Origin of the sequence: Flavobacterium sp. S87F.05.LMB.W.Kidney.N, from assembly GCF_004366435.1 — a bacterium.
GTDB lineage: Bacteria > Bacteroidota > Bacteroidia > Flavobacteriales > Flavobacteriaceae > Flavobacterium.
Genome location: NZ_SODX01000001.1, coordinates 57672 through 115342, shown reverse-complemented (window position 1 = coordinate 115342; position 57671 = coordinate 57672). Strand labels below are relative to the sequence as shown.

General features: G+C 34.4%; 54 protein-coding genes (2 of these 54 cut by a window edge). 25 read left to right on the top strand and 29 right to left on the bottom strand.

The features are described 5' to 3' along the window. The 8 genes from EDB96_RS00555 to EDB96_RS00520 form a co-directional block, all read left to right on the top strand. Window positions 1-340 carry the end of a helix-turn-helix domain-containing protein gene (locus EDB96_RS00555; protein WP_057115402.1) on the top strand. The gene continues 533 nt to the left of window position 1, outside the view, so only the last 340 of its 873 coding nucleotides appear in the window; its start codon lies off the left edge, out of view; it ends in the stop codon at window positions 338-340. A 355-nt stretch (window positions 341-695) separates the two neighbouring features. Further along, window positions 696-1709, top strand: a complete 1014-nt coding sequence (gene hemH, locus EDB96_RS00550; protein WP_057115401.1) for a ferrochelatase — start codon at window positions 696-698, stop codon at window positions 1707-1709. Window positions 1710-1722: 13 nt separating this feature from the next. Continuing rightward, the gene (locus EDB96_RS00545; RefSeq protein ID WP_134138739.1) at window positions 1723-2292 is read left to right on the top strand and encodes a hypothetical protein; all 570 of its coding nucleotides are present in this window, start codon (window positions 1723-1725) and stop codon (window positions 2290-2292) included. Continuing rightward, window positions 2293-2841 carry a CopD family protein gene (locus tag EDB96_RS00540; protein ID WP_057115399.1) on the top strand — a complete coding sequence of 183 codons (549 nt, stop codon included), beginning with the start codon at window positions 2293-2295 and terminating at the stop codon, window positions 2839-2841. 139 nt (window positions 2842-2980) lie between these two features. Beyond that, the gene (locus tag EDB96_RS00535) at window positions 2981-4396 is read left to right on the top strand and encodes an ATP-binding protein (protein WP_134139637.1); all 1416 of its coding nucleotides are present in this window, start codon (window positions 2981-2983) and stop codon (window positions 4394-4396) included. Window positions 4397-4406: 10 nt separating this feature from the next. Continuing rightward, the gene (locus EDB96_RS00530; RefSeq protein WP_057115397.1) at window positions 4407-5189 is read left to right on the top strand and encodes an enoyl-CoA hydratase/isomerase family protein; all 783 of its coding nucleotides are present in this window, start codon (window positions 4407-4409) and stop codon (window positions 5187-5189) included. A 122-nt stretch (window positions 5190-5311) separates the two neighbouring features. Continuing rightward, the gene (locus EDB96_RS00525; protein WP_134138737.1) at window positions 5312-5713 is read left to right on the top strand and encodes a hypothetical protein; all 402 of its coding nucleotides are present in this window, start codon (window positions 5312-5314) and stop codon (window positions 5711-5713) included. A 9-nt stretch (window positions 5714-5722) separates the two neighbouring features. Then, window positions 5723-6208: a DinB family protein gene (locus tag EDB96_RS00520; protein WP_134138736.1), complete on the top strand. Its 486-nt coding sequence runs from the start codon at window positions 5723-5725 to the stop codon at window positions 6206-6208. 598 nt (window positions 6209-6806) lie between these two features. Here EDB96_RS00520 and EDB96_RS00515 read toward each other — a convergent pair. From EDB96_RS00515 to EDB96_RS00505, 3 genes are all read right to left on the bottom strand, one after another. After that, window positions 6807-7460: a metal-dependent transcriptional regulator gene (locus tag EDB96_RS00515; protein ID WP_134138734.1), complete on the bottom strand. Its 654-nt coding sequence runs from the start codon at window positions 7458-7460 to the stop codon at window positions 6807-6809. Between the two features lie 95 nt (window positions 7461-7555). Beyond that, complete coding sequence (locus tag EDB96_RS00510; protein ID WP_134138733.1) at window positions 7556-9424, bottom strand: Nramp family divalent metal transporter; 1869 nt, start codon at window positions 9422-9424, stop codon at window positions 7556-7558. Window positions 9425-9498: 74 nt separating this feature from the next. Beyond that, complete coding sequence (locus tag EDB96_RS00505; protein WP_134138732.1) at window positions 9499-9891, bottom strand: Fur family transcriptional regulator; 393 nt, start codon at window positions 9889-9891, stop codon at window positions 9499-9501. Window positions 9892-9985: 94 nt separating this feature from the next. Here EDB96_RS00505 and EDB96_RS00500 point away from each other — a divergent pair, with 94 nt between their 5' ends. From EDB96_RS00500 to EDB96_RS00470, 7 genes are all read left to right on the top strand, one after another. Next, entirely contained in the window at window positions 9986-10339 is a 354-nt protein-coding gene (locus tag EDB96_RS00500) for a MerC domain-containing protein (RefSeq protein WP_134138731.1), read from the top strand. Between the two features lie 10 nt (window positions 10340-10349). Further along, window positions 10350-11255 (top strand): NAD(P)/FAD-dependent oxidoreductase, encoded by a 906-nt coding sequence (locus EDB96_RS00495; protein ID WP_134138729.1) that lies wholly within the window; start codon window positions 10350-10352, stop codon window positions 11253-11255. A gap of 299 nt (window positions 11256-11554) precedes the next feature. Further along, window positions 11555-13807, top strand: a complete 2253-nt coding sequence (locus EDB96_RS00490) for a TonB-dependent receptor (RefSeq protein WP_134138728.1) — start codon at window positions 11555-11557, stop codon at window positions 13805-13807. Between the two features lie 142 nt (window positions 13808-13949). Beyond that, complete coding sequence (locus EDB96_RS00485; RefSeq protein WP_134138727.1) at window positions 13950-14414, top strand: thioredoxin family protein; 465 nt, start codon at window positions 13950-13952, stop codon at window positions 14412-14414. Between the two features lie 18 nt (window positions 14415-14432). Beyond that, window positions 14433-15605 (top strand): lycopene cyclase family protein, encoded by a 1173-nt coding sequence (locus EDB96_RS00480; protein WP_134138726.1) that lies wholly within the window; start codon window positions 14433-14435, stop codon window positions 15603-15605. 234 nt (window positions 15606-15839) lie between these two features. After that, complete coding sequence (locus EDB96_RS00475; RefSeq protein ID WP_134138724.1) at window positions 15840-16271, top strand: ArsR/SmtB family transcription factor; 432 nt, start codon at window positions 15840-15842, stop codon at window positions 16269-16271. 131 nt (window positions 16272-16402) lie between these two features. Continuing rightward, window positions 16403-16813, top strand: coding sequence for a BrxA/BrxB family bacilliredoxin (locus EDB96_RS00470; RefSeq protein WP_057115385.1), 411 nt, complete (start codon window positions 16403-16405; stop codon window positions 16811-16813). 1288 nt (window positions 16814-18101) lie between these two features. Here the strand turns inward: EDB96_RS00470 and EDB96_RS00465 are convergent. From EDB96_RS00465 to EDB96_RS00455, 3 genes are read right to left on the bottom strand one after another with little or no spacing between them, the layout of a single operon-like run. Next, window positions 18102-19466, bottom strand: a complete 1365-nt coding sequence (locus tag EDB96_RS00465) for an efflux transporter outer membrane subunit (protein WP_134138722.1) — start codon at window positions 19464-19466, stop codon at window positions 18102-18104. Then, entirely contained in the window at window positions 19463-22609 is a 3147-nt protein-coding gene (locus tag EDB96_RS00460; RefSeq protein ID WP_134138721.1) for an efflux RND transporter permease subunit, read from the bottom strand. The genes EDB96_RS00465 and EDB96_RS00460 overlap by 4 nt, the downstream gene beginning before the upstream one ends. Window positions 22610-22612: 3 nt before the next feature. Further along, the gene (locus EDB96_RS00455) at window positions 22613-23668 is read right to left on the bottom strand and encodes an efflux RND transporter periplasmic adaptor subunit (protein WP_166669255.1); all 1056 of its coding nucleotides are present in this window, start codon (window positions 23666-23668) and stop codon (window positions 22613-22615) included. A gap of 370 nt (window positions 23669-24038) precedes the next feature. Here EDB96_RS00455 and EDB96_RS00450 point away from each other — a divergent pair, with 370 nt between their 5' ends. Next, complete coding sequence (locus tag EDB96_RS00450; RefSeq protein WP_134138719.1) at window positions 24039-25397, top strand: rhodanese-related sulfurtransferase; 1359 nt, start codon at window positions 24039-24041, stop codon at window positions 25395-25397. Window positions 25398-25498: 101 nt separating this feature from the next. Here EDB96_RS00450 and EDB96_RS00445 read toward each other — a convergent pair whose 3' ends face one another. From EDB96_RS00445 to EDB96_RS00420, 6 genes are all read right to left on the bottom strand, one after another. After that, a complete protein-coding gene (locus tag EDB96_RS00445) occupies window positions 25499-26041 on the bottom strand; it encodes a hypothetical protein (RefSeq protein WP_134138717.1) in 543 nt (180 codons plus the stop codon). 19 nt (window positions 26042-26060) lie between these two features. Next, a complete protein-coding gene (locus EDB96_RS00440) occupies window positions 26061-27404 on the bottom strand; it encodes an ankyrin repeat domain-containing protein (protein ID WP_057115379.1) in 1344 nt (447 codons plus the stop codon). Between the two features lie 28 nt (window positions 27405-27432). Further along, window positions 27433-28614: an ankyrin repeat domain-containing protein gene (locus tag EDB96_RS00435; RefSeq protein WP_134138716.1), complete on the bottom strand. Its 1182-nt coding sequence runs from the start codon at window positions 28612-28614 to the stop codon at window positions 27433-27435. A 276-nt stretch (window positions 28615-28890) separates the two neighbouring features. Next, entirely contained in the window at window positions 28891-29796 is a 906-nt protein-coding gene (locus tag EDB96_RS00430) for a hypothetical protein (RefSeq protein WP_134138715.1), read from the bottom strand. A gap of 94 nt (window positions 29797-29890) precedes the next feature. Beyond that, window positions 29891-30640: a hypothetical protein gene (locus tag EDB96_RS00425; protein WP_208326173.1), complete on the bottom strand. Its 750-nt coding sequence runs from the start codon at window positions 30638-30640 to the stop codon at window positions 29891-29893. A 134-nt stretch (window positions 30641-30774) separates the two neighbouring features. Next, a complete protein-coding gene (locus EDB96_RS00420) occupies window positions 30775-31614 on the bottom strand; it encodes a hypothetical protein (RefSeq protein ID WP_134138714.1) in 840 nt (279 codons plus the stop codon). 308 nt (window positions 31615-31922) lie between these two features. Between EDB96_RS00420 and EDB96_RS00415 the strand changes: the two genes are divergently transcribed. From EDB96_RS00415 to EDB96_RS00390, 6 genes are all read left to right on the top strand, one after another. Next, the gene (locus EDB96_RS00415; protein WP_134138713.1) at window positions 31923-33314 is read left to right on the top strand and encodes a stage 0 sporulation family protein; all 1392 of its coding nucleotides are present in this window, start codon (window positions 31923-31925) and stop codon (window positions 33312-33314) included. Further along, window positions 33298-33777: a gliding motility lipoprotein GldH gene (locus tag EDB96_RS00410; protein WP_134138711.1), complete on the top strand. Its 480-nt coding sequence runs from the start codon at window positions 33298-33300 to the stop codon at window positions 33775-33777. Before EDB96_RS00415 ends, EDB96_RS00410 begins: the two co-directional genes overlap by 17 nt. Window positions 33778-33787: 10 nt before the next feature. Then, window positions 33788-36094 carry a penicillin-binding protein 1A gene (locus tag EDB96_RS00405; protein WP_057115373.1) on the top strand — a complete coding sequence of 769 codons (2307 nt, stop codon included), beginning with the start codon at window positions 33788-33790 and terminating at the stop codon, window positions 36092-36094. A gap of 165 nt (window positions 36095-36259) precedes the next feature. After that, complete coding sequence (locus tag EDB96_RS00400; protein ID WP_134138710.1) at window positions 36260-36961, top strand: CoA transferase subunit A; 702 nt, start codon at window positions 36260-36262, stop codon at window positions 36959-36961. A gap of 111 nt (window positions 36962-37072) precedes the next feature. Continuing rightward, window positions 37073-37726 (top strand): 3-oxoacid CoA-transferase subunit B, encoded by a 654-nt coding sequence (locus tag EDB96_RS00395; RefSeq protein WP_134138709.1) that lies wholly within the window; start codon window positions 37073-37075, stop codon window positions 37724-37726. Window positions 37727-37915: 189 nt separating this feature from the next. Beyond that, window positions 37916-38347, top strand: coding sequence for a hypothetical protein (locus EDB96_RS00390; RefSeq protein ID WP_134138708.1), 432 nt, complete (start codon window positions 37916-37918; stop codon window positions 38345-38347). A 124-nt stretch (window positions 38348-38471) separates the two neighbouring features. Here the strand turns inward: EDB96_RS00390 and EDB96_RS00385 are convergent, their stop codons facing one another. Further along, on the bottom strand, window positions 38472-39002 hold the full coding sequence (locus EDB96_RS00385) for a DUF6646 family protein (RefSeq protein WP_057115369.1): 531 nt from the start codon (window positions 39000-39002) through the stop codon (window positions 38472-38474). Between the two features lie 51 nt (window positions 39003-39053). Continuing rightward, entirely contained in the window at window positions 39054-39788 is a 735-nt protein-coding gene (locus EDB96_RS00380; RefSeq protein ID WP_057115368.1) for a metallophosphoesterase family protein, read from the bottom strand. Between the two features lie 139 nt (window positions 39789-39927). Between EDB96_RS00380 and dinB the strand changes: the two genes are divergently transcribed. Together dinB and EDB96_RS00370 are read left to right on the top strand one after the other, a co-directional pair. After that, window positions 39928-41010 carry a DNA polymerase IV gene (gene dinB / locus EDB96_RS00375; RefSeq protein ID WP_134138707.1) on the top strand — a complete coding sequence of 361 codons (1083 nt, stop codon included), beginning with the start codon at window positions 39928-39930 and terminating at the stop codon, window positions 41008-41010. A 98-nt stretch (window positions 41011-41108) separates the two neighbouring features. Beyond that, window positions 41109-41609: a PAS domain-containing protein gene (locus EDB96_RS00370; RefSeq protein WP_057115366.1), complete on the top strand. Its 501-nt coding sequence runs from the start codon at window positions 41109-41111 to the stop codon at window positions 41607-41609. Window positions 41610-41721: 112 nt separating this feature from the next. On the opposite strand, the gene EDB96_RS00365 is transcribed toward EDB96_RS00370, so the two are convergent. From EDB96_RS00365 to EDB96_RS00315, 11 genes are all read right to left on the bottom strand, one after another. Beyond that, the gene (locus EDB96_RS00365; RefSeq protein WP_134138706.1) at window positions 41722-43326 is read right to left on the bottom strand and encodes a fumarate hydratase; all 1605 of its coding nucleotides are present in this window, start codon (window positions 43324-43326) and stop codon (window positions 41722-41724) included. A gap of 73 nt (window positions 43327-43399) precedes the next feature. Beyond that, window positions 43400-44146, bottom strand: coding sequence for a hypothetical protein (locus tag EDB96_RS00360; protein WP_134138704.1), 747 nt, complete (start codon window positions 44144-44146; stop codon window positions 43400-43402). A gap of 19 nt (window positions 44147-44165) precedes the next feature. Then, the gene (locus EDB96_RS00355) at window positions 44166-44843 is read right to left on the bottom strand and encodes a hypothetical protein (RefSeq protein WP_134138703.1); all 678 of its coding nucleotides are present in this window, start codon (window positions 44841-44843) and stop codon (window positions 44166-44168) included. Between the two features lie 22 nt (window positions 44844-44865). Further along, window positions 44866-46305 (bottom strand): nucleoside recognition domain-containing protein, encoded by a 1440-nt coding sequence (locus EDB96_RS00350; protein ID WP_057115362.1) that lies wholly within the window; start codon window positions 46303-46305, stop codon window positions 44866-44868. Between the two features lie 348 nt (window positions 46306-46653). Then, window positions 46654-47727: a winged helix DNA-binding domain-containing protein gene (locus EDB96_RS00345; protein ID WP_134138702.1), complete on the bottom strand. Its 1074-nt coding sequence runs from the start codon at window positions 47725-47727 to the stop codon at window positions 46654-46656. 89 nt (window positions 47728-47816) lie between these two features. Further along, window positions 47817-48530 (bottom strand): 3'-5' exonuclease, encoded by a 714-nt coding sequence (locus EDB96_RS00340; protein ID WP_134138700.1) that lies wholly within the window; start codon window positions 48528-48530, stop codon window positions 47817-47819. Window positions 48531-48622: 92 nt separating this feature from the next. Continuing rightward, window positions 48623-49099 carry a methylated-DNA--[protein]-cysteine S-methyltransferase gene (locus EDB96_RS00335; protein WP_134138699.1) on the bottom strand — a complete coding sequence of 159 codons (477 nt, stop codon included), beginning with the start codon at window positions 49097-49099 and terminating at the stop codon, window positions 48623-48625. Between the two features lie 156 nt (window positions 49100-49255). Beyond that, a complete protein-coding gene (locus EDB96_RS00330; RefSeq protein WP_134138698.1) occupies window positions 49256-50077 on the bottom strand; it encodes an SDR family oxidoreductase in 822 nt (273 codons plus the stop codon). Between the two features lie 161 nt (window positions 50078-50238). Further along, the gene (locus EDB96_RS00325) at window positions 50239-52629 is read right to left on the bottom strand and encodes a M28 family peptidase (RefSeq protein ID WP_134138697.1); all 2391 of its coding nucleotides are present in this window, start codon (window positions 52627-52629) and stop codon (window positions 50239-50241) included. A 16-nt stretch (window positions 52630-52645) separates the two neighbouring features. Further along, entirely contained in the window at window positions 52646-52993 is a 348-nt protein-coding gene (locus EDB96_RS00320) for a hypothetical protein (protein WP_057115356.1), read from the bottom strand. Next, on the bottom strand, window positions 52990-54519 hold the full coding sequence (locus EDB96_RS00315; RefSeq protein WP_057115355.1) for a bifunctional GNAT family N-acetyltransferase/carbon-nitrogen hydrolase family protein: 1530 nt from the start codon (window positions 54517-54519) through the stop codon (window positions 52990-52992). Before EDB96_RS00315 ends, EDB96_RS00320 begins: the two co-directional genes overlap by 4 nt. 177 nt (window positions 54520-54696) lie before the next feature. Here EDB96_RS00315 and EDB96_RS00310 point away from each other — a divergent pair, with 177 nt between their 5' ends. Next, entirely contained in the window at window positions 54697-55029 is a 333-nt protein-coding gene (locus tag EDB96_RS00310; protein WP_057115354.1) for a single-stranded DNA-binding protein, read from the top strand. Between the two features lie 258 nt (window positions 55030-55287). Here EDB96_RS00310 and EDB96_RS00305 read toward each other — a convergent pair whose 3' ends face one another. The 4 genes from EDB96_RS00305 to EDB96_RS00290 all read right to left on the bottom strand — a co-directional run. Then, on the bottom strand, window positions 55288-55980 hold the full coding sequence (locus EDB96_RS00305; protein WP_134138696.1) for a DUF2461 domain-containing protein: 693 nt from the start codon (window positions 55978-55980) through the stop codon (window positions 55288-55290). Window positions 55981-56068: 88 nt separating this feature from the next. Next, window positions 56069-56254: a hypothetical protein gene (locus tag EDB96_RS00300; protein ID WP_029271150.1), complete on the bottom strand. Its 186-nt coding sequence runs from the start codon at window positions 56252-56254 to the stop codon at window positions 56069-56071. 79 nt (window positions 56255-56333) lie between these two features. Continuing rightward, on the bottom strand, window positions 56334-56852 hold the full coding sequence (locus EDB96_RS00295; protein ID WP_057115352.1) for a ferritin: 519 nt from the start codon (window positions 56850-56852) through the stop codon (window positions 56334-56336). A 213-nt stretch (window positions 56853-57065) separates the two neighbouring features. Further along, window positions 57066-57671: the 3' portion of an OmpA family protein gene (locus EDB96_RS00290; protein WP_134138694.1), read on the bottom strand. 519 nt of this gene lie beyond the right edge of the window; the window shows 606 of its 1125 coding nt (coding positions 520-1125); its start codon lies off the right edge, out of view; its stop codon occupies window positions 57066-57068.

The window sequence follows — 57671 nt, the reverse complement described above, 5'->3', positions numbered from 1 at the left end:
TGATGAAGATAACGTTCTGAAAATTCGAAGAGCCAAAGAAATCATCATTGCGAATATGGCCGAACCGCCAGGATTGCAAGAATTGGCAGATGAAATTGGTCTGAATTTGAAGAAACTCAAAATGGGTTTCAAACAAATTTACGGTGATACGGTTTATGGTTTCCTTTTCGATTACAAAATGGACTTCGCTCGAAAACTTTTAGACAGCGGTTCTTATAATGTAAACGAAGTGGGGTTGAAAATTGGCTACAGCACCGGAAGTCACTTTATCGCAGCATTCAAGAAAAAGTTTGCCACAACTCCAAAAAAATATTTGATGTCTATTAATGCGAATGTTTAAGCATGACGTAAGAACCAGAGATCTAATATTATAAAATCAAACGTTCCTACGGAACGTTATTCTGTGTAGATATTTAAAGTTACCAACGAAATGTTCCAACGGAACATAAAAAAGATGAATCTTTGGTGAAAATGTTCCGATAGGAACATCTCATTGGTAGAAAAAAAAATTAAATGTTTTTTGCGTTCCATAGGAACGATTGATTTAAGAGAATCAATTTTATAAATAAGAACATAATTAAAAAGTAATAATTATCATATTTCTAAAAAGCAGCAAGTTCTACTTTTGACGAAATTTTAAAAACAAATAAAATGCTTAAAGCCTAAAGCTTAAAGCCTAAAGCAAAAAAACAATAATGAAAGGCGTATTATTAGTAAACTTAGGATCTCCAGAAAGTCCAACACCAAAAGATGTAAAACCATATTTAGACGAATTTTTAATGGATAAATACGTGATTGATGTTCCGTATTTATTACGAGCATTATTGGTTCGCGGAATTATTTTGAGAAAAAGACCTGAGGAATCAGCGCACGCTTACGCGAAAATTTGGTGGGAGGAAGGTTCTCCATTAGTAGTTCTTTCTGAAAGAATGCAGAAAAAAGTACAGCCTTTGGTAAATGTTCCGGTTGCATTAGCAATGCGTTACGGAAGCATGACAATCGAAAAAGGACTTCAGGAATTGCATGATAAAGGTGTAGATGAAGTAATGCTTTTTCCTTTATATCCGCAATATGCAATGGCTTCGACTTTGACTATTTTAGTAAAAGCAGAAGAAATCCGTAAAAAGAAATTTCCAAACATGAAATTTACGGATGTTCCAGCATTTTACAACAAACCAGATTACATCAAGAATTTGGCAGATTCAATTCAGAAACATTTAGTTGGTTTTGATTACGATCATTTATTGTTTTCTTACCATGGAATTCCAGAACGCCATATTCGCAAAACTGATGTAACCAAATCGCATTGTAAAATCGACGGTTCTTGTTGTAACACACCTTCCGCTGCGCATGATTTTTGCTACCGTCACCAATGTTATGAAACAACAAAACAAGTTGTAAAATTGTTGGGACTTCCAGAAGATAAATACAGTCTGACTTTTCAATCGCGTTTAGCAGGTGACAAATGGTTAGAGCCTTACACGGATGTTGAAATCGATAATATGCCTGCCAAAGGAATCAAGAAATTGGCGGTTGTCACACCAGCTTTCGTTTCAGACTGTTTAGAAACTCTTGAAGAAATCGCTATGCGTGCCAAAGAAGATTTTGAAGCCAAAGGTGGAGAAGAATTCTTGGCAATTCCATGTTTGAATGATGATGATGAATGGTGCCAGACAGTTTCTAATTGGATTAATGATTGGGCTAAATAAGAATTAAAGACATATGAATAAATTTAAATATTTTTCGATTTTATTTTTCTCTCTATCAATTCTTGTTGGATGCAAAAAAAGAGACACTTTTGAAAACAATACTTTTTCTGACAAAACATTCAACTGGCAGATTACTATTCCAGACGATTATGAAAAAGTAAATCAAAAAGAAAATGGAGAAATTAAAGGAGATACAACTTTAATCAATAAAGAATATTCTGTAGTTGCTTTTAAAAGAGATAAGGCCAATTATTTTGCAGCAAATTACGAAAATTATTCAGGAGATGTTCGCTCAACTGATCTAAAGATGAGATTAAAAGATTTTCTTTTTTTGAAAAATATTGGTCAAGTTTATCCGCAAGGTCAAATGGGAGATTACAAAGTAACTTCTGAGAACATTTCGGGTTTAGAATTTAGAAAAGCTAAGATTTCAATAACTGAAAAAGGAAAAACTCTTGCGACAGCAGTTATTTTTTCAAGGACTTTTAATGACAAAATCTTTATCGCTTCAATAGTATATGAAAATGAAGATTACGGTAAAGAAATGATTGATCTTTTTAAAAAATCTACATTTAAGGAATAAATGGAATATTATAACTATTTAAAATCACTGCATCTTATATTTGTAATCACTTGGTTTGCAGGTTTGTTTTATATCGTTCGTTTGTTTGTTTATCAAATTGAAGCAAATGAAAAGCCATCTCCAGAAAAAGAAATTTTACAGGCGCAATACAAAATTATGGCCTACCGTTTGTGGTACATTATTACATGGCCGTCGGCGGTTTTGGCAAGTATTTTTGCTTTTTGGATGCTGTTTTTTACAGATGCAGGTCATGTATGGATGAAAATGCCGTGGATGCACGTAAAATTATGCTTCGTTTTCCTTTTGTATTTATATCATGGAAAATGCCATCAAATTTTTAAACAATTACAAAACGATGAGGTAAAATATACCAACAACTTCATGCGTTTGTGGAATGAAGGCGCAACGATTATTTTATTTGCCGTCGTTTTTTTAGTAGTTTTAAAAAGTGCCATCAACTGGATTTTCGGCGTAATCGGAATTATTTTATTCTCGGTTTTAATAATGCTGGGATTCCGTTTTTATAAAAGAATTAGAGAAAAGAAATAATGGTAAATTGTGAATTGTTAATGGTAAATTATAATGCAGACCGAATAATTCATAATTTACAATTCACAATTTATAATTAAAAAACATGCAGAACTTCAAAATGTCAATGCTTTCCCTTCGTACCAGGATTTTCCTGTCGATGATTGTATTGATTGTTGTAGCATCTTTTTTATTGGCTTCGATTTCGATTATTCAGTTTAAAACTGAAGCTAAAGAATATCATCAGGAACGTTTAGAACGAAAAGAAAATGCTGTAAAAGAACATATCAATTATGTTCTGTCTACTACAACTTATCCGCTTAAAACCCAAAATCTCGATTTAATTTTCAAAGATAAAATCCACGAATTAGCGCAGATTCACAAAATCGAAATCAACATTTACAGTCTTGACGGGAAACTTTTAAAATCTTCAAAAGAATCTTTTGCTGTTGATAAAATCGCACCGCCAATTCCCGAATATATTCTGAAATTAGTTCGTTCCTCAATCGAAAAACGTTTTGTAGACATTAAAACCATTGATGGAGTTAAAAACAGATCATCCTACAGTTTAATAAAAGACGAAAAATTTAAACCACTCGGAATCCTGAATCTTCCTTATTTAGAAGACGATGGTTATTATGATAACGAATTGAATACTTTCTTAATTCGTCTGAGTCAAGTTTATTCTTTTATGCTGATTGTGGCTTTTGCATTGGCATATTTCCTTTCGACATACATCACAAAATCACTAAAAACTATTTCCGATAGATTGGAAGAAACCAATTTAGATCAAAAAAACGAGAAAATTGTTTTAGAGGCGAATAGTAAAGAGGTCAACTTCTTGATTAAAGCGTATAATGGAATGGTTGATAAACTCGAAACGAGTGCCATCAAACTTGCCCAAAGTGAACGTGAAGAAGCTTGGCGCGAAATGGCGAAACAAGTCGCGCACGAAATCAAGAATCCGCTTACGCCGATGCGTTTAACGGTTCAGAGTTTTCAAAGAAAATTTGATCCGAATGATCCTGATGTAAAGCAAAAGATGAACGATTACTCCGAAACCTTGATTCAGCAGATTGATACGATGACGGCGGTGGCTTCGGCATTTTCGAACTTTGCTTCGATGCCGGCGCAGCAAAACGAAACGTTGAATGTTGTTGAGGTTGTCGAATTAGCTCTCGATATTTTTAATGAAGATTATATTGTTTTTGAAAAAGACGAAGAAGAGATCATTTCAAAAATGGACCGTACGCAGTTGATCCGTGTGATTACCAATTTGGTTAAAAACGCAACGCAGGCCATTCCCGAAAGTCAGTTTCAAAAATCGATTGTCGTTACAGTAAAAAGGCGAAATAATAATGTTGAGATTGCTGTAAAAGACAACGGAATCGGAATCCAGAAACAAGATATCGGCCGAATCTTCGAGCCAAAATTTACGACCAAAACCAGTGGTATGGGACTTGGACTCGGAATTATCAAAAACATTATCGAAAATTACAAAGGAACAATTACCTTTGAGTCAACTTACGGAAAAGGAACCACATTTAGGGTTTCTTTGCCCATTACTAACTCTTAAATTTACCGTCATGGACTACGAAAATATCTTAATTTCTATCGAAGAAAAAATAGCAACGATCACAATTAACAGACCAACAAAACTGAATGCTTTAAACAAAGCGACCATTAGTGATTTGAGCAAGGCAGTTAAATTATTAAGTAAAAATGACGATGTTCGTGTAATTGTCTTGACAGGAAGCGGTGAAAAAGCCTTTGTAGCCGGAGCCGATATTTCTGAATTTGCTAATTATACCATTGTCGAAGGTGCACAATTGGCAGCTGAAGGTCAGGAATCTTTATTTGATTTTATTGAGAATTTGAAAAAACCAGTTATTGCAGCCGTTAACGGTTTTGCTTTAGGCGGTGGATTAGAACTGGCAATGGCTTGTCATTTTAGAGTGGCTTCAGACAATGCAAAAATGGGATTACCAGAAGTAACTTTAGGATTAATTCCAGGTTATGGAGGAACACAGCGTTTACCTCAATTAGTGGGTAAAGGACGTGCAATGGAAATGATCATGACTGCTGCTATGATTTCTGCGGAAGAAGCCAAACAATACGGTTTAGTAAATCATGTTGTGCCTCAGGCAGAACTACTATCATTTACAAATGTAATTGCTCATAAAATCATTAAAAATGCTCCGTTTGCAATTAGTAAAGCGATAAAAGCCATCAATGCCAACTTTGAAGACGGTAAAAACGGATTTGATACTGAAATAAAATCTTTCGGAAAATGTTTCGGAACTCAGGATTTTAAAGAAGGAACAACAGCTTTCTTAGAAAAACGTAAAGCTGAATTTACAGGAAAATAGTTTTTTACCGCAAAGTTCGCTAAGATTTACGCAAAGGTTCGCAAAGCTTTGTTTAAATTTTTTCTTTGTGCTCTTTGCGTAAATCTTAGCGAACTTTGCGGTTAAATTATAATACAAACATCATGTCCTACGAACCAATATTTGCCCTTTTTTGTGAACGAGTTAAAGAAAGCATCCAAGCCGGAACTTTCGCAAAATTGACTTTGGCCAAAACAATGGGCGATACCGAACTTAAGAATATTTATTTCCGTTTAGTTTTAAATGAAGACAATACATTCTCCATTTCATTGACTTCACGTTATAAAACCGAAGAAATTGAAAGCATCCATACTTTAGATGAAGCTTTACTAATGTTGGGAACTTATATCAAAAATCCATTTTTGACAGCACTTTTGTTTACAACAGACAACGATGTTACTTTCAAAGTAAATAAAAAGAATGCCGGAAGTATAATCGAACAACCTCCAACGTTTAAAAATGCTTCTCCGGTCATGTTAGAAATGATTGAGAAAGGAATAGTTTAAAGTTTAAATATGGAAGAACTTAAGGCAATATTATGGAGACAATTTGGAGCTGTAATAGACATGCTCGAAAGTTCAATCATGGTTTGTCCTGAAAGTTTTTGGGACAAAAAAGACTTTTGGTATAATGCATATCATACCATATTCTGGCTCGATTATTATTCTTCTGCCGAGCCGGACAAATTTTTTCCGCCAGAGCCCTTTTCATTATCCGAATTTGATCCCAAAGGTATTTTGCCTGAAAGAGTTTATTCAAAAGAAGAACTGCTTGGATATCTGGAATATTCGCGTAAAAAAGTTTTCTTTTTAATAGATGGATTAAATGAAAAAACCTCAAAAGAAAGATTCATTAACAAAAAGAAAAATTATAGTCGTGTCGAAATGATTATATACAACATGCGACATGTTCAGCATCATGTTGGTCAATTGAATTTGTTATTGAGGCAAAATGTCGATCTTGCCGGTAAGTGGGTGTCAGAATCTGATAAGACATATTAAATAAAAACCTAGCTATGTTAATTTTTAAAGAAAAGGTTTTTTGTAAGAAAAAGATTTACTTTTGTCGAAATTTTTATTAAATTAATTCAGATGAATGTTTATAGAATTTCGGGCAGATTGAGAGTTTTTGTTGTTCTCTTTTCAGTATTTCAGATCTTAATTTTCATTAGTTTTCTACTGATTCCATTTATTACTTTACCGTCACATTCTCCAATTCTAAGATTTTACAATTCTTGCTGTACTTCGGCTTACTTATATTATTTAATACCGTTGCTAATTCTTTGCAGTATCATGGTTGGGATACTTTTATTAGTCAGCGTTTTTAAGAGAAGAATAATATTTACAAACGATTCCATTATTTCAAAAGACATATTTTCTACCCGTCAGTTAACATTTAGTGAGGTAAAAGGTTTTCTTATAAAGCGTTCTGTGCTTTATGTTGTTACAAATTCTAATAATAAAAAACACATCACTATCAATCTTTTAAATCTGGATAGATCTGACAATCTGGTTCGGAATCTGGAAATGAGATTTGCGAATTTAGAATATTTGAAAGTTGAATAGCTTTGGTTTTATCTTGACCCAAAAAGGGAAATAATTAAATCAGCTTTACAAACAAATTAGATGCAATTTTATTTGAAATAGATAATTCTTTGCCGTCAACATTAATTTTTACTGATAAATCGAAAGATTCTTTAGACAGAAATTCAATTTTAGAACCCAAAGCAATTTCTTGTTTGTCCAGATATTTCAGGAACTCAGAAGAAGTATCTTTTACCCCCACACAAACACCGATTTGATTTTCTGATAATTCAGAAAGTAAATGTTTCTCAATTTTAATAATTCGGCCGTTTGCATCCGGAATTGGATCTCCATGTGGATCTTCTGTAGGATTTCCCAAAAAGTCATCTAAACGGTTAATTAACTGCTCAGATTTGATGTGTTCTAACTGTTCCGCAATGTCGTGAACCTCATCCCAGCTGAAGTTTAGTTTTTCAACTAAAAACACTTCCCATAAACGATGTTTTCTCACAATCATTTTAGCGGCCAGTTTCCCGTTTTCTGTCAAAGAAACACCTTGGTATTTTTTATAATTGACTAAATCTTTATCAGCCAGTTTTTTAAGCATGTCCGTAACCGACGAAGCTTTGGTTTCCATTATTTCCGCAATGGCATTTGTGCTCACTTCAGTTTCCAAAGCAGCCGTAAGGTGATAGATAGATTTAAGGTAATTTTCTTCTGAAAAGGTCATTCTTTTTAAGGTTCAAAGGTCCTAAGATGCTGAGATTCTAAGTTTTCTTTTGAGGCTTTAGTAAAAAACCTTAGAACCTTAGCATCTTAGCCACTTCATTTAACAATCAACAAAGGTATTGAAATTTTATGTCTCAATTTATCTACCGTTGTGCCAAAAAGAATATCTTTTAATCCGGTGTGGCCGTGGGTTCCCATAACGAGAATGTCGAAATTTCCTTCGTTTATAATTTTCGGAATTACTTTGTTTGGTTTTCCAAAACCAAGTTCAGTTTTGATCTTGAAACCCTTCTGCGAAAGCATTTCCTGATATTCTAGTAATAATTTCTCATCAATTGTTGTCTCATGATCGTGAACGTGAACGCCGTACATTAATGCGCCAACTGTTTCTACAATGTGAATGAGGGTATATTCGGTGTCAATGCCGCCCAATTCGAAGGCTTTGTTTAATGCGGCTTCATCTGCATGAGAAAAATCTACAGAAACAGCTATGTGTTTAATATTTTGACTTTCTCTTGGAGAAAAATGCAGTTTGAGATTATGAGGAGAATGATTTACTGTTTTGTTTTTTGCTTTGGCAATAAAAGGTTTGAAAATGATATATAATATTAAAGCTGAAAAAGCGAAGGCTAACGGAACTACAGTAAGCCAAAGAATTATTGGATGATTTGAACTTGCAAGCCACGACGTGATTTCGTCATAAACCAATTTTGCGTTTAAAGAGACAATTATAGTCGCAATAATCCAAGAAACCACTTGAGTAAGTTTGGATATATGAAAACCATTCATTTTCGATTTGTCACTCACAAAATGGATTAACGGAATAATTGCAAATCCCAATTGCAGACTTAGAATAACCTGACTTAAAATCAAAAGTTTTCCCGTCACACTTTCGCCATAAATTAGAATCACGATTACAGCAGGAATAATAGCAATTAAACGGGTAATAATACGACGAACCCACGGTTGAATTCTGAAATGCAGATAACCTTCCATTACAATTTGCCCGGCAAGAGTTCCTGTTACTGTAGAACTTTGTCCTGCAGCAATAAGTGCAACTGCAAATAAAATTGGCGCCCATTTGGTTCCGAGCAAAGGTTCAAGAAATTGATGCGCATCTTGAATTTCGGCAACTTCAAACATTCCGTTTCTATGAAAAGTTGCGGCAGCTAGAATCAAGATTGCGGCATTTACAAAAAAGGCAAGGTTTAAAGCGATCGTAGAATCTATTAAATTGTATTTCAAAGCCTGTTTGATTCCCGCTGGAGTGCGATCAAATTTTCTGGTTTGCACCAAAGAAGAGTGTAGATACAGATTGTGCGGCATTACAGTCGCTCCAATTATCCCGATGGCAATATATAAAGCAGCCGAATTTGGAATTGAAGGAATAAGACCCTGCAATACTTTACCCATTTCTGGTTCTGCAAAAATCATTTCGAAAATAAAAGAAAATCCAATTATCGCTACCAAAGCTATAATGAAAGCTTCCATCTTGCGAATTCCTTTATTGATCAGGAAAAGTAGTAAAAAGGTGTCTAGAACGGTAATTAAAACTGCTTCCAGCAACGGAATTCCAAAAAGAAGATTAATTCCGATTGCCATTCCGAGAACCTCTGCCAAATCGCAGGCAGCAATAGCAATTTCGGCCAGAAAATATAAAATGTAGTTGATGTATTTGGAATAAGTTTCTCTCGAAGCCTGAGCCAAATCGCGTTGCGTTACAATGCCCAGACGCGCACTTAAACTTTGCAAAAGCAAAGCCATTAAGTTACTCATTAATAAAACCCATACCAAAGTATAACCAAACTGGCTTCCGCCGGCAATGTCTGTAGCCCAGTTTCCCGGATCCATATACCCAACGCTCACTAAATAGGCTGGGCCCAAAAAAGCTAATATTTTCCTGAAACCAGTTTTTTTATGTTGTGTAGCAACCGATTCGTTTACTTCTTCTAAAGATTTAGTCATTGTAAAAGTATTGTTTTCACAAATATATAGAAAAATTGTATTCGCGAAACAATATTTTTAGACTAGTCTAAATCTTAAATGTTAGAATTTAAACATTTTGGACATAAACCTGACAAGGTGAAGTTTATCTCATTGACTTTATAATTATGCGGCATTATATAACTCGGCTTCACATTCTCCAAACAAGTTATTTCATGACAATTCTCACAGCTAAAATGAGCATGATTATGAATGTGTACACGCTGGTGAGAATGATTGCATTTTGCATATTTTACAGTTCCGTCGAGATTCGAAATTTTATGAACAATATCATCGTTTACCAAGCGGTCTAAAATCCTGTAAATAGTAACTCGATCACACACATCATTCAATTGTTTTTGAATTTCAGCATGCGATAATGCCGTTTTTGATTTCTCAAAAACCTCTAATACAGCTGATTTTGCTGTGGTATTACGTGTAGTTTTCATTTTGTAATGAATTTAAAAATTAAACGCAACAATGTTGCAATTGAATTAAAATTGTATATTTGCAACAAAATTGCATTAAGCAAAATTACAAGAAATGAAGAAAACTACCTCACCCTTTTACGATATTTTAGGAATTTCAAGTGCGACTATCTGCCTGGTTCATTGTTTGATTTTTCCTCTTCTAACAATTTTGCCATTAGGCTTAAGTCATAATCCATTTATCGATTTAGTATTTGCTTCGATCGGTTTATTTGCAATTCTCAAAATTACGAAAAAATCAAGTCTTTTAGTTTCGTCAATTTTGATTGTTTCTATGAGCTTAATTTGGATTAGTATTTTGATTGAACTCTTTTTAGAAATTCATCTGGATCTCATTTATTTTGGAGGAATCGGTATGATTATCGGGCATTTGATTAATTATAAATTACACAGAAAACAAAATCATTAAAATTATAATTATGGAACAGAAGACTTTTGACGTGATTATTATAGGCGGAAGCTATAGCGGATTATCTGCTGCAATGAGTTTAGGACGTTCACTGCGTCAGGTTTTAGTAATCGACAGCGGTCTGCCTTGTAACAGACAAACGCCGCATTCGCATAATTTTATTACACAAGACGGGGAGAAGCCCGCAGTTATTTCGGCGAAAGCCAAATTACAAGTTGAACTTTATAAAACAGTTCATTTTTATAATGGCCTTGCGACAAAAGCAATCAAAAATGAAGCTGGTTTTGAAATCTCAACAGAATCAGGTGAAATTTTCACATCCAGAAAAGTTTTATTCGCAACTGGTGTTAAAGATTTAATTCCACAGATTAATGGTTTTGCAGAGTGCTGGGGAATTTCGGTTTTGCATTGTCCATATTGTCATGGCTACGAAGTGAAGAATGAAAAAACAGCCATAATTGCAAACGGTGAAATAGCATTTGATTTTGCAAAATTGATTTCGAATTGGACAAAAGATTTAAGATTATGTACCAATGGAAAATCTACTCTGACTTTTGAACAAACCCAAATATTACAGCAGCACAATGTTCAGATTTTCGAGCAAGAAATAGATTCCTTCGAACATAGAAATGGATATATCGAGAATATCATCTTCAAAAATCAGGGAAAAGTTGCCGTAAAAGCCATTTATGCAAGACCGCCATTTGAACAGCATTGTCATTTACCCAACGATTTAGGTTGTGAGATAAACGAACAGGGATTATTAAAAGTCGATGCTATGCAAAAAACAAATATTTCCGGCATTTATGCGAGCGGCGATTGTACAACACAAATGCGCTCTGTTGCAATTGCAGTTTCTACAGGATCTTTTGCAGGAGCAGTGATTAATAAGGATCTTATTGATGAGGATTTTTAATTCTAAACCCGACAGGTTTTGAAAACCTGTCGGGTTTGCTTGACTTTTTGAATAGCTAGTTTCAGCTAGGGGAAGAAGATTGGATTGAAAAGGACTTTAGCCGAATTAGGTTTGGCGAAAGCACTTTTAGTTTTTCGCCTATCTAGCTAAAGCTGGACGCTATTCAATCTTTAAATTCATATTTCTATGTATTTAAATAAATCTAACATATTGAATTAAATCAGTTTAAAAATTTATTCATTAGAATAATTATTTGTCAAATTTAATTTTTAGTTTTGTCTAAATTTAATTTTATAACAATGAAATATTTATTTTTGGCAATATTAATAATTTCAACTAAAAACCTTTATTCACAAAATATATCGGGAAAGGTAACTACAGATGTTCCTACGATTCAGGAAATTAATGTGACGTTGCTACATACAAATTTTAAAACGCAGATAGATTCACTTGGCTTTTACAAATTAGAAAATGTTCCGAGCGGTTCTTATAAAATTGCAGTAACCTCGAGTGGATTTAAAACTATAACTCAAAAGATTTCTATTGTTGAAAATCAAAACTTAAATCTTGATTTCGAATTAAATGAAGACCAAAACGAATTAAATGAAGTTGTTGTTTCGGGAACTTTAAAAGCTGTAAAACGTTTAGAAAGTGCCGTTCCGGTTGAGGTTTATTCCCCTACTTTCTTCAAAAAAAATCCAACGGCGAGTATTTACGATGCGCTTCAAAATATAAATGGCGTTCGACCACAGCTCAATTGCGGGGTTTGTAACACAGGAGATATTCATATAAATGGTTTGGAAGGTCCGTATACTTTGGTTTTGATTGACGGAATGCCAATTGTAAGCAGTCTTTCGACAGTTTACGGTTTATCTGGAATTCCGAATTCTTTGGTAGAAAGAATCGAAATCGTAAAAGGTCCCGCTTCTTCTCTTTATGGAAGTGAAGCGGTTGGAGGCCTGATCAATATTATCACTAAAAATCCAACGAATGCACCTGTATTTTCTGCGGATTATTTTACAACTTCTTATTTTGAAAGCAATCTTGATCTGGGAATGAAATTTAATCCGACGAAAAAATCAACAACTCTTTTGGGAATTAATTACTTTAATTACGATCAGGTTATTGATAAAGACAACGACAATTTTACCGATGTGACACTTTCTGAAAGAATTTCGATTTTTAATAAATGGAGTTTTCAGCGAAATCATAATCGCCTTTTTACGATTGCTGCCCGCGGAATGTACGAAGACCGCTGGGGTGGAGATGTGCGTTGGGAGAAAAAATACCGTGGTGGCGATGAAATTTACGGAGAAAGTATTTACACCAAAAGAGCCGAATTAATTGGAACTTATCAATTGCCATTTGAAGAAAAATTAATGCTTTCGTTTTCAGGTAACGTTCATTATCAAGACAGCCGTTACGGAACAACCTCTTATATAGCCAATCAAAAAATTGGTTTTCTGCAATTGACCTGGGATAAAAAAATCGGTCGAAATGATTTCCTTGTCGGAATCGCGAATCGATATTCTTATTATGATGATAATACAACCGCAACAAAAGAAGCCGAAAGTACTTGGCTTCCGGGAATTTTTGTTCAGGATGAAATTACATTTTCGCCTAAAAGTCAGGTTTTGCTTGGCGCGCGCTACGATTATAACTCGATTCACGGTTCGATTTTTACGCCGAGAGTGGCTTATCGTTTCAAAGCAAATGAAAATACGATTTTCAGATTAAACGGCGGAACTGGATTTCGCGTAGTGAACTTATTTACCGAAGATCACGCCGCGCTGACAGGTTCGCGAGATGTTGTAATTCAAAATGATTTAAAACCAGAGAAATCGGTAAACGTCAATCTAAATTATATTCAAAAAATCAATTTCGAAAATGGAACTTTTATGGGAATTGAAACGACGGCATTTTATACAAGATTCAGCAATAAAATCATTTCAGATTACGAAACAGATCCGAATAAAATCATTTATGACAATATTGATGGCTATGCTATAAGTCAGGGAATCAGCACGAATGTTGACTTAAATTTCACAAACGGCTTAAAATTTATTCTTGGAGCAACGGTTTTAGACAATAAAAATGTTCAAGATGGAATTTCAGAACGACCTTTTCTAACGGAAAAATTTACGGGAACCTGGAGTGTTTCATACAAAATACAACCTTGGAATTTACTGTTGGATTATACTGGGAATGTTTACAGTCCGATGAAACTGCCATTGTTGAACGAATATGATCCAAGAAATCCGAATTCACCTTGGTACAGCATTCAAAATATTCAGTTTACGTATACAGGTTGGAAGAATTTTGAAGTTTATGGCGGAATCAAAAATTTACTGAACTTTACTCCAAAACAGAATAATCCGTTTTTGATTTCGAGAACAAATGATCCTTTTGATAAAAATGTACAATACGATTCAGCTGGAAAAGTAATGGTTACGCCAGATAATCCATACGGACTGACGTTTGATACGACTTATGTTTATGGACAAAACCAGACTATTCGTGGGTTTATTGGATTGCGATATAATTTGAGGTAAATTTATGAGGCCAAAGATTAAAATGATTATAAGGATTTTTCTTTTGCCACGAATTTCACGAATTTCCGCTAATTTTTAGATGAAGATTTACTATTCAATTCGTGCTAATTCGTGAAATTCGTGGCAAAAACTGAAAACACAAATGAAAAAGCTATTTCTCTTAATTTTCTGCATCGGAATAACTTCAACAGGATTCTGCCAACTAAAGAGCAGGACTTTTGAAGAAGTAGATAGTTTGCAGCAAATTCAAAAAAGAAAAATTATCGTTTTCATTCATACCGATTGGTGCCAGTTTTGCCAGAGAATGAAAGCAACGACTTTCAAAAATCAAGAAATCATTCAAAAATTAAACTCAGATTTTTATTTTATTGATTTGAATGCTGAAGAAAAACGAGATATTACTTTTAATAATCACACTTTTAAATACAAACCTTCGGGAAATAATGTTGGCGTTCATGAATTGGCTTTGCAACTCGGAACAATGAACAATCAAATTGTATATCCGGTTTTGTGTGTTTTGAATGAAAAAAATGAAATCATTTTACAGTACAATAACTATTTAAGTCCAAAAGATTTTAAACTTCTTTTAGAAAAACTGAAAGAATAAATTTTCTTATTTTTGAGAATGAATTCTTCGCAAATCAAACACTTCGATTATATTTTTACTGGGACTGGACTTGCATCTTTGATGACAGTTTACAAAATGGTTATGTCTGGAAAATTTACCGATAAATCTATTTTACTTTTAGATCAGGATTCAAAAAAAGCAAACGACAGAACTTGGTGTTTTTGGGATAAAAACGAAAATGTTTGGAATTCTGTTATTTCTAAAAAATGGGATTTGGCTTTATTTGCCAATGAAAATTTTAAACGCGATTTGGCGTTGAAGCCTTATCAATACAATCAAATTCGGGGAATTGACTTTTATAATTTTGTTTTTGAATTCATTTCAAAACATTCCAATATTACTTTTTTGAATGAAAAAGTAACCGATATCAACGAACTTGAAACTCATGTTTATGTTGGTACAGAAGAAAGTCGATATACAACCAATTACTTATTTAATAGCATTTATACAAAGGCTTTCGCCGAAAGTCAAACCAAATATCCGGTTTTACAGCAGCATTTTGTGGGTTGGTTTGTAAAAACAGAAAGAGAAATCTTTAATCCTGAAGAAGTAACTTTTATGGATTTTTCGGTTGAACAGAAAGGCAACACAAGATTTATGTACGTTTTGCCTACTTCTAAAACAGAAGCTTTAGTAGAATATACTTTGTTTTCTGAAAATCTTCTTTCGAAAGAAGAATACGAAAATGAGATTCAGAACTATTTAAAAAACCTCGGAATAAATCAATTTGAGATTTTGGAAAAGGAGCAGGGAAGCATCCCGATGACCTGTTATCCGTTTTGGAAGAAAAACACCAAACGAGTTCTGAATATTGGCACGGCGGGCGGATGGACCAAGGCGAGTACAGGTTATACGTTTAAAAATTCAGATAAGAAGTCAGGTGAATTGGTGAAATTTTTGCAAAATGAAACTCCTGATACTCCTTTGACTATGAAATCATTTTATAAAAAGAATAAATTTTGGTTTTATGATTTGTTGCTTTTAGATATTCTGCATCGTCATAATGAATTGGGGAGTTCCATTTTTTCTTCTTTATTCAAAAAAGGAAATCCTGTTTTGATCTTTAAATTTCTAGATGAAGAAACAAGTCTGCTGGAAGATTTTCAAGTGATTTTAAAATGTCCAAAACTGCCATTTATTAAAGCGTTATTTCGAGTGATATTCCGCTAGTTTTTGTTTCACGCAGATTCATTGTATTTATCTCAAATCTTAAATAAATCTGCACTTATCTGCTTAAATCTGCGTGCAATCTTAACCACATAGCTTATTTTACTAATCTGATTTAACAGCCAAAAAAATGTCTTATTCTTTCATTTTAATAATTTTTTGAGGCGGTAACGAAAATCTGCAACATTTAGATTTGCCTAATATAATCGGTTATTTACGATAATGAATTAATGGCAAATGGGAATTACAAAACGCTTAAAATTTGATATAGAGACAGAAGAGGTAGGAAGAATTTGCAAAGCACTTGGACATCCAACGAGAATTCAGATTATGACCCTTTTATGGAAAAGAAACTATAGAACTTGTGGTGAGATTGTTGAATTAATTCCGCTGGCACAATCGACAATTTCTAAGCATTTGTTAGAATTAAAAAAAGCAAGTCTGGTTGATATAAAAAATGTCGGTAAAAAAACAATTTACTCTATAGAAGTCGAAAATATACAACTGCTCAAAAAGTACTTAACAAGTTATCTTTCTACCATTGAAATTTCGGAAGAAAAAAAGTCAACTGTATTAACAACAACGAATAAGGTAAGAAGAGGAAATAGTCACTTAAAACAGTATAATTATCAATTTCCTGCTAAAAAGATAAAAGAAACGGTGCTTTGACTTGTGGAAGGCTCGGAATATGCCTAAAAAATTAATATCGAACTATAACAAAACTTTATACTTCAAATTAAGTAGTTGCGAGTAAACTTTGTAACTTTGCAACTCAAAAGTAAAATTTAAAAGACAAGAATATGTATCCACAAGAAATGGTAAAACCTATGGAAGCTGAATTAACAGCTGCTGGTTTTCAAGATTTACATAGTGCTGAAGCTGTAGATAACGCTATCAAAGCTGAGGGTACCACTTTAGTTGTTGTAAACTCTGTTTGCGGGTGCGCTGCAAGAAATGCACGTCCGGGAGCAAAAATGAGTTTAGAAGGAGCTAAAAAACCAGATCACCTTATTACAGTTTTTGCTGGTGTTGACAAAGAAGCTGTTGATGCTGCAAGACAACATATGTTTCCTTTTCCTCCATCATCGCCATCTATGGCTTTGTTCAAAAACGGAGAATTAGTTCACATGTTAGAACGTCACCACATCGAAGGTCGTCCAGCTGAATTAATTGCTGAGAATTTGCAGGATGCTTTTAATGAGTTTTGCTAATTAAGGGACTAAGGTTCTGAGTTGCTGAGGATCTAAGATTTTAGGTTCAAAGTAGCAAAGGTACAGAGGTACAAAGATTTAAAAGAGGGTTGTTTCAATTTGAAACAGCCCTCTTTTTGTTATATAATATTTTTCCCTGTTCCGTAGGAACATTTCATCGGTAGCAAAAATTATATTGTTATCATTTTTACGTTCCGTAGGAACGTTTGATTTATCCTCATTTTTGATAATCTAATAACACCAAACGTTCCTACGGAACGTAAATACGTGCGTTCGTTATTTTTCTACCAATGAAACATTCCTACGGAATGATAACTGGTTTCAAAATTTAAACTGCTCTTTTTTTATTATATATGGCTTTTCTTGTTCCGTAGGAACATTTCATCGGTAGCAAAAAATTATATTGTTATCATTTTTACGTTCCGTAGGAACGTTTGATTTATCCTCATTTTTGATAATCTAATAACACCAAACGTTCCTACGGAACGTAAATACGTGCGTTCGTTATTTTTCTACCAATGAAACATTCCTACGGAATGATAACTGGTTTCAAAATTTAAACTGCTCTTTTTTTATTATATATGGCTTTTCTTGTTCCGTAGGAACATCTCATCGGTAGCAAAAATATATATTGTTATCATTTTTACGTTCCGTAGGAACGTTTGATTTGCCTCATTTTTGATAATGTAATAACACCAAACGTTCCTACGGAACGTATATACGTGCGTTCGTTGTTTTTCTACCAATGAAACATTCCTACGGAATGATAACTCATTTCAAAATCTAAACTTCTCTTTTTTTTTTTTATTATATATGGTTTTTCTTGTTCCGTAGGAACATTTCATCGGTAGCAAAAAATTATATTGTTATCATTTTTACGTTCCGTAGGAACGTTTGATTTATCCTCATTTTTGATAATCTAATAACACCAAACGTTCCTACGGAACGTAAATACGTGCGTTCGTTATTTTTCTACCAATGAAACATTCCTACGGAATGATAACTCATTTAAAATCTAAACTTCTCTTTTTTTTATTATATATGGCTTTTCTTGTTCCGTAGGAACATTTCATCGGTAGCAAAATATATATTGTTATCATTTTTACGCTCCGTAGGAACGTTTGATTTTGATTTTTTATAATCTAATAACACAATCCTTCCTATCGAACGTACATACGGGCGATCGTTATTGTTTTTTCTACAAACGAAATATTCCTACGGAATGATAACCGGATATAAAAAAAACTTAGAACCTCAGCATCTCAGAACCTTAGCAACTTAAAAAAAACTAATTCCACCCTCCGCCCAATGCCTTATACAATTGAACCATAGAGCTTAATTGTTTTTGGGTTAATTGAGAGAGACTTAATTGTGCTTCAAACAGCGATCGTTGTGCATCTAGAACTTCTAAGTATGAAACATAGCCATTATAATATCTAGCGTTTGAAAGATCATAGTTTTTTTGTGCTGCTACGACCTGTCTGTTTCTTGCTGTCCATTCTTCTTTATACATTTCCACATTTTGAAGAGAATTTTCTACTTCCGAGATAGCGGTTAAATAGGTTTTTTGGAAATTGAATTTTACTTCTTCCGCAATTTGTCGATTAACATCTACACGACGTTTATTTTTTCCGAAGTTGAAAATGGGACCTGTAACTCCAGCGCCCGCATTCTGGAAATAAGAACCATCATTAAATAAATCTCCAACCGCAATACTGGTAAAACCTGCAACTGCGGCAATGTTAAATGACGGGTAGCGCATTGCCTGCGCAACGCCGATTCTTTCATAAGCGGCTTTATATAAATATTCCTGACGTTTCACATCTGGTCGATTTTCTAACAAAGCTGATGGAACAGAAGTTGGAAAGTTGGTTAAAATCAATAATTCGCTATTTGTTTTTCCACGCGGAATAGGCTGCGGAACTTGTCCGACCAAAATCGAAATTGAATTTTCTAAAGCTGTAATTTGTCGTTTGATTGCGGGAATATTGGCTTCGGCAATGGCAACCTGCTGTTCAATTTGTACTTTGTCTAATTCTGCAACGTAACCGCTTATAAAACGTTCGTTGATAATGTCATATGCTTTTTGTCTCGTTTCTAAAGTATGAATGGTGATTTCCAGTTGATTGTCATAATCACGGAGTTCAAAATAAGAAATGGCAATGTTGCTCACAATATCAGAGAGAATTACTTTTCGGGCTTCATCAGTGGCTAAAAGTTCATTTTGCAAAGCTTTATTCTGATGACGGTATTTTCCCCAAAAGTCCAATTCCCAAGACATATTGGCCAATGCAGATGAGGGCTGCATAATAGTTTCGGCACTATTCACTTGACCAGAATATTGAAAAGACGGATATAAATCTGCTTTAGCGATTCCGAGATTGGCTCTTGCTTGTTCTATACGTGCCAACGCAATTTTGAGATCATAATTATTTTGAATTCCTTTTTCGATTAGGCCAATTAAGACATCATCGTTAAATATCGATGACCATTTTATAGTTTTTACAGAGTTTGTAGTATCTCTGCTTTGATCCCCATAACGGAAAGAATCTGCCTGAGGCTGTTCGGGTTTGACATATTTTGGTCCAACCATACATCCATAAGGAAAAACAGCCATCAAAAATAACGCTAAAAGTATTTTTAGATTTTTCATTTTTCTTCCTCTTTAGGTTCATCGATTTCCTCAGATTTTTTCTTTCCGAATGTTTCAATAAATACAAATAACACTGGAATCAGACATACGCCTAAAATAGTAGCAACAAGCATTCCGCTAAAAACCGTCATTCCCATTACCTTTCTGGCTTGTGCTCCAGCGCCGCTTGCCGTTAACAACGGAACAACGCCTAAAATGAAAGCAAAAGCCGTCATTAAAATTGGTCGGAAACGTAATTTAGCGGCATAAAGGGCAGCTTCTTTAGCGGGCATTCCTTTTTCATATTCTTCTTTGGCAAACTCTACGATTAGAATAGCATTTTTCGCCGCGAGTCCAATCAGCATTACGAGCCCAATTTGTGCAAAAACATTATTCACATAATCTGGACTTAATAATCTACAGAGATATAAGCCAAGAAAAGCGCCGAAAACCGCAAAAGGTGTTCCGAGTAAAACGCTGAAAGGCAGTTTCCAGCTTTCATATTGTGCAGCGAGAATCAAAAACACGAAAAACAGCGCCATGATAAAAACAGTGTTCCCTTTTCCTTCAGCTTGTTTTTCCTGATAACTCATATTCGCCCATTCATAACCCATTCCTGCAGGGAGGACTTTTGCAGCGGTTTCCTGTAAAGCAGTCATGGCTTCCGCCGAAGTAAATCCAGGTGCAGGTGTTCCGCCAATTTCGGCAGCACGATATAAATTAAAACGAGTCGTAAATTCGGGACCGCTTTCTTTTCTAATAGTCGCAATACTCGAAATTGGAATCATTTTATTATCACGGCTTCGGACAAAGATTTTATTAATGTCCTCAGGATTAACGGTAAAACTTGGATCTGCCTGAAGCAAAACAATATACTGTCGTCCGAATTTGTTGAATTCGTTGATGTATTGTCCTCCCAAACTGGCACCAATTGCCAAGTTGACATCGGATAAAGAAAGATTTAATTCTGATACTTTTTCTCTGTCGATATCGAGACTAATCTGCGGCACATTCGGATTAAAGGTCGTTCGGATCGTTCCAATTTCGGGTCGTTTTTTAGCTTCGGCCATAAATTGCTGTGCATTCTGGAAAAGATACTGGGGCGTATTCCCTTCTTTGTCCTGCAGCATCATCGAGAATCCAGCTGCATTTCCAATTCCAGTAATTGGCGGAGGCCCAAAAGCAAAAACAGTAGCTTCGGGAATTCCAAAAACAACTTTTCCGTTTACTTCTTTTAAAATCTGGAAAACATCTTGTTCCCGTTCTTTCCATTCTTTCAAAGCCACAAAGAAAAATCCGTTATTTGTTGCTACTGAGTTTTTGATTAAACTAAAACCAGCAACAGAAGTGTAATATTCAACACCTTGATTTTTAGATAAAATATGTTCTACTTTTTCGATGACTTTGCTGGTTCTTTCTAGCGAAGAAGCGCCGGGAAGTTCAATATTGACAAACATGTAACCTTGATCTTCTTCAGGAACAAAGCCGCCTGGAATTTTTGCTCCCAATAGAATAATAACTCCAACGACAATTCCGATAAAAATTAAACTTCGGGCTGTTTTTTTAATTAAAAAACCTGAGAAACCAGTGTATCTATTGGTAAAAGCGCCAAACTTTACATTAAACCATTTAAAGAATTTCCCGAGCCATCCTTTTGCTTCCTGATTTGGTTTTAATAAAAGTGAACATAAAGCCGGACTTAAGGTTAATGCACTTAAAGCAGAGAAAATCACAGAAATAGCAATCGTAATGGCAAACTGCTGATACAATCTTCCCGTAATTCCTGGTGTCAAAGCAACTGGAATAAATACTGCAGTTAAAACAATAGCAATGGCAATTACAGGACCTGAAACTTCGCGCATGGCTTGGTTTGTGGCTTCTCTGGGTGACATTCCTTGTTCGATGTGATGCATTACAGCTTCTACAACCACAATAGCATCATCGACTACAATTCCGATGGCGAGTACTAATCCTAAAAGAGAAAGTACATTTATCGAAAATCCGAGTAACGGGAAAAGCATAAACACTCCGACTAATGAAACCGGAACGGTTAATAACGGAATTAAAGTCGCGCGCCAGTTTTGGAGAAAGATAAAAACCACAATGATTACCAGTATAATAGCTTCAACTAAAGTGTGCATAATTTCGTTAATTCCTTCAGAAATGGCCAAAGTCGTGTCTAATGAAACAGCATATTTTAAATCTTGAGGAAATCTTTTGCTTAATTGTTCGATAGTGTTTTTTACATTTTCGGCAACTTCAAGAGCGTTTGAACCCGGCATTTGTTTTATTCCGATAGTTCCTGCTGGATTTCCATTTAATTTTGCGACTGAGGCATAACTTTCTGTTCCTAAAGTTACAGTTCCAATATCTTTAAGCCGGACTTGTTGATTGCTAATGTTTGATTTTAAAATGATGTTTTCGAAATCTTCTGGATTCACCAGACGATCTTTAAGCATGACGTTATAGGTGAATTCGTTATTGTCTGTTGCTGGCGGAGCGCCAAATTTTCCTCCTGGGGCAATGGCGTTTTGTTCCTGAATTGATTTTATAATATCGGGAACTGTTAAGTTGTACTTTGCCATTATATCGGGCTTGACCCAAATTCGCATCGCATAATTACTTCCTCCGTAAAGGGTAACTTCCCCAACACCTTTGATACGGGCGAGTGCATCTACAAGATTGATACTCGCGTAATTGGTCAAAAAGTTATTGTCGAAAGTTTTGTTGGGAGAATACAAAGATAAAATCAACATGGGCATTGATAACGATTTTTTGGTCGTAACTCCAGTTGTCTTTACATCGTTTGGGAGTTTATTGGTGGCTTCGGCAACTCTGTTTTGAGTTAACATCGTCGCGTTGTCCAGATCTGTACCCATATCAAAAGTGATGGATAGCGTCATACTTCCGTCACCAGTATTAGTCGACTGCATGTAAAGCATATTTTCGACTCCATTTACTTTTTGTTCTATGGGCGTAGCAACGGCTTGTTCAACATTCAAGGCATTTGCACCTCGATAACTGGTAGAAACCTGTACTAATGGCGGTGCGATTTCGGGATACTGCGCAATTGGCGTTGACAAGATCGAAAGTCCTCCGATAAGAACAATAAATATCGAAAGTACGATGGCAACGATTGGTCGTCTTACAAAGAAATTATCCATAGCCTAGTCGTTTAGAGATGATGCAATCTGCTTTTTATCTTTATCTGCGACATAGGGAACTGGAACAACTGTCGATCCAGGCTGAATAAACTGATTGCCTATAATGGCGACTTTTTCGTTGGCTTTTAAACCTTTGGTAATAATCCAATCGACACCAATTTTCTGACCCACTTCGACCATTCGGGTTTGAATGGTGTTTTTGTTATCAATAACGGAAACCTGAAAAAGCCCTTGAATTTCGGTAACCGCTTTTTGTGGCACGACAATGGCATCTTTTTGTGTTCTGAGTAAGACACGAACTTTTGCAAATTGACCAGAACGTAAAGTACCGTCTGGATTTGGAAATTGTGCTTCTATAGTTACGGTTCCTGTAGTGGGATCGATTTTAGTGTCTGAGAAGTTCAAGCTTCCTTTGTACGGATGGGTGCTTCCGTCAGAAAGTATGAGTTGTAAATCTGTGATACGTTCTCCGGCTTTGACCTGCTTTTGATATCTTAAATAATCAGATTCACTGACTGTGAATTGCACTCTTACTTTTTCGAGTTTTGAAACGGTATTGAGTTTTGAGGCATTACCGACTTTGGTAATATAATCACCTAATCTAGCGTTCGAAAGTCCGATGACACCGTCAATGGGAGATTTTATATTAGCGTAGCTTCGCTCAATCTGCTGGTTTTTTAAACTTGCCAGCATGCTCGAATAATTAGAACGTGCCGCTTTTTCTTTGGCTACAGCCGCATCCAATTCGCGTTTACTCACGGCATTCATTTCAGCCAGCGGTCGAATTCGTTTTAATTCTTCGTCAGCATTGGCGAGTGCACTTTGTGATGCCGCAACTTGTCCGCGGACTTGTTCTACTTTTGTATCATATTCCAGCGGATCTATGGTGTAGAGGAGTTGTCCTTTTTTAACCCGCTGTCCTTCTTTGAAGTGAATTCCAGTTAGAATTCCGTCAACTCTTGCGATTAATTCAATGTCTAAATCTCCAAAAGTCTGCCCGGCAAAATCTTTATAAATGGGCACATCTTCACTCTTGACCGTTACAAACGGAGCCTGCATGGGAGGCGGAGCTTTCGGTTGTTCTTTTTTGCAAGAGCAAAAGATTGTTAAAAGTAAAAAAATGGGGAAGAGCGGTTTGGGTAGTTTTAAAGCATTCATAAGCATAAATGTTAAAATTGACTATATAAATGTAGTGAATTAAATGTAATGCGCTGATAAACAGTGTTTGTTTTTTATTAATGCAATTTTGTTGCTAATTAAAAATACTGACGTTTTCAACTAAATTAAATTATTTTATACTGCTTATATTGTTTATATTCCATGATTTTTATCATTTTTAAAATTGAAAAGAAAAACCTACCTTTGCGCCCGAATTCACTCAGAAAAATAGAATTCAACTTTATATTCTTAACTTAAAACTGTTTATAGCATGCAACTGTACAACACTTTGAGCGCAGAAGAAAGAGCCATCCTGATCGATGATGCGGGTAAACAACGACTAACGTTGTCTTTCTATGCGTATGCCAAAATTGAAGATCCCAAAAAATTTCGCGATGATTTATTTTTAGCCTGGAATAAGCTTGATGCTTTAGGCCGAATTTATGTTGCCCATGAAGGAATAAATGCTCAAATGAGTATTCCTGAAGAAAATTTGGAAGCTTTTAGAGCAACTCTTGAAGTTTATGATTTCATGAAAGGCATTCGTTTGAATGAAGCCGTAGAACATGATGACCATTCCTTTTTGAAATTAACTATTAAAGTGCGTCATAAAATCGTTGCTGACGGTTTGAACGATGAAACTTTTGATGTAACCAATATTGGCGTTCACCTGAAAGCCAAAGAATTCAACGAAATTCTTGATGATCCGAATACAATTGTAGTTGATTTTAGAAATCATTACGAAAGTGAAGTAGGACATTTTAAAAACGCTATTACTCCAGATGTTGAAACATTTAGAGAAAGTTTGCCTATCATCAACGAACAGCTTCAAGACCATAAAGAAGATAAAAATCTGGTAATGTATTGTACGGGCGGAATTCGCTGCGAAAAAGCAAGTGCTTATTTTAAACACCAAGGTTTTAAAAATGTATTTCAATTAGAAGGCGGCATTATTAATTACGCTAAACAATTGAAAGAAGAAGGTTTAGAAAGTAAATTCATTGGGAAAAACTTCGTATTTGATAATCGTCTTGGCGAAAGAATTACAGATGATATTATCTCACAATGTCACCAATGCGGAAAACCTTGCGACAATCACACGAATTGCGAAAACGACGGATGTCATTTGTTGTTTATTCAATGTGATGAATGTAAAGCTGCAATGGAAAACTGCTGTTCTACAGAATGTTTAGAAATCATTCACATGCCTTTGGTGGACCAAGTTCGTTTGAGAACGGGAAAACAAGTTGGAAACAAAGTGTTTAGAAAAGGAAAATCAGAGAATCTAAAATTCAAACATTCAGGCGAATTGCCAGAAACTGCTTTGGCAACTGCACAAAAACAAGCGGATATTCGTCAGAAAGTAAAAGTAAAAAAAGTACTTCTTGGAAAAGCAGAACATTATTATGTAAAAGCTCAAGTGGCTCAATTTGCTATCGAAAATCAAGAATTAAACGCTGGCGATAAAATCTTAATTTCTGGTCCAACAACTGGAAATCAGGAAATGACTTTAGAAAAACTAATTGTAAACGGTGCAGAAACTCAAACTGCTAAAATTGGGGATAAAGTTACTTTTGAAGTTCCATTCCGTATTCGTTTATCAGATAAATTATATAAGATTTTAAATTAGCGATTTACAAAGCATTTTTAAAAATAAAAATAAACCCTATTTTGTTCATACAAAATAGGGTTTTACTTTTTTATTGAGAGTTAAAAATCAAGGTTTAATATTTAAACACCAATTTTAGCATCGATATTATGTTTTTCAGCATAGGCTTTGGCAGCATTCATCAATCTTGTAAACTTGGCGTCAATTTCATTGAGAGTTGAGGCGTCAAAATCTGCTATTGCTTTTTCGATCTGTTCTGGCGAAGCTTTTTCATCTTTCATTTTAGCAATTGGCAAATAACCTTCTTTTTCTTTAGCAATCGCATAGGTAAACAAGTCTTTTGATGCCTGAAGAAGTTCTCTATTGTCATCATCTTCATTTATCTCCTTAATTTTTTTAAATTGAGTTTCTAAGTTAGCGATGTCAAATTTAAAATAATCGTAATAAGAAGAAGGAATCATTTTCTTTTGAGTTTCATCATAAATCTGAGGCTCAGATTCTAGTTTATAGTTGATGTCCTTACTGCCAAATCGAGAAAGCAAATTTGTATTTAAAGCTGCTATTTCAAAAGTTTTTTCTGGCGAAGGGTTTGTACAAGAAGTGGAAACTATACTTGCAGCGATTAATACGAATGCTATAATGGAATTGTTTAAGATCTTTTTCATTTTTAATTTTGTTTGTTATTTATCCTTTTAAAATTTTAGTTTTCTCTGTTTCAAATTCTTCCGAAGTTAAAATTCCGGCATCCAAAAGCTCTTTCAAGTCCAATAATGCCTTTTTCTTGCCTTCCATAGAATTTCCTGAATCTGATTTTTGCGGTTCTTCTTTGTGAATTGGTGTTACTACAGTTCCCGAAGGAGCATATTTTAAAATCAATTCTGTAATTTCATTAAAGCCTTTTACATTCGAGTAATCGATCGCTTTTTGCTCTTTTACATTGACGATTGAAGCATCGGCTTTATTATCCAATAAATATTTTACGACATCTTTTTTTCCGTTTGCGGCACTGTAATGCAAAGGCGTGTTTCCAGATTCGTCCTGAATATTGATATTGGCTCCAGCTTCAATAAGCAGTTTTACCATGCTTAGATTGCCTTTTTTGGTTGCAACGTGCAAAAGACTTTCTCCGCCATAGGTATAAGAATTGTTAAGCGTAAAACTAGATTCGTTAGAAATATTGGTTGCGCTCACAATCCAATCCAGATAATCATTCATTGAAGAAGTATCGCTGGCCAAAGGTTTGCTGTAATTCACATCAACACCGTTTTCTAAAAACAAAGACACAATTTCCTTTTGATTATTCGCGCAAGCGTACCAAATAGGTGAGTAGCCATTATTGTTGGATGTGAAAACATCGGCACCTCTTTCTACTAATAATTTAGCGAGCATTCTATTCGTTTCATAACACGCAATTAAAAGCGCATTTTCTCCCGAATGATTAACGTGATTGATGTCAGCGCCATTGTCAAGAAGTAAAGTCACCATCGGGATTGATTTGGTGTAACAAGCATAAATCAAAGGCGTATTTCCTTGTTTATCGGTTACATTTATATCGGCTCCTTTGTCTAAAAGCAGCTGAATAATTTCTCTGTTTAGTTTTGCAGAAGCTAATAATAGCGGAGTTTCTCCATTGTTATTCAGTAAATTAACATCTGCTCCGGCTTCAAGCAACTTTGTTGCAATTTCGATTTGAGCGGTCTGAGCAACTAAGTGTAACAGACTATTTCCGTATTTATCATTTTTGGTAATTTCCGCACCATTTTCCAACAGATACAAAGCCGTCTGTTTCTGTTTTTGAAGGCAGGCAAAAAATAAAGGCGTTTCTCCCTGATGATCTTCGTAATTAATATCGGCTCCGTCTTCGGCCAAGATTTTCACAATATCCAGATAACCTCTGTGTGCGGCATAATGAAGAGCAGTTCTGCCTTTTTCGTCTGTATATTTTACATCTACTTCTTTATTCTGAAGCAGTAATTCGGCTATTTTTCTATTGCCGTTTTCACAGGCAATTATAAATGACATTGACATATATGTGGTATTTTATATAATTCAGTTATTATGATTTCATTAAAAGCTCGACCGTTTTAATTTTTAAATTATCTCCAGAAGCCAGCATTAAAGCGGTTTCATCTTTGTCATTGGTAATAGAAATATCGGCGCCTTGCTCTAATAATAATTTTACTTTTCGATAGGTTTCTTTAGCCATTTCGGCATCATAGTTCACATTGTAGGCGCAGACTTTATGCAAAATGGTGTTTCCCTGATTATCCTGTTCATTTACATCCAATGAAACATTTTCTAAAACCGATTTTAAAATATCCGATTTCTTTTCGACAATAAAATCAATTCCCGATTTTGGCTGACCGTAATATTGCGCGCAGAAATTGACATCGGCACCATCAGATAACAATCTTTCCAAAAATTTAATATCGTTTGGAGATCCAGAGACAGAACTTATAAAATTAGTGAATAAGGTTCGCCCGTCTTTGTTGACAATATTAAAATCAGGTGAAGAAACTGCTGCTAGTGCATCGTACATATCATACGAAAACTGTTCGGCAACAGCGTAATAAAAAGCAGTATTGTTGAGGTTGTCGGTTTCGTTGGCATCGGCTCCATTTTCTAGTAAGAAAGGAACAAAATCCTTTTTGCTTCTTTTAACCGCGCACATTAAAGGCGTTGTCCCCACAATATTTTTTTCGTTGATATCGACACCATTATCCAAAAGAATGGAAATATATTCTTTAGTTTTCTCAGTATCTGTGCTGTATGTATTCAGAACGATGTAAATGAAATTTTCTCCGGCATTGTTTTTATATTGTGTATTCGCTCCAAAGTCATCAACAAGTATTTTTATGACTTTTGGTGAAGCACCTTTTTCAAAAAGATAACCAAGTAAAGTTTTATCGCTGATTTCATCATTGATGTTATCCATTTTTGACATCAATTCTTTGAAAAAAGCCAGTGATTCTTCATCGTCTTTGAGATAAAGTGCCAAAGGAGCAAAAATCGATTTGTCGAAACTGTCCAATTCGTAAATATCCGTTTCAATAAAACCGGCTTTGATTAGTTTTTCAATAAAATCAATTTCTTTGGCGTCAATAATCTTTGCTGCTATTTGCGAAAAATTGTTTTTAAGATATTGTTCGTTAAAGGTTTCGCCGTTATTTAAGGATTCTCTGGCCTCGTCAAATTTTCCCTGAAAAAGGAAATTTTCAATCTGGTTTTGTGTCTGCATTTGAAGTGGTATTTATAAATGAAAGATTGTGTTTGATAAACCAGTATCGATAATTGCTGGCTTCACGAACTATGTTGTAAGATAAAACATAAAATTGAGAAATATATTTTAGGAAAGAAAGTAAAAAGTCTTAAAATATTCCCTATAAAAATAAAACCCTATTCTAGATGCATAGAATAGGGTTTTTAAAATTTTAAGCGAATGATTTTATTCTTCTGAAACTTCAAACCCATCAAAATCTTTAATTTCAGATAACTTAGTTGTAGAGTCAATATCTTATTTAAAAATTTCGTTTAAGCTAATTAATTCGTTTTCAAATATTATATATGTACTTCCTTTAGAAAAATTATTTTCTTTGGTAAAATCTGAAAAACTTGACCAAAATAAATCATGTTGAATTTCAATTTTTTCAAAACTTGTTTGTGGCAATACATGATATGCAAAATTGTAAAGCCCATGGATGAATAATCCAAAAACTTTTAAAAATGGATTGTTAAAGTCATGAATCCACTTTGCTCTTTTATAAAGTTGACAAACATTCAGGAGATATTGACTTGCCTCGTCATTTTTACGTAAAGCAACACATAGTAAGTAATTTACCACAGAAAGATCAAAATCGCTTATTTTCTGTGTAATGTATCTTTCTGCATTTAGTATGCTTTTTTCAAGCCAGTCTGAATTTTGGTGTAAGAGCGAAATTATAAGATTACTACAAATAATATTGAATTTATGACCATTTTTAGTCAAACCATTTTCTTTTGGGAACATCTTATAAATGAGATTTAGATCATTTCCAGCGAAACATTCTATGACATTTTTAAAAAGTATAGAATGATCAGTTCCTGATTCTAAAAGGGAATCTCTTTTATAAGTTAAACAGTTGTAAGAAAACAAGGCGTTATTTAATAATGAAAAATCATTATTTTTAATTGAGTTGTAAATCCCAACATTTAAAACAGAGTATATATCTGAAGGAGATAAAACTTTCAGCAATATTTCATTATTATCCATTCCTTTAAGATGCTCAGGAGTTTTGTCTTTTAAAGCATCTTTGAATTTGTTATGGACTTCAAGGTAACGAGATTTTATTGAATCTATACTTTTGTAATTTGTTTCATTAAAAAGTTTTTCTAGGAGTTTTATGTCATTCTTATTCATTTTCTTCTTTGTATTTAGAATCATTGTTTTAATTCAACCAAAATGTATTCAAAACTATAGTTTGTAATTTAAAACAATTGCCAAAAAAAAGTATTTGAGTAATAGGATAAGACTTTTATTATTGTGAAACTTCAAGTTCATCAAAATCTTTAATTTCAGATAACTTAAAGAGTTTGCTTTTGCTGATTTTGGTTTCGGTTTTCTCGAAAACTTCATCTCCGCCTTCATCCTCTTTGTTTGTGTTTTCGTTTGTTATTTTCTTTCGTGTTAAAAAGTTTATACTGACTTCCGTTTCCACGACAGGACCTCGATTACTGCTAGAATCATAACCAATAAGTTCGAAATCTGAATTTTGAAATCTAAATGTGTATTCCCAATATCCATATCTTCCGTGGCCGTAATGAATATGTAATTTGTTGTTTTTTATTTCAACAGATAATTCGGGGGCAAAATAAACGCCGCCATCTTCATTTTCAGAAGAAAAACAATCGTAGTTTTTAACTGCAAGTTCATAACTGTTATTTTTATTGAAGAGAACAATAATTCCTCTTCTGTTTCGGTCTAATTGGCCTCGATAATCGTCTTTTATAACTTTGCTTTTATCGGTGCCTTTTATAACAATTGCGCAGTCTTCTGCGCCGTCTTTATTCAAATCGCCATAAATGGTGTCAAAAATTACATAACCTTTTGGAACAAAATCTGCGGGATTTTTTTGGCTTTCAACTGTCGAATCAGAAGTTTCAGCAACTTCTTCGGGGTTGGTTAAAGTTTCTACGGTTGTAGTTGTTTCTTTTTTGTTTTTCTCCGTGCAGCTAAAAATTCCTAGTTGCATTAAAAAAGCTCCAGCAATAATCAAGTATTTGTTCATAATGGCTTATTATTTTTCTAAGTCTAAACTTAGTAAAATAAGTTTATTGTTTTCTAATGACATGAATCCTCCTAAGTGGTTATTTTTCCTAAGCATTTTGTTGAAATATTTGCATCTAACATTGGGATAGACTCTTAGCAATCAATATATCCTAACTTTACACAAGCAGACAAAAAATCCTCTCGAAATGCTTTCGCATTAAATCCATTCAGTTTTTTCTCCTTATCGACTAAAATTTGAGTTGATTCATATAGCAATTCAAATACATATGAACAAATTGACTCCTTAGATGATAAACTTCTTAGCTTTTCAAAATCTGGTTTAACACTATAATGACCTACATTATAGGTATATAATTCGGTATGAGATGCTCGGATATCAACTCTTTTTTGAAAACGAAATGACCAAGAATCCCTATCTTTTGAATAACGTTCAACTAATTCTAAATCTATCCATAGATGTTCCATAACTCCTCCATAATCTTTGTATAATTCTTTTTCAAGATTTGGAAAATAATCTTCAATGGCATCGGCAACTTTCTCGGTGCTTGAATCCAAAATGTTTGCATGAAATGCTATTTTTAAAGGTGTTCCAATAGTTCTTAAACGACTTTTAGGTAATTCTCTTATTATGCCGCTTTCGAAGACACCATATGTAGTAAAATGAATTATTTTTGTGCATGATATATTCATTACACCGATTTCTTTTTTGTGCAGCATTTTACCGATTTCTTCGGCAACAATTGATTTTGAAACCAATGAGCTTTTATTTGATGAAATAAAGAGATATACTTCATCTTCTTCAAAAGTAGTATTTATCGCTTCGTTAACTATTTCGGAATCAAAATCCTGGTTAATTCCGCAATACAACCATTTTACTTCTCCATCGTTTTGAGCCAATTCGCCATTTTCGTTCAACCAGTTTGCCTTGAAAAATTTGCTATTGTATAATCTGAATAATTGTTTTGAGTCCATTTGATAATTTATATAATGTTTTTTGAATTTAAATTTTAACCACAAATGTAGTTTTGAAAACTGTTGAAAATGACCTCAATAAGGTATAAAAAAGACAGAATAAGCCTTTTGTTGAGTTCATCTTTTAGAGAAAGAAAACATATTAATACATGAAGTTTTAAATTGATTGTTTTTTTTAATCAAGACATTTTTTTATTTAACATCCCTTTAGTTTTAATCCTTAAATAGCCAAATAAAAAAAATACTATCTTTACCGATCAAACGTTTATGAACTTAAGCTGCGTTTTAGCAGCACTACATATATAATTATGGCATGTACAAGTTGTTCAACCTCAGATGGCGGCGCGCCAAAAGGTTGTAAAAATAATGGGACTTGCGGCACCGATAGCTGCAATAAATTGACAGTTTTTGACTGGCTCGCAAACATGAGTCCGTCTAATGGAGAGGCGATTTTTGATTGTGTTGAGGTACGTTTTAAAAACGGACGTAAGGAATTTTTTAGAAATTCAGAGAAATTAACTTTAAGTATTGGTGATATTGTTGCAACTGTGGCTTCACCAGGACATGATATTGGAATTGTAACTCTTACAGGCGAATTGGTAAAAATTCAAATGAAGAAAAAAGGGGTAAATTACGAAAGTAATGATGTACCTAAAATCTATAGAAAAGCATCTCAAAAAGATATTGATATTTGGTCTGTAGCGCGTGATCGTGAAGAACCAATGAAAGTTCGTGCCCGTGAATTGGCGATTCAGCATAAATTAGAAATGAAAATTTCTGATATTGAATTTCAAGGAGACGGATCTAAAGCGACTTTTTACTACACAGCCAATGATCGTGTCGATTTTAGAATGCTGATTAAAGATTTTGCTAAAGAATTTAGCACAAGAGTAGAGATGAAACAAGTTGGTTTCCGTCAGGAAGCAGCTCGTTTAGGCGGAGTTGGTTCTTGCGGACGTGAACTTTGCTGCTCGACTTGGCTTACGGATTTTAGAAGTGTGAATACTTCGGCAGCTCGTTATCAGCAGTTATCATTGAATCCACAAAAATTAGCGGGACAATGCGGAAAATTAAAATGCTGCCTAAACTATGAGTTAGATACTTACATGGACGCATTAAAGGATTTTCCAGATTACGATACCAAACTGGTTACAGAAAAAGGAGATGCTGTCTGCCAAAAACAAGATATTTTTAAAGGATTAATGTGGTTTGCTTATACTAATAATTTTGCAAACTGGCATGTTTTGAAAATCGATCAGGTAAAAGAAATTATTGCTGAAAACAAACAAAAAAACAAAGTTTCTTCTCTTGAAGATTTTGCTGTTGAGGTAGTTTCAGAGCCGGAAAAAGACTTTAATAATGCGATGGGACAAGAGAGTTTAACTCGTTTTGACCAGCCAAAAAGAAAGAAAAAACCAAACCGCAAACGTAAACAAAATACAGAAGCGGCTGGTGTTGCAGCTCCGCCAAAACCGCAACAGGAAAAAAACAACAATATTATTAAGCCTGCTGGTAACAATAATCAAAATCCGAATAATTCAAACAAGCAGAACAAGCCTAATAACCCAAATAAGCAAAATCATAAGAACAAGCCAAATCCGAATAAACAAAACAATTCGAATAAGCAGCAGTCAAATGATAACAAATCTGCTGAACCTAGAAAACCAATAATTAATGCTAAAAATGAGAATAAAAAATAGCGGAGTTCTTCTTTTGGCAGCGATACTTCTTTTTTCGTGTGATAAAAAAAGAGTATTCGACGAGTATAAATCTGTTGGGAGTGCTTGGCACAAAGACAGTATTGTAAGCTTTGATCTGCCAGTTTTAGATTCTACAAAAAAGTACAATTTATTTGTAAATATAAGAGACAACAACAATTATCCGTTTAATAATTTGTTTTTGATTGTCGCTATCGAAACGCCGAGTGGTTTTACAAAAGTAGATACTTTAGAATATCAAATGGCAGCGCCGGATGGAACTTTATTAGGAAATGGATTTACTGATATTAAAGAAAGTAAACTGTATTACAAAGAAGACGTAAAGTTTAAAGGAACATACAAAGTTCATATCAAGCAGGCTGTTAGACAATCGGGTAAAATTCCTGGAGTTGAGGCTTTAGAAGGTATTACAGACGTTGGTTTTAGAATAGAACAAAAAGATTAGAAAAATAGTTATGGCTGCTAAAAAAAACAATCAATCAAATAGCGTTAAGGATATTAATTATTATAAAAAGAAATTTTGGAGGGTTTTTGCCTACTCAATGCTTGGCGTTTTAGCTTTCTTTTTATTTGCGTCTTGGGGATTATTTGGATCTATGCCTTCATTTGAAGATTTAGAAAATCCAGATTCTAACCTTGCAACAGAAATTATCTCTTCTGATGGAGTTGTAATTGGTAAATATTTCAAAACCAACAGATCTCAGCTTAAATATTCAGATCTGCCAAAAAACTTAGTGGAAGCACTTGTTGCAACCGAAGATGCACGTTTCTACGAACATTCGGGAATTGACGGGCGCGGAACTTTAAGGGCTGTTTTTAGTTTAGGAACAAATGGAGGAGCGAGTACGCTGACGCAACAGCTGGCGAAACAATTATTTCATGGTGAAGGTTCTAAGTTTTTGCCTTTTAGAATTGTACAAAAAATAAAAGAATGGATTATTGCCATTCGTCTGGAAAGACAATATACCAAGAATGAAATTCTGGCGATGTACTGCAACGTTTACGATTTCGGAAATTATTCTGTTGGAGTAAGTTCTGCCGCACAGACTTATTTTTCAAAAGAACCAAAAGATCTGACAGTAGACGAATCGGCTATTTTGGTCGGAATGTTCAAAAACTCAGGATTATACAATCCGGTAAGAAATCCAGAAGGAGTAAAAAATCGTCGTAATGTGGTTTTATCACAAATGGCAAAAGCAAAAATGATTTCAGAATCAGAAAAAGAAAGACTTCAAGCTTTGCCTATTACTTTGAAATTTAAATTAGAAAGCCACCGTGAGGGTATGGCAACTTATTTTAGAGAATATCTTCGTGATTACATGAAGAAATGGGTTACCGAAAACAAAAAGCCTGATGGTTCTGAGTACGATATTTACAAAGACGGACTTAAAATCTATACGACTATAGATTCTAGAATGCAGATGTACGCAGAAGAAGCTGTTTCTGAACACATGAAAAACTTGCAGCAACAGTTTTTTATTGAAATGAAAACCAATAAAAATGCTCCGTTCGTAAATATTACGCAGGCTGAAACAGATCGAATCATGATGCAGGCAATGAAGAATTCTGATCGCTGGGCACAAATGAAAGATATGGATAAAAGTGAAGATGATATTATCGCTTCATTTAAAGTAAAAACCAAAATGCGTGTATTTACTTGGAAAGGAGAGCGTGACACCATCATGACACCGCTGGATTCTATTCGTTATTACAAACACTTTTTACAGTCTGGTTTAATGGCTATGGAGCCTCAAACCGGAGCAATTAAAGCTTGGGTTGGAGGAATCAATTACAAATACTTCCAATACGATCACGTAGGGCAGGGAGCAAGACAAGTAGGTTCTACTTTTAAACCGTTTGTTTATGCAACTGCAATCGAAGAATTAAATATGTCTCCTTGCGATTCTATTCTTGATGGTCCGTTTATGATTCACAAAGGACGTCACCATGTAACTGAGGATTGGGAACCAAGAAATTCAGATAACAGATACCGTGGAATGGTAACTTTAAAACAAGGTCTTGCGAATTCGATTAATACAGTTTCGGCTAAATTAATTGACAGAACAGGTCCAGAAGCAGTTGTAGAATTGACTAAAAAATTAGGAGTAAAAACAGAAATTCCAGTTCAGCCATCAATTGCATTAGGTGCGGTAGATATTACGGTGGAAGATATGGTTGCGGCTTACAGCACATTTGCCAATCAAGGAGTTTATGTTAAACCTCAGTTTTTAAGCAGAATTGAGAACAAAAGTGGAGAGGTAATTTATGAGCCAATTCCAGAATCTCATGATGTTTTAAATAAAGATATTGCCTTTGCAGTAATTAAATTGCTTCAAGGGGTTACAGAAACTGGTTCTGGAGCACGTTTACGTACGCAGGGCGGTGGAAGCGGAGACAATCGTTGGACTGGTTATCCGTACATGTTTAAAAACCCAATTGCTGGTAAAACAGGAACAACACAAAATCAATCAGACGGTTGGTTTATGGGAATGGTTCCAAACCTGGTAACAGGAGTTTGGGTTGGATGTGAAGATCGTTCGGCACGTTTTAAAAGTTTAACTTACGGACAAGGTGCAACTGCAGCTCTTCCGGTTTGGGCTTACTTTATGAAAAAATGCTACGCAGATCCAGAACTTCAAGTTTCAAAATCTGAATTTGAGCGCCCAGCCAATCTTTCTATAAAAGTAGATTGTTATACTAGGCCGGCTATTGTAAAAGATACTACTCAGACAGAACAAAATACTGATGAATTCGAATTGTAACAATGTTGCATTAAATCCATCTAATTAAAAATCATCCCTTTATCATTCTTTTTTAAAAGAGTTGTAAAGGGATTTTTATTTCGGTTTTATTTTTACGAAATCGTTATAATTTAATCTAAAAATCTTATTTTTATCAAAATTATTCGGTAATAAAGACAGTTTGTTATGATAACAAAAAAAGTAAATAGTGTTCAGGATGCTATCAAAGGAATAGAAAGCGGTATGACCATTATGTTTGGCGGTTTCGGTTTATGCGGTATACCTGAAAATACAATTGCAGCTTTGGTAAATACACCCATTTCAGATTTAACTTGTATTTCTAACAATGCAGGTGTCGACGATTTTGGTTTGGGATTATTGCTTCAGAAAAAGCAGATCAAAAAGATGATTTCTTCTTATGTGGGTGAAAATGCCGAGTTTGAACGTCAGATGCTTTCAGGAGAATTAGAAGTAGAACTTACGCCTCAGGGAACTTTGGCAGAACGCTGTCGTGCAGCTCAGGCAGGAATTCCGGCTTTCTTTACGCCAGCAGGTTACGGAACTGAAGTTGCGGAAGGAAAAGAAGCACGCGAATTCAACGGTAAAATGCATATTATGGAAGAAGCTTTTAAAGCCGATTTTGCGATTGTAAAAGCTTGGAAAGGTGATGAAGCTGGTAATTTGATTTTCAAAGGAACAGCCCGAAACTTTAATGCGTGTATGGCGGGTGCAGGAAAAATAACAATTGCAGAAGTCGAAGAATTGGTGCCGGTTGGTTCATTAGATCCAAATCAAATTCATATTCCTGGAATTATGGTGCAGCGAATCTTTCAAGGAGAAAAATTTGAGAAGAGAATCGAGCAGCGCACAGTTAGACAGAGAGCTTAATTAGATAATTAGAAAATGTGTCAATTAGATAATTACTCAGATGCACAAAGTAGGATTATCAAATTATCTCATTGACTAATTGACACATTAACAAATTGACACATTGAATTTATGTTAACAAAAGAAGATATAGCAAAGCGAATTGCGAAAGAAGTAAAAGACCGTTATTTCGTAAATCTTGGAATTGGGATTCCAACTTTGGTTGCAAATTACGTTCGAGAAGATATAGCTGTTGAATTTCAAAGTGAAAATGGAGTTCTCGGAATGGGGCCTTTTCCGTTTGCTGGCGAAGAAGATGCAGATATTATCAATGCAGGAAAACAAACTATTACAACACTTCCGGGAGCGAGTTTCTTCGATTCGGCTTTTAGTTTTGGAATGATTCGCAGCCAAAAAGTAGATTTAACAATTCTAGGGGCAATGGAAGTTTCTGAAAATGGAGATATCGCGAATTGGAAAATTCCAGGCAAAATGGTAAAAGGAATGGGAGGTGCTATGGATTTAGTGGCTTCCGCCGAAAATATCATCGTTGCCATGATGCACGTAAACAAAGCAGGAGAGTCGAAAATCTTAAAAAGATGTACTTTGCCATTAACAGGCGTAGGCTGTGTTAAAAAGGTTGTAACTGAGCTTGCAGTACTCGAAGTAACCGAAAAAGGTTTTAAGCTCTTAGAACGAGCGCCAGGTGTCTCAGTCGAGCACATCATTGCATCAACAGAAGCCGATTTGATTATTGAAGGTGAAATTCCTGAGATGATTGTTTAATTTTAGGTTCAAAGGGACAAAGGGACAAAGGAGCAAAGGAGCAAAGGTTCAAAGTTTAAGTGCTGAAAATAAATTTATATTAAGAGAACTTTCTTAAAAGAAGGTTCTCTTTTTATTTTCTGCTAGGGTTTGATAATTGAAACGTAATCTTTTTCTTTATATTTGCTGTGATTTTAAATAAAAACACATTTGGAAAAGTTTGTAATAGATATGAAATGGGGAAGTTATTTCTTCATTGTAAATACGTTAAGTTCTATTTTTATAGTTTTAATAATGTATTTAATTAATAGTTACAGCTTAATATATTTAAGTGATATTCTAATACCTGTTTTTATAATTCAATTATTATATTTTGTTATTAAAGCCGTTGCAGAAAATAAAAAACATGATTTAAGCAGAGGTTATCGAAAGTTCTTTGTTTTTATTAGGCTTTTAGTGTTCTATTTCATGTTAGTTTCATTTTCAAATGAAAGCACAAATATTTGGTGTTTTTCCCTATTGCTTCCCTATAGAAGAAAAGACATTTCAGAATTAGTAATAGAAGAGAACTCAAATGAAGATAACAGCATTACATTGAATGAGTTTATTGTTATCTTAAAAAGAAAGTTCAGCAGATTATAAATCAGCAATTATATAAAAAGAAAAAACCGCTTATAGCGGTTTTTTTTATGCAGTAAATCTCTGAACCTTTGTCCCTTTGTCTCTCTGAACCTTTGTCTCTTTGAACCTTTGCTCCTAGAAAAAGCTATTGCAAATTAAAAGAAGCTCCTAAACTAAAAGTCGCTTGATTATTTAAATGGTAAAAAGGATCATCGTTTGTGCCATATTTTGCAATTGGGAATCCGATTTCTGTGAAAACACCAAATCCGTCAGTAAAGAAATAACGACCACCAACATGAGCTCCGAAATTATGTAAACCTAAACTTAATCCAGGGTAAATGTCTAATTGTTCAACACCAATTACACTTGATAAATTAGCATTAATTCTTGCTTTTGCATCAAAACGATCACCGAAATCTGGTTTTTCATCATTATAAGCGGTAGTGCTTCCGTGGTAGAAACCGTTAAAATTATCAACTCCTAACAAGTAGTTTGCAACAAAACCAAAAGAGAAATTTTCTCCTAAACCAAAATCAATTGATCCCTGAATTCCAGAACCACCATCTTGAAGATTAGCGCCAACGTTTACTCTAGTGTCACCTTTACCAGTGAAGGCTTGTTGTGCATTAATAAATCCGAATGATACTAAAAACAAGAGTGTAATAACCTTTTTCATAAAATTTTAAATATTAATTATTTTGAACGGCAAAAATAAATTTTAAATAAATTAATTCCTACCTTTTTCGTTAAAATAGAGTTCGTTCAATGGTTCGCTTTGCCAGTATTCTTTGGTGTCGACATTCATAATTGTAAGCGGACCTCGAAAGGCTGCCCCAGTGTCGACATTCCAAACACAGGCTTTGTTTACAGGAACTGTCTTTCCTATTCGTGTAACAGGAGTATGCCCTATGTAAACTTCTTTATAAACGCTAAATCTTTTGGGATAGTTTAAATCGTCTTCTTTTAATTTTGGGTCTAATGAAAGAGCTGTTTCCCAAAGTGTTCTGTCCCAATAAAATAGTTTCGAAAAATATTCCCATTTTACGCCATTTAAATTGGTGAAACCAGCGTGGACAAATAAACGATTTTGATCGTCAAGATAATAATCCTGAAGATTTTCTAAAAATTCGATATGTTTTCTCTTCTTATCCGAGGAAATTTTGGAATAGCCTTCAACTGTTGCTTTTCCGCCATGTTTGTACCACATTTCTTCATCAAAATCATCATGCCTGTTTTCCAGCCAGTCCAATGCCAGCTGATCGTGATTTCCTCGTATGCAGATGCAGTTTTGTTTACTTTTTAAATCAATCAAATAGTCGATTACTTCAACAGACTGACTCCAGCCGTCAACATAATCGCCCAAAAAAATTAGAGTATCTTCTGTAGTAACTTCGGCTCTCTTCATCACTTGTTCAAGTGCAAGTAACCCGCCGTGAATGTCACCTATAACAAATGTTCGCATTATTTAATTTTTCGAGTAGAAGAACAAAAATAGAAAGAATAATTGGTTTGAACTCATCGAATCTATATTCTTTAAAGATTGATATTATTTATAACTATTTGAAGCACTTTTTTATTGCTTTCCTTTTTAAATTTGTAGCATGTCTGAAACACCAACATATCGCAAAATTATTCATATCGATATGGATGCATTTTACGCATCGGTCGAGCAGATGGATAATCCAGAATTGCGCGGAAAACCTGTTGCGGTTGGAGGTTCAGAAAATAGAGGCGTCGTTTCGGCGGCAAGTTACGAAGCGAGAAAATTTGGTGTGCGGAGTGCCATAAGCGGCGTTCTGGCCAAGAGATATTGTCCAGAAATTATTTTTGTACGTCCACGATTTGACCGTTACAAAGAGATTTCATCTAAAATTCATAAAATTTTCCATGATTACACCGATTTGGTTGAGCCTCTTTCGCTAGACGAAGCTTATCTTGATGTTACCCAAAATAAAAAAGGAAATCCCAGCGCGAGTTTATTGGCGCAGGAAATTCGAACAAGAATTTTTAATGAAGTTGGTTTAACAGCTTCTGCGGGTATTTCTGTCAATAAATTTGTGGCTAAAATTGCAAGTGATTACAATAAACCAAACGGGCAAAAGACGGTAAATCCAGATGAAGTTGAAGCCTTTTTAGAAGACCTGCCAATTCGTAAGTTTTATGGAGTTGGAAAAGTAACTACAGAAAAAATGTACCAGCTTGGCATTTTTACAGGAACTGATTTGAAAAGTAAATCGTTAGAATTTTTGGAGAAACACTTTGGAAAATCTGGAGCGTTTTATTACAATGTAGTTCGAGGTATTCATAACAGCGAAGTAAAATCATCCCGAATTACCAAATCTGTTGCCGCAGAACACACTTTTGATGTAAATCTTTCTTCTGAAATCTTTATGATGGAGCAATTGGAACGAATTGCAGTTTCATTAGAAAAGCGTTTGAAAAGGCACGATATTTCGGGTAAAACCATAACACTTAAAATTAAATATAGTGATTTTTCGCAGCAGACGAGAAGTAAAACCCTGCCGTATTTTATTTCTGATAAAAGTTTGATTATGGAAAACATAGAAGAATTACTGTATCAGGAAAAAATGAAAGATTCTGTACGCCTCCTCGGAATTTCTCTAAGTAATTTAAATACTGAAATTAAAAAAGCAGTTGCTGTTCAGTTAAAATTTACTTTTTAATAAAAAGTTTAAGTGTATATTAATATAGTACTATAATCCCATACAGGAGTTTTTATCTATCTTTGATAAAGATTTGTCCATACTCTAAATCATTTAATATGAAAAATACAGGCTCTGATGATTTTTTACAACGAAATTCAGTTCCAATTTTAGCTTGGGATTTTCACTATGAATATCTAAATGAACTAAAAGGATTGGCTACAGATTTGGAGAAAGTAAATCAAATTTCAAATCAATATACTTGGGACGAAGAAAAACTCAATATACAAGAAAGGATCAAAGAAGAGGTAGTTGTAGTTACGGATCTAGATTTTAAAATAGTTTTCGCTTCAAGCGGTATCAAAAAAATGACAGGCTATAAACAGGAAGAAATTTTGGGTCAAACGCCAAAAATGTTTCAGGGACCTGCAACCTCTAAAAAAGATTTAAAAGAAATTAGAGAGGCCTTAAAAAAGAAGATTCCTTTTGAAAAAACACTGGAAAATTATAGAAAAAATGGACAGACTTATAAATGTAAAATAGATGCTTTTCCTGTTTTTAATCTAAATGGCGAAGTATCGCATTTTATAGCTTTCGAAAAGCAGGATTTAAGTGCTTGATTTGCCAGTAAGACGAAAAGTTTATAATAAAAAAAACCGCTGAATTAGCGGTTTTTTTATTACTTAATATAATCTAGAACTTAGTGTCTTAGCGCCTTAGCGGCAAAAAAAGTTATAAGTTCGCAAAAAAATCATTTCCTTTATCGTCGGTGATAATGAATGCAGGGAAATCTTTTACGGTGATTTTACGAACCGCTTCCATTCCTAATTCTTCAAAATCAACTACTTCAACTTTTAAGATATTATCCTGAGCCAAAATCGCAGCTGGACCTCCAATAGAACCTAAATAGAATCCGCCGTATTTGTTGCAGGCATCTGTAACTTGTTTCGTACGGTTTCCTTTGGCCAGCATAATCATGCTTCCTCCATTTTTTTGGAATTCATCAACATAAACGTCCATACGGCCGGCAGTTGTTGGTCCGAAACTTCCAGAAGCCATTCCGTCTGGTGTTTTTGCAGGACCTGCATAATAAACAGGGTGATTTTTGAAATATTCGGGCATTGGTTTTCCAGCGTCCAATAATTCTTTGATTTTTGCGTGTGCAATATCTCGGGCAACAATAACAGTTCCGTTTAATTTTAAACGTGTTTTAACTGGATATTGAGATAATTTTGCCAAAATATCTGCCATTGGCTGATCTAAATCAATTTCTACAGGTGCTTCTAAATGCGGAGCTGTTTCTGGTAAAAATTGTTTTGGATTTGTTTCTAACTGTTCAACAAAAATTCCGTCTTTGGTAATTTTTCCTTTAATATTTCTATCGGCAGAACAAGAAACTCCCAATCCAACTGGGCAAGAAGCTGCGTGACGCGGCAAACGAATTACTCGAACGTCATGCGTGAAATATTTTCCTCCAAATTGAGCACCAATTGCACTTTCCTGGCAGATTTTCTGAACACGTTCTTCCCACTCAAAATCACGGAAAGCCTGACCAGCCATGTTTCCTGATGTTGGAAGATTATCATAATATCCTGCAGATGCTTTTTTAACAGCGCTTAAGTTAGCTTCTGCAGAAGTTCCGCCAATAACCAAAGCTAAGTGGTATGGTGGACAAGCAGACGTTCCTAAATCTTTTATTTTTGTGCGGATGAATTCATCTAACGATTTTTCATTCAACAAAGATTTTGTCTGCTGGTATAAATAAGTTTTGTTTGCAGATCCGCCTCCTTTTGCCATAAACAAGAATTCGTAAGAAGTTCCTTTTTTAGCATAGATATCAATTTGAGCCGGAAGATTGGAACCTGAATTCTTCTCTTCGAACATCGAAATCGGGACAATCTGCGAATAACGTAAATTTCTTTTTTGGTACGTATTAAAAATTCCTCGGCTTAACCATTCTGCATCATCAACACCAGTAAAAATACTTTCGCCTTTTTTGGCCATTACAATTGCAGTTCCAGTGTCTTGACAGCTTGGTAACTGACCTTCGGCAGCAACAGATGCATTTTGAAGTAAATTGTACGCTACAAAACGATCGTTATCTGTAGCTTCTGGGTCATCAAGAATTTTTCTTAGTTTTTTCAAATGACTCGTTCGCAGCATAAACGAAACATCTGTTAAAGCTTCTTCAGCCAATAATTCTAAACCTTTTGGATCAACCGTTAAAACTTCACGTTCTCCAAATTGTTCCACTTTCACAAAATCTGAGGTGATTTTGCGGTACTGCGTATCATCCTTTAAGATCGGATAAGGATCTTGGTATATAAAATCAATCATTGTTTTGTTTTTTGACAAATTTAGAAATTATTTACCTAAGAAAGAATTTGAATAAGACTTCTGAGCACTTTTGTTATTGACTGTTAAATTGATCGAAAGTCATCTTTTTTTCAAAGTATGCTTTATCTTTTGCAGATAATAATCTCTTGCTCCATTGGTTTCCTTTTAACTCAAAAGAGATTGAATCTGAGTGTGTAAGGATTCCCATGTCAAGGTTTTCATCTTCATCAGCAGGGACAAATGCAACAGTTTTGCAATAAAAAGATTTTGGGTCAGAATTTTTAGAAGGGTTCGCAATTTCTACCCAGCTTCCCCAGCCGCTGTCTGTCATTGTATTCCATTGATGAACCAACTGCAGAGTATTGTTTTTTAGGTAATACAAGTAATTATCGTGCGTATAACCACAAGCAGGATAACCCACTGAGATTTGTACAAATGGTGAATTTTTTGAAGTTTCTGAAGTTAATCCGTAAGAAGCAACCCATTCTGATCCTTTTTCAAAACCTTTGATTGTGATTTTAGATGAGGCAGTTTTATTTTTATTTTGATAGAAATCTAATCGATATTTTACCGTAACAATGCTGTCTTGATCTGCCTGCTGCTCTACAAGATTGGCTAAAATGTAGTCTTTAGAAGACTGTTCTTCATTTACGTAAATCGCAATAGTATCTGTTTTGATAACTTTATCGTTTGCTGAATCATCAGTTTCAACTGAAATTTCTTGAGCTGCAGGTAATTCTGCAACTGTTTCTGTTTCTGTAGATTTTGTTTTTTGACATCCGATTAAAAGGACTGAAAAAAGAAGAAGTGGTATTTTCATGGGGAATAGATTAATATTATTATTCTACTGATAAAACTAAAAGTTTCTTTTTTTGATATAGTTCGGCTAATGATATTTTTTCTCCGTTGAGATAGAAAAGCTGATCTTCGTACTTTACTTCTTTAGGATCGATTAAAAAGCAGTAATTATCGCGGTCATTTAAAACGCTGAGATTATCATAATTCAACTCTACAACTTTGACATATTTGATGATATTGAGTTTATGAACTTCTTCTAAGGTTACCGGAGTGCTTTCATCATATCTAAAAAAGAATTTTTCACCGCCGCCAGGCATTCCAAACCAAGGCATCGCTTTTCCTGAAACAAGATCGATATAATCTGGAGCTTCATTGATAACGAATAATTTTTGATCCATATTTTCAAAAAATTCGGGAAGAGATTTGTTTTCGAAAGCTTCATTCTCTTTCCAGAAATATATTCCTTGATTTTGCCAAGAAGGATTTTGAAGATCTTTCGCAGTAGCAGCATCAGAATAATGCATATACAACTCGCGTGGCATAAAAGTCAAAATAGAATCGTTTATGAGCCAGTCGATCTTATTGGGTTCAAATTTATTTTCTTCAGCTTTAGGCTCTTCAACAGCCGTTTGGTCTTCAGTAAAATGAATTTGTTCTTCAGATTCTTTTATACTTTCAACCTTCTGTTCTTTATTAAAAAGCTTCTTAAATAAATTCATATTTTTTTTTGATTAAAATGAATTAAAAGAACCAAGTCGCAACAAAAATCGCAGTAATTACACAAATCAAATCAACTAAAAGCATTGTTCCTAATGCATAGCGTGTGTTTTTGATGTTTACAGATCCGAAATAAACTGCAATAACATAGAATGTACTTTCGGCACTACACTGAAAAATACTGCTTAATCTTGCTGTCAACGAATCTGCTCCAAAAGTATTCATAGAATCAATCAAAAATCCTCTTGATCCAGCCGAACTAAACGGGCGAAGCATTGCCACAGGAAGCGCATTTGTAATTTCTTTGCTTACACCTAAATTTGAAAATACAAATCCAATTCCGTCACTAATAATTTCGAATAAACCGCTGTTTCTGAATAATGAGATTGCGACTAACATTCCTAATACATAAGGGAAAATCGTTACTCCAGTTTTAACTCCATTATTTGCTCCAACTACAAAAGTGTCAAAAACAGTAGTGTTGGCATCTTTAAATTTTTGCTCGTGTCTAAATGAAAAAATCAGCGTAAAAGCAATAATTGCCAAAAGTATTAATCCTGAAAGGTTAGAAGTGAAATAATTTTTTCCGATTAAATCCAAATGATTCACGTACATCAATAAACCAACAATTGCAGCGATTAAACCCATCAACCCAATTAAAAGCGAAGCACTTTTGAAGTTGATTTTTTGTTTGATTCCGACAATTAAGAAAGCGGCAATAGTACCAATGAATGAAGTAATGATACAAGGCAGCATTACATCGGCAGGATTTGTTGCATTTGCAGCCGCGCGATAACCAATAATCGAAGTGGCAATTAAAGTTAAACCAGAAGCGTGAAGACACATAAACATAATTTGTGCATCGCTCGCCTTGTCTTTATCGGGGTTTATTTCCTGTAAACTTTCCATGGCTTTAAGTCCAAATGGAGTTGCAGCCGAATCTAATCCTAAGAAATTGGCAGCAAAGTTTAAGGTCATATAGGAAATCGAAGGGTGGTTTTTAGGAATAGTCGGGAATACTTTTACAAATACCGGACTCAAAGCTTTAGCTAATTTTCCAGAAGCGCCAGAAATAATCAAAAGTTCCATTAATCCGCAGAAAAAAGCCAAGTAAGCAATAAGCGGTAAGATTAAATCGACCAAAGTGCTTTTACAAGTTGGCAGTAAACCATCTGATTTCTGAAGTCCGCTAAAAATTTTTACAGTTTTGTTTTTATAAACGTAAGTTGTGTCGGCATTCAGCGTATCACGATTGATAATCATGGTTTGATCTGGCGCTTTTTGTATGCTGTCTTTGATAAAAGCAGGAAGTTCTTCAACGTATTTTTCAGATACTAAAACAGGATCATCTTTCTTTCCATTCAAAACAGAATCAATAGTATAAGTATTAGCAGTAAACAAACTGACTACAATAAAAACTATCGAAGAAATAAAAATCGTTAACCAAAATCTACTTAATACCATAATTACATTTTTTTGTAAATGTAATTATTTAGCGATAAAATGCATAAATATTTTATTCAGATGTCGCCCCGATAGGGCTAAAGATTTGGTACGTTTATCGTATTAGAGTAAATTGATGTTGATTAAGATGTTCTTAATAGAGCTTAAAGAAGTCTCAGCGAGGCGAAATATTTATAGAAAAAGAATGGAAAACAAAATTGAAAAAGCTCCAGCGGAGCGGTATGATTATTATAATAGCATAAGTAATACGCTGCTAGCAGAACTAAAAAAGCCTCATCGAGGCGAAATATTTATAGAAAAAAGGATGAAAACAAAATAGAAAAAGCTCCAGCGGAGCGAAATAAAAACTTATTCAATAACAACTTTTGTTTCCAGATAATTTTCAAAAGCTTTAATTCCTTCAAATAAAATGGCTTTTTTCGAACTCTCCGTTTCATTAAAAAACTGTGTTTCTATTTTGGCGTGATCTTTTTTAATAGTTCGTTTCCAAGTTCCAATTACTTTTCCGTTCTCAAGAATAATAGGTTTAAAAATGCCATTATTGGTAAAAGCTAAACTTTGATGTTCTTGCAGGATAGAAGCTTCACGGGTTTTGTATGAAATAAGAATCTCATCAAATGCTGGGAGAAAATGCACGCTTTCGCGAAAGGTATCCAGATCTGAATGATCTTTTTTAAACCAAAAAGTCTGATTATCAATAGGTATTGAGCTTAATTGCAACTCAATTGCATTTATTGCTTTGTTACAAATTGTAGGCGAAAAGCCCGACCACCAGGAAAAATCTAATACTGTTGCTGGACCGTGACTTTCAAAATAACGCTGAGCTAATTTCGCCAAACCTTCTTCTTTTGTCAATTTGGTTTTAGATTTTGGAACTCTTTCTTCAAGCAAAGCATATGTAATTTGTTTACCCTTCATTTCTCCATTACACACTAAACCGTCTAGTTCCGCATTCATCATAATGGCCGCGCTGAGGAAATCTTCTTTCGAACTTTTTTTGATATCAAGTTCCTGCATAATTTCGTCACGCGTTAAATGATTCTTTCCAGCCAATAACTTCTCGATAGAGTTGTTAATCTGATCTAGTTTTTTAGCATCGAAACCATATTTTTTAGCCGCCGCCGCAGTAAAACGTTTCACCTGAGGGGCCGAAAGTTCTAACATCCAATAAATATCCTCAGCAGAAACAAAATGCCAGGTCGGACGAAGAATATGTGTTCTAATGATTTTTGCAGAATTTACCGCTTCTTCGATTTCTTTTTCAGTTGCATTGCATCGAGAACCAACGGCCCATTTTGCCATAGCATAATCCTGAGCCTGCATAGCACCCAAATGCTGTACAATTTCCTGCGGTGAAAGATTATTTGCTTGATACAATTTCTGTGAAACAAGACGATGATGTGAAATCTCAGAATAAATCATTTTAGGAATTATTTTAAACCATACAAGTTATATCAGTTCATGAAAAAACTCAGCATCTTAGAACCTCAGTACCTAAGCACCTTTAAAAACTACACATGAATAATCTCATCATCAATCAATAAATCTTCGCGTCGCAAACGAAGGAAAATCTGTGCTACAGCAATTGTATCTTTTTCGCAATAAGTTACAATTCGATCAATATCTTTTTCGACATAATAGACATGAGCAACCTGACTTCCATCAATATCGCCTTTTGGCGATGGGACACCGAGAATCTTGGTTAATAGCTTTAAGGAAGTAAAATGTTTATAATCGCCAAACTTCCATAATTCTAAAGTATCTAAATGTGGAATTTCCCAAGGTTTTTTTCCAAATAAATTCAGTTTATCCGGAATTGGCATTTGGTTAATAATCATTCTTCTTGCAATAAACGGAATATCAAATTCTTTTGAATTGTGACCGCACAAAAGATGCTGTGGCTGATGGAAATGATTATTAATAAGATTCGAAAAATCTTTCAAAATCTTCTTTTCTTCACCAAAAAAGGAAGTAACCCTAAAATTTCGAATATCACCTTTAATGGTAAAAAAGCCAACCGAGATACAAATGATTTTTCCAAATTCGGCCCAAATTCCAGCACGTTCGTAAAATTCTTCTGCAGAGAAATCGTCTTTTCGCTGATATTGCGTTTTCAAATCCCATAATGACTGCATTTCTGCGTCAAGCGAATTGAAATTTTCTTCTTCTGGAACGGTTTCTATATCAAGAAATAAAATGTTGTTAAGGTTTATTTTTTCAATCATTTTCAGACTTCTTAGATATTTAGATGGTTAGACTTTTAGATTTTAGTATTGAAACTTGTACAAAGTTGCACAAAATTCTTACGATATGAAAGTTAGAATAAACTTTGTTGTGCAGATGGATTTTCGTGTTCCAAAAGCCATTTCTTGCGAGACAATCCGCCGGCATAGCCTGTTAGCGATCCATTTGTTCCAATAACGCGGTGACAGGGAACAACAATCCATAACGGATTTTTACCATTTGCCGAAGCTACAGCGCGAATCGCCTTTACATCTCCCAATTTTTTGGTTTGGTCCATATAACTTACTGTTTTCCCAAATGGAATTTCTAATAAAGATTTCCAGACTTTCTGCTGAAACTCGGTTCCTTTTGGATTTAGTTTGAGATCAAAATCCGTTCTTTTGCCTTCGAAATATTCATTCAGCTGAGAAACAGCTTTTTGTAAAACTTCTGGAATTTCTTTTGAAACTTCATTTGACCCTACATCAGAAACTGAAATTACAGCAATACCATTTTCATCTCCAATAATTTTGGTGATTCCTAGAGGCGAATTGATGTAGACTGTTTCCATTTTTTAACCGCAGAGGTGCTAAGATTTATCGCAAAGTTCGCAAAGTTTTTTTAAACCATATAAGTTATTGAAGTAATTTAATAATGATTGTCATCCCGAGCGAAGTCGAAGGCTTCTGAAGATGGCTTCAACTTCTCTCAGCCTGACATTCAAGTTTTAATATTCTTTTAAATCAAACTTATAGTTTAAAATAGTTTCGATTTTTTCACTCGAAATGACCTTTTTAATATTTGACATTTCAAAGCTGAATTTCGGCAAAACTAAGTTTTGTTCTTTTGCTTTTTGTGTATAATATTCCTCTCTTGTTGGATGGAAAGGTGCAGCAGCATTAAAAACCTCATTCCACTTAGACTGTTTTATGATTTCTTCTATGATTGAAATGCAATCATTTTGATGAATTAAATTTACAGGCGCATCTGGATTTTCAAGGTTTTCTTTTCCAGCTAAAAACTTAACTGGATGACGGTCTTCGCCAATCAATCCGCCGAAACGTAGAATTGTAGTTTCGAAGTTTGGATTGTTTTGAAGAATTTTTTCTGCTAAAAGCAGTTGTCTGCCGCTTTCTGTTTCGGGATTTGCTATGGTTTCTTCTGTAATCAATTCGTTATCATCTCCATAAACAGAAGTTGAACTCACAAAAAGTACTTTTGAAACGCTCGATTTTTCCATAAACGGAATTAGATTTTGTATTTTTCTCACGAATGTCATTTCGAGAGTAGTCGAGATATCTTGATTTCCTCGCAATTTTGGTGGAATATCTATAATTAAGATTTCGCTTTCCGCTAAAAAAGTATCGATGTTTTCAGAAACTCCATCGGCTTCAATTGTAACCAAAAACGGATTGATTCCAGCAATTTCTAAAATTGAAAGCTTATTTTTTGAAGTTGTTGACCCTTTGACTGAATTTCCATTTTCAATTAACTTTTTTGCTAAGGGAAATCCGAGCCATCCGCAGCCTAGAATACTAATTTTTGTCATTTTTTCGAGGTTCAAAGGTTCAAAGGTACAGAGGTTTTTGTAACAGATTGAAGGATTAAAAAAAGATTTTTTAATACCATCTGAAGATCTTTGCCCAATAAAGATTAGAAATATTAAAAAATTGATAAAGAAAAAGGCAGATTTAAAATCTGCCTTAAATTTTATTGTGGTACTGCGACTGGTTTTATGCTGTCTTTTGGAATAGCTAGACTGTCTTTAACAATAACAGGTTCAATAGGTTTTATTGCTGCTACGTATCTTTTAATTTTCTGCTGTATTAAAACGGCATCATTTAAAACAAAAGGAGTCGGCATCATCCAGTTTTCCCTGGGTTTAATATTAAATAATGGATTGCTCATTAAATCAAATGAACTTTCTATTAAATCCATATCAAAAATAGAGGATTTGTTGATGTAAAAATCCATTACAAGCGGTTCATTTCCGACAACATAATAACGTAGAATTTTACTGTCTTCTCGTTGTAAACGATTGCCTTTCTCTCCTAAAGTTGAAACGCCGTTGGCTTTAAAGTTGTAAAAGGTCATTTTAGGATTAGCATAAATATCGTAACGATTTACTTTTCGGTTAGGAGTAATTTTAATTTTCAAATATCTATTATTTCCAATAACGCTGTCTCTTAAGAATTGAATTGTTGGTTTCGGAATATCGACAACCGGTGCAATTGCACTATGAGTAAAAGTTGTATTGTATTTGCTGGCAAGAGGAAGTCTATTTAAACCAACTGCATTTTGATTCTTTTCGCCTAAATAAGATTTGGTCCATTCGTCTAAATTTGTGTCATAAGTTGTCCATACTGCAGAATTATTATCAGCATTGTAAACGTATAATAAGCTGTTAGATTTGGCTTTTCCGTATTCATAATCAGAATGATATCCTGCGTAAATGAAAAATGAGATCGAAACTAGAAAGAAAACAACTGTCCAAACACCTTTTCTTGCAAAATCCCCAAATATTGGCAGTAGCAATCCGAATAGTAAAACAGTTAAAACAGCACTTCCAAATAGAATTTTAAGTCCTAACCCAATTGGGAACATTACTATAAATGGAGCAACGATTGCTAAAGCAGGAATACTAAAAAGCAGATTGACACCTAAACTGTAATGTTGTGTAAAAACAAATATTCCGAATAAAAGGACTCCGAAATAAACTGGAATAATTAAGAAACCAGCACCTGTCAAGCTGTTTGCTAAAAATGCATTGATGATAATCCAGAGCAGTAAAGGTGCCACAAAATGATTCATCGTGATTTTGGCCTCGGAGAAATGATGATAGAAAGCAAAACAAATTGCAATGCTCAAAGTTACAAATGCTCCAATATAAGCGTGGCCATTGTAGGTAAAACCATTTAAAAGGTCAGAATACTGAGGGTAAATTTCCAAGATCAATTTCCATCCTAAAAATGTCACCAAACCAGCGATTATAATTGAACCTAAAAGCGGTACAAATCCTCTAAAAATTTCTCTAAAAGTGATTATTCTTTTTACTTTTCCAATAAAGATAAATAAAACTAATAATCCGAAAGCAATTAATGTCATTGGCATTACCCAAGCAAATGGGTAACTGATAAATGAAAATGGAGCACTGAAATAAACATCGTCTTGAGTAGATTCTGTCTGATTTAAATCAATATTGGTTAAGTATTTCAGCAAAGGCATTATGTAAGTACCTTGATGCGCTAAAGTCGTTTTGTTTAGATGCTGTACATCGTCTTGCTGTGTGTGATAGTTGAAATGCCCATCGATAAAAGCAAAATTGAAACCTTGAATATTGCCTTGTTCTCTAAAAACAGTTAAGTCAGTATCATTAGGAAGCATTTTGTAGATGCTGTACATCAACGAATTGGAAACGGGATGTGAAGTTTTTGCTTTAGAAAATTCTCTAACCAGCGCTTCGTTTCCTTTATTGGTTTCCATTAACATATAACTAGGGCCAGAAGATCCTCGAGCTTCAAAGTTTAAGGCCAAACCAACATCTTTTGCCCAAGGATGCTGATTGACAAACAAGGCAGCTCCGTTCAAGCCTAATTCTTCGGCATCAGAAAATAATATTATGATATCATTTTTTTGAGGATGTTTCGAATATAAAAAAGCACGGACTCCTTCTAAAATTGTGGCAACACCAGAAGCATCGTCACTTGCACCTTTTGAGAAAGAATGTGGTGCACTGTCATAATGTGAAAGCAATAAAAGGGCTTTTGTATTGTTAGTTCCTTTAATTCTGGCCAAAATGTTTTTGGACTTTACTAAAATACCTTTATCATTTAGAGTAAAACCTTCCTGAACGCTAGTTTCTAAGCCTATCCTGTTTAGTTCGAGTTTAAGGTAATTGGCAACTAATTCGTGATTGGTTGACCCGACATAATGAGGTTTCTGTGCAATAATTTCTACTTGGTTAAGCGCCCTCTCGGTTGAGAATTCCGCAAGCGCTTCGTCGTCTTTAGAAATCCCTTGAGGCATCATGGTAATGTATATAATGCCTAATAAAGCTAAGACACAGGCTATGGCTAGAATTGAGGTTTGGTTTTTTCTCATGGTTAACAGATACTAACTATATTTCTTTTTTAACAAGCATAAAATAATCATTGTCCAAGGAACGATAACCTTGGTCGTACAAGAAATAATATGTATTTCCTGTTTTGGTTTGCAAAATATTGGTAAAAAACTCAAAATCAAAGCCTTTTGTCAACAATTTGTCTCTAGAAGCCTTTGATTTTCCATCTACATTTAGCTCTGCCAAAATACGGTAATTTTTGCGTAACTTGTTGTTTATATTTCGCATGAAATTAGTACTATCTTTATTTATTTTATTATTGTACGCATTACGGCAGCTGTCTGAGCAGAATTTTTTGTCTTCGCGGCCGACAATTTTAGCTGAGCATTCCAGGCAAGTTTTCATGTATTCAATTTTTTAATTTCATAAAGATCTGTTCTACGGTCTTTTAATGTTTTTACGCTTCCATGTTCGTGAAGTTCTTTTAATAAATTTAGATCAACATCTACAATTAAAGTCATTTCTGTGTTTGGAGTTGCTTCTGCTTTAATTCCATTACTTGGAAAAGCAAAATCAGAAGGAGTAAAAACAGAAGACTGCGCATATTGAATGTCCATATTATTCACTTTCGGAAGATTTCCTACACAACCTGCTATGGCTACATAACATTCATTTTCAATCGCGCGTGCCTGCGAACAATGTTTTACACGTGTATAACCATTTTGTGTATCCGTCAAAAACGGGACAAATAAAATATTCATTCCTTCATCTGCTAACAGCCTGGAAACTTCTGGGAATTCGACATCGTAACAGATCAGAATTCCAATTTTTCCACAATCGGTATCAAAAGTTTTAAATTGAGAACCACCTTTCATTCCCCAATGAATCACTTCGTTTGGTGTGATATGAATTTTAGTATACATTTCTGAAGTTCCGTCTCTTTTACATAAAAAACCAACATTGTAAAGATTACCGTTTTCTAGATACGGCATACTTCCTGTAATAATATTGATGTTGTATGAAATGGCAAATTCCTGAAAACGCTTTCTAATGGGATCAGAGTGGCGTGCCAGTTCACGAATCGCTTCTGCTTCAGATAAATGATTGTAGTCGGCCATTAAAGGCGCAATGAATAATTCTGGAAACAATGCAAAGTCAGATCCATATCCCGAAACGGCATCAATAAAAAACTCTGCCTGCTCAAATAATGCCTCAACATTATTTAGCGGACGCATCTGCCACTGAATTAATCCCAAACGAATAATATTCTTCTTCAGATTAATCAGTCTTGGACTTTCATCGTAGTAAATATTATTCCACTCCAGTAAAACAGCAAATTCTTTTGATTCTTCATCGCCTTCCAAGTAATTTTTGATGATTCGTATCACGTGAAAATCATTGCTTAACTGGAAAGAAAGCACTGGATCATATAATTCTTTGGTGCGTACTTTTTCGATATAAGTTTTAGGAGACATTTTTTTGGCGTGTTCCCTGTAACTTGGAATTCTACCAGCAAAAACAATTGCTTTTAAGTTTAGTTGCTCGCAAAGTTCTTTTCTCGCATCATACAATCGGCGTCCCAAACGCAGACCTCTGTAGTTTGGGTGGATAAAAACATCTATTCCGTATAAGATTTCAGCATTTTTATTATGTGTAGAAAATTTATAATCACCGCTAATCTGCTGGTAATTGTGTTTTTTGTCTACTAATTTTTCATCGACAATAAGCGATAATGCAGAGCCCACAACCTTTCCGTCAACTAAAATTACCAATTGCCCTTCTGGAAAAATAGAAAGCAGTCTTTCAATATCATCAGATCCCCAATACGAATCGGCCATTTCTGGATACGATTCAATCATCGATTTTTTTAGTTGTTTATAGTCTTCAATTTCTAAATTTCGTAACTCGACTTTATTAATTTTTGCCTGCATATAGTAAGATTTATCTCAAATATACAAAAAAGAATTTCCATTTACAAACGCTTACAAATAGTTACAGTCGATAGTAAATAGTTACTAACCGACTGTAATTGTTGAGTTGTATCATCTTTGCACTGTTGAAGTTGACGAACAATTTCAATTTATAATAACAATAAAATAATATACGCCATGAATGCAATGAAAAACAGAGTACAATTAATTGGGAATGTAGGGAATAATCCAGAAATTAAAACATTAGAAAGCGGTAAAAAGCTAGCCCATTTAACAATTGCTACAAACGATGTTTACAGAAATGAGAAAGGGGATAAGGTAGAACAAACCGAATGGCATCGCGTAACTGCGTGGGGAAAAACAGCCGAAATTATCGAAAAGTTTGTTGTAAAAGGAAAAGAAGTTGCCATTGACGGGAAGCTAACGCATAGAAGTTACGACGATAAAAACGGAGAAAAAAGATATATTACAGAAGTTGTAGTAAATGAAATTTTACTGCTAAGTAAATAAGCTTTAGATTGATAATTAATAGAAAATAAACCCGAAAGGTTTTAAAAAACTTTCGGGTTTAAAGTATTTTCATTCCGTAGGAATGTCTCATCGGTAGAAAAAATGTAGATTGCTCATATACGTTCCATAGGAACGTTTGATTAATGGTGCTATTTCGTAAAAAACACATGTCTCGACAGGACACAATGAAAAACAAAATATTTTTTGTACCGATGAGACATTCCTACGGAATATTGAACGTAAAATAATTCGCGGAATTTATAAGATTGAAACGCCATTAGCATCCGTTGTAAGCACTTCGCTCATATAATCAAAAAAAGGTCTCATGTTTTTAAAAGCATCCAAAGCCTGTTCTAAAAAATTTGGACTCAAGACTTCTTCATCTGTAAATCGTTTGATGACCAAAAATTGTTTGAAACGCAGCAAATCGATCGCAGGATGATCTATATCAAAACCTTTTGGAGCTGTTTTCAATTGTTCGCCCTGTAAAGTTCCAAAGTTGCTGATAAAAGATTTTGAGTTGAGTATGTTCTGAAAAGTTTCAGAATCGTGGGCAAATTCTGTTCGTATTCGTTTTAAATCTGCAGCGTTTGGTCCCCAGAAACCTCCAGCAAAAAAGCTGTTGCCTTTTTCTAGATGAAAATAATAACCGCCGCGTCTTGCCGCTGTGGCACGTGTATAACTGCCACCCCAAAAAGTTTTAAAGGGAGTTTTATCTTTAGAAAAACGAATGTCGCGGTAAATTCTGTAAACACTTTTTTTGCCTGAAGCATTTTCTAAAACATCGCTTTTAGAGAGTTCTTTGAGTAAAGCGCCTGCAAAATTTTCAATATGATTTAGTTCTATTAAGTATTGTGGCTTATTGATTTCAAACCAAGGTTTGTTATTATTTTCTTTGAGCTGAACCAGAAAATCAAGACTCGATTTGGGTATTGTAACGTGGTTTTCCATAATTGAATTAAAAAAAAACTGAAGAATTGACTGCAATTTAAAACTAAAAAACCCACCAGAGAAATCTAGTGGGTTTTTCTATATTTTTTTAAGCGGTTTTTTTGAATAAATCAAACATAGGACAGCGTGAGCAGCGTTTCTTTTCGCTCTTTTTATATTTCTCACAGCAAGAAGATTTGCAATTTTCAATCTTCTTAATTTTATCAAGGATATCTTTGTTCTTCTTTTTCTTTTTATCCTTTTTCTTGTCCTTGTCTTTTTCTTTCTTGCTCAATTTTCCTCGGTATTAAAAACAGAGGCAAATATAAAAGAAAAAAGTTATTTTTAAATATTCTAAATAAACTTTAACTTTTTTATTTAGGATTAATAGCGATCGAGCTAGTAACTGTTAACTGCTGAATATCACGGTCGAATAAATACAATCCGCCTTTATCTTCACCAATCAAGTTGATTTTATCTAAGATAGATTTAGCTGTAGCTTCTTCTTCAATTTGTTCAGAAACATACCACTGTAAGAAATTATGTGTTGCATAATCTTTTTCTTCAAAAGTTATGTGTACTAATTCGTTGATAGATTGCGAAACAAAAATCTCATGATTGTAAAGCTCCTCAAACATTTCCTTAAATGTAGAATATGTTATTCTAGGTGCTTTTAGGTCTGTAACCTGAGCATGTCCTCCGCGTTCGTTTACATACTTAACCAATTTAAGCATATGAGCGCGCTCTTCATCTGACTGTGTGTACATAAATTGAGCGATTCCCTCTAATCCGTGTACTTCAGCCCAACAAGCCATAGAAAGATAAGTTTGCGAAGATTCTGCTTCTATGCGGATTTGCTTGTTTAAAGCCGATTCAATATTTTTTGATAGCATAATACGTGTCTTTTTTGTAAAATTAAGAAAAAAAGAGCAACAAAGAAATTGTTTAAATGCTTTCGGATCTATTCAGATTCAGACTAAATATAGAACAGTAATGCTTTTTACTTTTTTTAGTATTATATAATGGTTTGAAAATAAGATTGTTGAAATTTTATAAAAATAAAAAGCCCGAATTAGAATTCGGGCTTTATTACTATTCAAAGTTGTTTATTTCACAATAAAAGTAACTCTTCTTGCTAATCTTCTAGCTTCATCAGAATCTTTTTGGATTGATGTATCAGCTCCGTTAGCAATAACATTCAAACGAGATGAAGCAATTCCTGCTTTCTCAAAAATTGTTTTTATATTATTTGCTCTAGCGTTTGATAATCTTTCGTTGTATTCTGCTTTTCCAACTTGATCCGCATAACCTACAAGGTCAAGTGATGCAGATGGATTTTTTCTCAAGTAATTTAAAACAACGTCGATGGCTGCAGTTGAGTTTTCGATTGGAGTTGTTTTGTTGAAATCAAAGTACACACTGTAGTACTTATCATTGATCATTCTTTTGATCAAATCATTATCAACTGGCTGTGTTTGTTTTTCGATAACTACTTCTTTTTGTGCAGGAATCTTTTTGATTTGTGACTCAAGATCTGCTATTTTGTTTTCTAATGCTGAAAGATCAGTATTATCTGTAGTCATTACAGTCCAATCTGCATGCTTAGCATTTTTACCTAAGTAAACATTCAAACCAATAGTACCATTGAAAATTAATCCAGAAAAACCTCTGTTTTGACCAACGTAAGCGCCGTCAAAAGTATGATCTTGTGT

Excerpts from the sequence above, each read along its gene's own strand:
- EDB96_RS00305 (WP_134138696.1), bottom strand. The coding sequence starts at position 55,980 with ATGGAAAACCACGTTACAATACCCAAATCGAGTCTTGATTTTCTGGTT.
- EDB96_RS00415 (WP_134138713.1), top strand. The coding sequence starts at position 31,923 with ATGGCATGTACAAGTTGTTCAACCTCAGATGGCGGCGCGCCAAAAGGT.
- EDB96_RS00310 (WP_057115354.1), top strand. The coding sequence starts at position 54,697 with ATGAATGCAATGAAAAACAGAGTACAATTAATTGGGAATGTAGGGAAT.
- EDB96_RS00475 (WP_134138724.1), top strand. The coding sequence starts at position 15,840 with ATGGGAATTACAAAACGCTTAAAATTTGATATAGAGACAGAAGAGGTA.
- EDB96_RS00445 (WP_134138717.1), bottom strand. The coding sequence starts at position 26,041 with ATGAAAAAGATCTTAAACAATTCCATTATAGCATTCGTATTAATCGCT.
- EDB96_RS00380 (WP_057115368.1), bottom strand. The coding sequence starts at position 39,788 with ATGCGAACATTTGTTATAGGTGACATTCACGGCGGGTTACTTGCACTT.
- hemH (WP_057115401.1), top strand. The coding sequence starts at position 696 with ATGAAAGGCGTATTATTAGTAAACTTAGGATCTCCAGAAAGTCCAACA.
- EDB96_RS00435 (WP_134138716.1), bottom strand. The coding sequence starts at position 28,614 with ATGCAGACACAAAACCAGATTGAAAATTTCCTTTTTCAGGGAAAATTT.
- EDB96_RS00325 (WP_134138697.1), bottom strand. The coding sequence starts at position 52,629 with ATGAGAAAAAACCAAACCTCAATTCTAGCCATAGCCTGTGTCTTAGCT.
- EDB96_RS00490 (WP_134138728.1), top strand. The coding sequence starts at position 11,555 with ATGAAATATTTATTTTTGGCAATATTAATAATTTCAACTAAAAACCTT.
- EDB96_RS00450 (WP_134138719.1), top strand. The coding sequence starts at position 24,039 with ATGCAACTGTACAACACTTTGAGCGCAGAAGAAAGAGCCATCCTGATC.
- EDB96_RS00320 (WP_057115356.1), bottom strand. The coding sequence starts at position 52,993 with ATGAAAACTTGCCTGGAATGCTCAGCTAAAATTGTCGGCCGCGAAGAC.
- EDB96_RS00425 (WP_208326173.1), bottom strand. The coding sequence starts at position 30,640 with ATGAACAAATACTTGATTATTGCTGGAGCTTTTTTAATGCAACTAGGA.
- EDB96_RS00400 (WP_134138710.1), top strand. The coding sequence starts at position 36,260 with ATGATAACAAAAAAAGTAAATAGTGTTCAGGATGCTATCAAAGGAATA.
- EDB96_RS00405 (WP_057115373.1), top strand. The coding sequence starts at position 33,788 with ATGGCTGCTAAAAAAAACAATCAATCAAATAGCGTTAAGGATATTAAT.
- EDB96_RS00520 (WP_134138736.1), top strand. The coding sequence starts at position 5,723 with ATGGAAGAACTTAAGGCAATATTATGGAGACAATTTGGAGCTGTAATA.
- EDB96_RS00540 (WP_057115399.1), top strand. The coding sequence starts at position 2,293 with ATGGAATATTATAACTATTTAAAATCACTGCATCTTATATTTGTAATC.
- EDB96_RS00545 (WP_134138739.1), top strand. The coding sequence starts at position 1,723 with ATGAATAAATTTAAATATTTTTCGATTTTATTTTTCTCTCTATCAATT.
- EDB96_RS00295 (WP_057115352.1), bottom strand. The coding sequence starts at position 56,852 with ATGCTATCAAAAAATATTGAATCGGCTTTAAACAAGCAAATCCGCATA.
- EDB96_RS00430 (WP_134138715.1), bottom strand. The coding sequence starts at position 29,796 with ATGATTCTAAATACAAAGAAGAAAATGAATAAGAATGACATAAAACTC.
- EDB96_RS00385 (WP_057115369.1), bottom strand. The coding sequence starts at position 39,002 with ATGAAAAAGGTTATTACACTCTTGTTTTTAGTATCATTCGGATTTATT.
- EDB96_RS00370 (WP_057115366.1), top strand. The coding sequence starts at position 41,109 with ATGAAAAATACAGGCTCTGATGATTTTTTACAACGAAATTCAGTTCCA.
- EDB96_RS00460 (WP_134138721.1), bottom strand. The coding sequence starts at position 22,609 with ATGGATAATTTCTTTGTAAGACGACCAATCGTTGCCATCGTACTTTCG.
- EDB96_RS00315 (WP_057115355.1), bottom strand. The coding sequence starts at position 54,519 with ATGCAGGCAAAAATTAATAAAGTCGAGTTACGAAATTTAGAAATTGAA.
- EDB96_RS00455 (WP_166669255.1), bottom strand. The coding sequence starts at position 23,668 with ATGCAGGCTCCGTTTGTAACGGTCAAGAGTGAAGATGTGCCCATTTAT.
- EDB96_RS00350 (WP_057115362.1), bottom strand. The coding sequence starts at position 46,305 with ATGGTATTAAGTAGATTTTGGTTAACGATTTTTATTTCTTCGATAGTT.
- EDB96_RS00395 (WP_134138709.1), top strand. The coding sequence starts at position 37,073 with ATGTTAACAAAAGAAGATATAGCAAAGCGAATTGCGAAAGAAGTAAAA.
- EDB96_RS00330 (WP_134138698.1), bottom strand. The coding sequence starts at position 50,077 with ATGACAAAAATTAGTATTCTAGGCTGCGGATGGCTCGGATTTCCCTTA.
- EDB96_RS00365 (WP_134138706.1), bottom strand. The coding sequence starts at position 43,326 with ATGATTGATTTTATATACCAAGATCCTTATCCGATCTTAAAGGATGAT.
- EDB96_RS00470 (WP_057115385.1), top strand. The coding sequence starts at position 16,403 with ATGTATCCACAAGAAATGGTAAAACCTATGGAAGCTGAATTAACAGCT.
- EDB96_RS00530 (WP_057115397.1), top strand. The coding sequence starts at position 4,407 with ATGGACTACGAAAATATCTTAATTTCTATCGAAGAAAAAATAGCAACG.
- EDB96_RS00360 (WP_134138704.1), bottom strand. The coding sequence starts at position 44,146 with ATGAAAATACCACTTCTTCTTTTTTCAGTCCTTTTAATCGGATGTCAA.
- EDB96_RS00515 (WP_134138734.1), bottom strand. The coding sequence starts at position 7,460 with ATGACCTTTTCAGAAGAAAATTACCTTAAATCTATCTATCACCTTACG.
- EDB96_RS00340 (WP_134138700.1), bottom strand. The coding sequence starts at position 48,530 with ATGATTGAAAAAATAAACCTTAACAACATTTTATTTCTTGATATAGAA.
- EDB96_RS00535 (WP_134139637.1), top strand. The coding sequence starts at position 2,981 with ATGATTGTATTGATTGTTGTAGCATCTTTTTTATTGGCTTCGATTTCG.
- EDB96_RS00345 (WP_134138702.1), bottom strand. The coding sequence starts at position 47,727 with ATGATTTATTCTGAGATTTCACATCATCGTCTTGTTTCACAGAAATTG.
- EDB96_RS00480 (WP_134138726.1), top strand. The coding sequence starts at position 14,433 with ATGAATTCTTCGCAAATCAAACACTTCGATTATATTTTTACTGGGACT.
- EDB96_RS00440 (WP_057115379.1), bottom strand. The coding sequence starts at position 27,404 with ATGTCAATGTCATTTATAATTGCCTGTGAAAACGGCAATAGAAAAATA.
- dinB (WP_134138707.1), top strand. The coding sequence starts at position 39,928 with ATGTCTGAAACACCAACATATCGCAAAATTATTCATATCGATATGGAT.
- EDB96_RS00465 (WP_134138722.1), bottom strand. The coding sequence starts at position 19,466 with ATGAAAAATCTAAAAATACTTTTAGCGTTATTTTTGATGGCTGTTTTT.
- EDB96_RS00495 (WP_134138729.1), top strand. The coding sequence starts at position 10,350 with ATGGAACAGAAGACTTTTGACGTGATTATTATAGGCGGAAGCTATAGC.
- EDB96_RS00505 (WP_134138732.1), bottom strand. The coding sequence starts at position 9,891 with ATGAAAACTACACGTAATACCACAGCAAAATCAGCTGTATTAGAGGTT.
- EDB96_RS00355 (WP_134138703.1), bottom strand. The coding sequence starts at position 44,843 with ATGAATTTATTTAAGAAGCTTTTTAATAAAGAACAGAAGGTTGAAAGT.
- EDB96_RS00500 (WP_134138731.1), top strand. The coding sequence starts at position 9,986 with ATGAAGAAAACTACCTCACCCTTTTACGATATTTTAGGAATTTCAAGT.
- EDB96_RS00510 (WP_134138733.1), bottom strand. The coding sequence starts at position 9,424 with ATGACTAAATCTTTAGAAGAAGTAAACGAATCGGTTGCTACACAACAT.
- EDB96_RS00420 (WP_134138714.1), bottom strand. The coding sequence starts at position 31,614 with ATGGACTCAAAACAATTATTCAGATTATACAATAGCAAATTTTTCAAG.
- EDB96_RS00485 (WP_134138727.1), top strand. The coding sequence starts at position 13,950 with ATGAAAAAGCTATTTCTCTTAATTTTCTGCATCGGAATAACTTCAACA.
- EDB96_RS00525 (WP_134138737.1), top strand. The coding sequence starts at position 5,312 with ATGTCCTACGAACCAATATTTGCCCTTTTTTGTGAACGAGTTAAAGAA.
- EDB96_RS00410 (WP_134138711.1), top strand. The coding sequence starts at position 33,298 with ATGAGAATAAAAAATAGCGGAGTTCTTCTTTTGGCAGCGATACTTCTT.
- EDB96_RS00335 (WP_134138699.1), bottom strand. The coding sequence starts at position 49,099 with ATGGAAACAGTCTACATCAATTCGCCTCTAGGAATCACCAAAATTATT.